Genomic DNA, 57,671 nt, shown 5'->3' with positions numbered 1-57,671 from the left:
CGCCCCGAGTTGGGTCCCGGCACGTTCGTGGTGCCCGACCAGCTCATCGACCGCACCAGCGGCCGGGTGCAGACCTACTACGACCGGGGCGCGGTGCACGTGGCGTTAGGCGACCCGTACTGCCCGGTGGGGCGGCGTACCCTGCTCGGCGCGGCGGCCGGGCGCGACGTGCCGGCGGTCGACGGCGGCACGGTGGTGGTGGTCGAGGGGCCCCGCTTCTCCACCCGTGCGGAATCCCGCTGGTACGCCGCGATGGGCGGCACGGTGGTCAACATGACAGGTCACCCGGAGGCGGTGCTCGCCCGCGAACTGGCCCTCTGCTACACCTCCATCGCCCTGGTCACCGACCTGGACGCCGGGGTGGAGGCGGGCGACTCGGTCACCCAGGAGGAGGTGTTCCGGGTCTTCGGCGAGAACACCGACCGGCTGCGCGGCGTACTGCTGGATGCGGTTGCCGCCCTGCCCACCGACCGCGACTGCCCCTGCGGGCACGCGCTGGACGGCATCAGCACCCCGTTCCCCCTGCCCTGACCTGTCGCCGTACGGCTGGCGCGACGCGCCCCCGACAGACCCCCGGACAGGGCAATCGCCGGCAAAGCGCGCGGAGCGCCGGCTGCCGACCGATAGATTCGGCAGGTCAGGGGTCCGGTCCCGGCGGACGCCGTACCGGCCGGGGACACGGAGGCGGAGGGCGATGGCGACCGTCCGGGAGACCACCTACGACCTGCTCCGCGCCCTCGGCCTGACCACGGTCTTCGGCAACCCCGGCTCGACCGAGGAGCCGTTCCTCCAGGACTTTCCGGCCGACTTCCACTACGTGCACGCCCTGCACGAGGCGTCGGCGGTCGCCATGGCCGACGGGTACGCCCAGGCCACCGGCAGGCCGGCGCACGTCAACCTGCACACCGCCCCGGGCACCGGCAACGGCATGGGCAACCTGGTCACCGCCTGGCACAACCGGACGCCGCTGATCGTCTCCGCCGGGCAGCAGAGCCGGGAGATGCTGCTGACGGAGCCCCGGCTGACCAACCGGCACCCCACCGAACTGCCCCAGCCGTACGTGAAGTGGAGCCACGAGCCGGTGCGGGCGCAGGACGTCCCGGCGGCGTTCATGCGGGCGTACGCCACGGCGGCGCAACCACCGAGCGGCCCGGTCTACCTCTCCCTGCCGTTGGACGACTGGCACCAGCCGGCGGACCCGCCGCCGCAGGTGCGGACGGTGGCCACCCGGTTCGCCCCCGACCCGCGTCGGCTGCGGGAGTTCGCCGCGCTGCTCGCCGCCGCCCATAACCCGGTGCTGGTGCTCGGCGCGGCGGTGGACCGGGCCGCCGCCTGGCCGGTGGCGGCGGCGGTGGCCGAACGGCTCGCCGCGCCGGTCTGGTCCGCGCCGGCGCCGGAGCGGGCCGCGTTCCCGGAGCACCACCCGCACTACCGGGGGGTGCTGCCGTACGCGATCGCCCCGCTGGCCGAGAAGCTCACCGGACACGACGTGGTGCTGGTGGTCGGCGCGCCGGTGTTCCGCTACTACCCGCACGTGCCCGGCGACCACCTGCCGCCCGGGGCCCGGCTGCTGCACGTCACCGACGACGCGGACGAGGCGGCGCGGGCCCCGGTGGGCGACAGCCTGCTCGGTGACGCCGGGCTGACCCTGGCCGCGCTGCTGGACCTGCTGCCGGCGGCCGACCGGCCGACGCCGCCACCCCGCCCGACGCCGGAGCCGCCAGGCACCGGCGACCCGCCCGACGCGGATGCGCTCTTCGCCGCGCTGGCCGCCTGCTGGCCCGCCGACGGGGTGCTGGTGCAGGAGTCACCGTCGAACCTGGCCGCGCTGCGGCGTCGGCTCCCGGTGACCCGTCCGGCGTCGTACTTCACCATGGCCAGCGGCGGGCTCGGCTACGGGCTGCCCGCCGCCGTGGGCATCGCCCTCGCCGAGCGGGACACCGGGCGGGGCCGGCCGGTGGTCGCGGTGATCGGGGACGGTTCCTTCCACTACTCCGTACAGGCGTTGTGGACCGCCGCGCGGCTGCGACTGCCGGTGGTCGTGCTGGTCCCGGTGAACCAGCAGTACGCCATCCTCAAGGCGTTCGCCGAACTGAAGTCCACCCCCGGAGTGCCCGGACTGGACCTGCCCGGCCTGGACCTCACCGCCATCGCCCGGGGCTACGGCTGCGCCACCCGCGTCGTCGACGCGCTGCCCGACCTGGCCGACGCGCTCACCGAGGCGCTTCGTGCCGACGGCCCCACGGTTCTCCCCACCCCGATCAGCACCACCATCCCCACCCTCCTCTGACACCCCTCCCGCCCCCGTCGCCCCGCCGGGCGACGTTCGGACGGGGAGCCGAGTGTGGGGACGGCCGGGCGGGTCAGTGGGTGGTGAGGGTGAGCACCCGGCCGGTGGCGACGTCGAGCACCGGACGTTTCCCGAGCGGGGCCGACAACGTCACGGTGACCGGTTTGAGCACCGCCAGCTCGATGCACTCCCCGCTGCCCCGGGCCACCCCGCCGCCTACCACCACCACGTCGTCGCTCTCCCGCACCAGGGCGCTGGGTCCGCTGTCGCAGGCACCCATGCCGACCGTGTACGTCAACCGGGCGCCGTCGACCCGCCGGAGTTGGTCGGCACCGGCCACCCCGCCCGGCAGAGGCCGGTTCGGGACGGCGGGACCGGGTACGGCGGTGACCGCCCGGGGCGCCACCGCCAGGCGGGCCACCGGGCTGGTCAGCTCCGCCACGGTGAAGATCCAGGCGGGTACGGCGGCGACCCCCCGGCTGGTGCGCACCTCGGCGGTGCCGAGGGTGACCCCGGTGACCGTGAGCGGGATGCAGGCAGCCTGGGTGGAGACCGGATCGTCCGGCCGGGTGCCGGCGGTGGGTTCGGCGGGCCGTGGTTCCCGGGGTCGCCCCTCGCACGGCGGCGGGTCCCCCTGGTCCAGCTGCCGGTACGCCTCGGCGGCGCTGATCAGCGGGACGGTGAGGGCACCGTCGGGGAACCGGATCGCCCTGTCGGCGGGTACGTCGGTCGGCAGGTCGATCTGGTCCCGGTACCAGCCGGCGCGGAAGGCCGCCTCGGTGTCGGCGTCGAAGCCGGGCTGGCCGGTGAGCACCGTGGCGTCCTGCAACGGCAGGTAGCCGCTCGACCACTCGGGGCCGGGCCGCCACGCCCCGGCGACCTCGGCGGCCCGCTCGTCGAACGCCTCCCGCTGCCGCCCCGGATCACCCCCGACCGCCCCACCGTCCACCGCGCTGCCGGGCACCGCGCCACCGGGTACCGACCCGGCTGCCGCACACCCACCCACCGCCACCAGAAGCCCCAGCCCCCACGTCAGCCCTACGAGTCGCCGCATTCCCCTGAGACGCCCACCCACCCCTCCCGGTTCCCTCCCCTCCCAGTTCCCTCCCCTCCCGACGCCTCACTGCCGGGCTCCGCCCTGTTGATCAAGAGGTTCAGGTCACGTTGATCTCCGACGTTGACGCAAACCTCTTGATCAACGGGGCGCGGCGAGGCGCGGCAAGGGCGGGACCGGGCGAGGCGGGACCGGGCGAGGCGAAAGCGGGGCGGGACCGGGCGGGAGCGGGATGGCGGGGCGGGGAAGGGTGGGACCGGGGGGGGGAGACAGTGATGCGCCCCGGTCCGTGGGGACCGGGGCGCATATCGAGGTGGTGGAGGTGCCGGGAATCGAACCCGGGTCCTTCGCCGGTTTGTCAGGGCTTCTCCGAGCGCAGCTCGCTGTGCCTCTACTCGGCCCCACCGCTCACGCGAGCAAGTTGGTGTGACGGGCCCAGTCGCTGATTGATCTCGCCGCACGGACCCCGCGACCGGGTCCGATTGGCCAGCCTTCTAGCTGATGCCGGCTAACTGGGTCGAAGGCGCTCCCAGGCCGACAGACTCACTACTCGCCTCAGGCGGCGAGAGCGAAGTCAGCGCGATTGTTCTTGGCGCTTATTGGTTTCCGACGACCGATTCTCGAGACGACGTCGGCTTCCTCGGCTCGCTTCCCCTGTCGCTGCGTACGAAGTCGAAACCAGTCACCCCCTCGACGGGCCGCCGGATGTGGCGGCACTGTCCAGACTAACGCCTGCCGCAACGGGTTTCATCCCGAGCCCCGGCCCGGCGTGCCGAGCCGGACAGACGGGACGAATCAGTCGTCCATCCCCTTGCCGCGGCGACCGGACACGCGGGCGATCTCCCGGTCGGCGTCCCGCTTGGCGAGGTCCTGCCGCTTGTCGTACGACTTCTTGCCCTTGGCCAGGGCGATCTCCACCTTGGCCCAGCCGTCGGAGAAGTAGACCTGCAACGGGACCATGGTCAGGCCGCCCTCGCGGGTCTTGCCGATCAACTTGTCGATCTCCAACCGCTTGAGCAGCAGCTTGCGGGTACGCCGGGGCTCGTGGTTGGTCCAGGTGCCCTGGGTGTACTCCGGGATGTGCATGCCGTGCAGGAACAGCTCGCCGTCGCGTTCCTGGGCAAAGGCGTCGACCAGCGACGCCCGCCCGGCACGCAGCGACTTGACCTCGGTGCCGGTCAACGCCATGCCCGCCTCGTACGTGTCGAGGATGGCGTAGTCGTGGCGGGCCTTCCGGTTGGAGGCGACCACCTTGCGACCCTTTTCCCGTGGCATCCGGCGCCACCCCCTTCCACTACGCACACCGACCACCCGGCCGGTGAGCGGGGATCATGCTACCCGAATGACAAGGACCCTCCCGCGCCGTTTCTTCCCGGCGCAGGAGGGTCCTCACGGAGAGCCCTGCGGTGACTAGACCCGCAGGTAGAAGCGGAGCGTGACCCAGGCGGTGGCGGCGCTGATCAGGCCACCGACACCGGCCATCAGCGGGAACATCAGGAAGATGTCCGACCACTGAACCGGCGAGAGCAGCCCCTCCAGCGCCTTCAACGAGCCGCTGAACAGCAGTTGCTTCGCCCCGATCAGCGCGATCAGGCCCAGCACCGAGCCGATCAGGCCGGCGACCACCGCCTCCAGCACGAACGGCGCCTGGATGAACCAGTTCGACGCGCCGACCAGCTTCATGACCGCGACCTCACGCCGCTTGCTGTACGCGGCCACCTGGATGGTGTTCGCGACCAGCAGCAGCGCGGCGATCGCCATCACCACGGCGGCGGCCAGCGCGATGTTCTGGATCGCGGTGAGCACGTTGAAGATCTTGTCCAGCAGGCGGCTCTGGTCGACGATCACGTCGACGCCCTCGGTGCCCTGGTACTGGTCGTAGATGTTCTTGTACTGCTCCGGGTTGACCAGCTTCAGCCGGAACGACTCGGGGAGCAGGTCCGGCTTCACGGCATTCACCAGGTCGGGCGCGTCCTGGTACATCTCCTTGAAGGTCTTGTACGCCTCGTCCTTGTTGACGTAGAGGACCTCCTTGACCAGGGGGTCGCTCTTCAGCTTGGCGTCGAGGTCGGTGCGCTGCTGCTCGGTGACGTCGGTCTTCAGGAAGATCGAGACTTCGACGTTCTTGTAGTAGAGGTCCTTCATGTCGCCGACCTGCTTGTACATCAGGCCACTGGCGCCGAGCATGGTCAGCGAGACCGCCATCGTGATGATCATCGCGACGGTCATGGTGACGTTGCGCCACAGTCCGACCAGTACCTCGGACAGGACGTACTTCATCCGCATCGGGTGTTCCTCCGGCTCTCCGGCGTGAGGTGTTCGTCGTCAGGTCGTACGGCAGGGGTGGAGCGCCGGCTCACCCGTAGACGCCGCGGGCCTGGTCGCGCACGATGCGGCCGCTTTCGATCTCGACGACGCGACGGCGCATCTGGTTCACGATGTTGGAGTCGTGTGTGACCATCACGACGGTCGTGCCGGTGCGGTTGATCCGGTCCAGCAGGCGCATGATCTCGATCGAGGTGTCCGGGTCCAGGTTTCCGGTCGGCTCGTCCGCCAGCAGGATCAGCGGTCGGTTCACGAACGCCCGCGCCACCGCGACCCGCTGCTGCTCGCCACCCGACAGCTCGTGCGGGTACCGGTGCTCCTTGCCACCGAGGCCGACCAGCTCCAACACCTCGGGCACGACCCGGCGGGCCACCGCCTTGGTCTTGCCGATCACCTCCAGGGCGAACGCCACGTTCTCGTAGGCGGTGCGGTTCGGCAGCAGCCGGAAGTCCTGGAAGACGCAGCCGATGGAACGCCGGAAGTGGGGTCGCTTCCAGGAGCGCATCGACGTGACGTCCTTGCCGTTGACGATGACCCGGCCCTTGTTGGGGGCGACCTCGTGCAGCAGCATCTTGATGATCGTGGACTTGCCGGAGCCGGATGGCCCGATGAAGAAGACGAACTCGCCCTTCTCGATCGAGACGGACACGTTGTCGAGCGAAGGCCGGGACGCCTTCGGGTACGTCTTCGTCACTTGCTCAAGCTGAATCACGGGTGGTGAGTCTACGCGGTGTAACCGCAGAGCCAAGTGGCACGCCCCGCCGATACGGGGCGCGTCATCGATTCGCCCGGTCAACCCGGAATCGACGACGCGCCCCGTTCACGATCGATCACGCAGCGTCGTTGGCGAGCTGCTGCTGCTTGCGCCAGCGGATACCGGCTTCGATGAAGCTGTCCAGCTCACCGTCGAAGACCGAGGACGGATTGCCGGTCTCCTGCTCGGTTCGCAGATCCTTCACCATCTGATAAGGATGCAGGACGTACGAGCGCATCTGGTCGCCCCAGGAGCTGGTGCTGCCGGTCTTCAGGCCGGCCAGCTTCGCCTCCTCCTCCTGCCGCTTGCGCTCCAGCAGCCGGGACTGGAGCACCCGCATCGCGGAGGCCTTGTTCTGGAGCTGGGACTTCTCGTTCTGGCAGGTCACCACGATGCCGGTGGGGATGTGGGTGAGCCGCACCGCCGAGTCGGTGGTGTTGACGCTCTGCCCGCCCGGCCCGGAGGACCGGTAGACGTCCACCCGGACCTCGTTCTCCGGGATGTCGATGTGGTCGGTCTGCTCGGTGACCGGCAGCACCTCGACCCCGGCGAAGCTGGTCTGCCGGCGGCCCTGGTTGTCGAACGGGCTGATCCGGACCAGCCGGTGGGTGCCCGACTCGACGCTGAGCGTGCCGTAGGCGTACGGCACCTTGACGGTGAAGGTGGCGGACTTGAGGCCGGCCTCCTCGGCGTACGAGGTCTCGTAGACCTCCGTCGGGTAACCGTGCCGCTCGGCCCAGCGCAGGTACATCCGCAGCAGCATCTCGGCGAAGTCGGCCGCGTCCACCCCACCGGCGCCCGCCCGGATGGCGACCAGCGCCTCCCGGGAGTCGTACTCGCCGGAGAGCAGGGTGCGGACCTCCATCTCCTGGATGGCCTTGGTGAGCGTGGCGATCTCGGACTCGACCTCGCCCAGCGCCCCGGAGTCGGCCTCGTCCTCGGCCAGTTCCAGCAGCACCCGGGCGTCGTCGAGCCCGGACCGCAGGCTGCCCAGCTTGCTGATCTCGCCGTTGACGTACGACAACTGCGAGGTCACCTGCTGTGCCTTGGCCTGGTCGTCCCAGAGATCCGGCGCGGACGCCTGCTCCTCCAGCCGGGCCTTCTCCTCCCGCAGACGGTCGAGGTCGAGCACCGACTCGATGTTGCGCAGGGTCGCGTCGAGTTCCTTGAGCTGTTCGGCGTAATCGGCAGCGGTCACGACAGACAAGCGTACTGTGCGTGCGGCGGTCCGCTCACGTCACACCACCTACCAGGGCGGATGATCAGCCGACCGGGGCGGTCTTGAGCCAGGACAGCGCGGCCTTGTGGTAGGCGACGGCGAACTCCAGCGCGCTGGCGTCGTACTCGTCGCCTTCCTTCTTGGCGGTCTTGACCTGTTCGCGGACGTACGCGAGGGCCTCGGTGTGGTATTCGTTCGCCGAGGTGTAGAGGTTCTTGAGCTGGCTGGCCGAGTGCAGGTTGCCGAACGCGATCCGTAGGGCGATCGGGTTGCGGATGGTGTCCCGACCGGGATTCTCCGCCAGCCAGCGGGAGAAGGTCCGCTTGCCGGCCGCGGTTATCGCGTAGGGTTGACTCATCCGCGGCCCGGGCTTGCCCAGCCGCACGAAACCACGCTCAGCCAGCACCGGCAACTCACGGTAGACCTGGCTGCGTGTCATCGACCAGTACGGCGCCAGTCGGCGCTCAGCGGCGGCCATCAGCTGGCCACCTGTCATCGGCCCCTCGTGCAACAGACCCAGCAGGGCCGCCGCGGTGGGGTTGACTCCGGAATCCGCCATGCCGTCTAAGCTGCCACTTTGCCGTCCCGGCGTCCAGGATTTCCGGATTTGCCACCCGGGAGGATTTCCAATGTGCACTGTCGGCCGACGACAGTGCTCCCAGGACCACCCCCGACCGCCGCCCCGGACCGGACCGCCGGGGGTGCGCCGGCCCGTCGCCGGGCCGGCCGGGCCCGGCCGGCGGGGACGTCGTCGCACGCCACCGCCGGCCGTCGCCGGTTCAGCCCATGTGCGGGTACGTGTGGTCGGTCGGCGGCACGAACGTCTCCTTGATGGTCCGGGGGGACATCCAGCGGACCAGGTTGTGCCACGAGCCGGCCTTGTCGTTGGTGCCGCTGGCCCGGGCGCCGCCGAACGGCTGTTGCCCGACCACCGCCCCGGTCGGCTTGTCGTTGACGTAGAAGTTGCCGGCCGCGTACCGCATCTTCTCGGCCACCGCGTCGATCACCCGGCGGTCGGTGGCGAAGACCGACCCGGTCAGCGCGTACGGGGCGATCGACTCGGCCTGGGCGACCACGTCGTCGAACCGGGCGTCGTCGAAGACGTGCACGCCGAGGATCGGCCCGAAGTACTCGGTGGTGAACGTCTCGTGGGCCGGGTCGGCGCACTCGAACAGGGTCGGCCTGACGAACCACCCGACCGAGTCGTCGGCGGTGCCCCCGGCCAGCACCCGGCAGCTGTCGTCCCCGCCGATCAGCTCCAGCGCGGCGGTGTGCCTGTCGAACGCCCGGGCGTCGATCACCGCGCCGCCGAAGTTGCCGAAATCGGTCACGTCGCCGTACGTCAACGCGTCGGCGGTGGCAGCCAGCCGGTCCCGCAGCCCGCCCTCCCACAGCGACCGGGGCACGTACGCCCGCGAGGCGGCCGAGCACTTCTGGCCCTGGTACTCGTAGGCGCCCCGGATCAGCGCGGTGTGCAGGGCGTCGACGTCGGCGCTGGCGTGCGCGACGACGAAGTCCTTGCCGCCCGTCTCGCCGACCAGCCGGGGGTAGCCCCGGTAGGAGGCGATGTTCTCGCCGACCGTGCGCCACAGCTGCTGGAAGACCTTCGTGGAGCCGGTGAAGTGGATGCCGGCCAGGTCCGGGTCGGCGAGCACCACGTCGGAGACCTCCTCGCCCCGCCCGGTGACCATGTTGATCACGCCGGGGGGCAGGCCGGCCGCCTCGAACAGCCGCATGGTGAAGTGCGCCGCGAACTGCTGGGTGGGGCCCGGCTTCCAGACCACGGTGTTGCCGAGCAGGGCCGGCGCGGACGGCAGGTTGCCGGCGATCGCGGTGAAGTTGAACGGGGTCACCGCGTAGACGAAGCCCTCCAGCGGGCGGTGGTCGAACCGGTTCCACACCCCCGGCGACGAGTTCGGCTGGGCGGCCAGCAACTCCCGGGCGAAGTGCACGTTGAACCGGAGAAAGTCGATGAACTCGCAGGCCGCGTCGATCTCAGCCTGGACGGCGGTCTTGGACTGGCCGAGCATGGTGGCCGCGTTGAGGGTGTCCCGCCACGGGCCGGCCAGCAGCTCGGCGGCGCGCAGGAAGACCGCGGCCCGCTCCTCGAACGGCAGCGCCCGCCACGTCGGCGCGGCGTCCTTGGCGGCCCGCACGGCGGCGCGGGCGTCGTCGTGGGTGGCATGCCCGGTGACCCCGAGCACGTGCGCGTGCCGGTGCGGTTGGACCACGTCGATCGGGTCGCCGCCGGCCATCCGCTGCTCACCGGCGATGGTCATCGGCAGGTCGATCCGGTCGGCGGCCAGCTCGGTCAGCCGCCGCTTCAGCCGCTCGGCGTCGGCGCTGCCCGGCTCGTAGGTGCGTACCGGCTCGTTGCGCGGCTCGGGTACGGAGAACACGGCGTCCATCACAGGCTCCTGGGCGATCTCGACAGCGGCGGCGAAATCGGACCCGCAGGCACCGACCGGACGGCCGGACGCCGGACACCGCGCGGGGAAGCTGTTCGCGGCGGCGGGACCTCCGGCGATTCTCCCACGCCCGGCTCGCGGGGCTCACGCCCCGCCCGCCCCACACCGTGGATCACGAGGCAGCCACCCCCTGTCCGGTGACGATTCCCCAATGAAAGCGCGATCCGGACGAAGAAAAGCAGGACGGGCCGCACCCGACCGGTCGGGTCGGCCGCCGCCGGCACGCCCCGGCGGTACCGCGCCCCGGGGGCGGCCGGGAGCCCTCCACGCCCAGCCCGGGACGGTCCGCCCCGTCCGCGTACGCTGGTTCGCGCGAGTTCGCGAGGGACGCGAGTTCGCGAGGGAGAGGCCCGTCCCGGTGCCGGGGTGGCGCGGTGTCGAAGGGGAGACGATGAGCAACCAGCCCGGCAGCTCGACGGCCGAGTCCATCGACCGGTCGCCGGAGCAGCCGGCCGGGCGCACCGGGTACGCCCCGGGCACGCCCGTGCTGGCGGTGCTCGCCCTCGGCTGGCTGGCGGCGATGCTCTGGTCCACCCGGGAGGCGATCCACTCGGCGGCGGTCGGCCTCACCGCGATCACGCTGTCCGCGTTCGCCCTGCCCGGGGTGATCTCCGCCGCCCTGGTCGCCGGGGCTGCCGTCGCGCTGGCCGCGAGCGAGCTGACCGCGCGCCGGCTCGGTGACCGGGCCGCGCTGCGCTTCGCGGCGGCGATCGGGGCCGGCATGCTGGTCGGGCTGGGCACCGCGCTGGCGATCAACCTGACGTACGCCGACAACGCCACCACCAACACCATCGCCGGCACCAGCGCGGCGGCGGCCATCATCGGTGGGGCGCTCGCCGGGGCGCGTACCCCGGCCCCGGTCGGCGCGGTGGTCACCGCCACCCTCGGCACGCTGCTGTTCGTGGTGCTGTTCAGCCAGGCCCGGGACCCGCTGTTCGGCCTGTTCGGGGCCGACGACTCCCAGGCGTCGCTGGTCGGCGCCGCGAAGTGGGTCTCCCGCACCGAGTCGCTGCTCGGCGGGCTGGTGGCCGGGCTGCTCGCCTTCGGCTACCTCACCTGGGCCCGCCGCCGGGCCGTCCGGCACGCCCCCGACGCCACGGCCCCGCGCTGGCCCGCCTACCTGCTCGCCGGGGCCGGGCCCGGCCTGCTCCTGCTGCTCACCGAGGTGATCATCCGGATCGGCGGGCGGACCCTGCTGGACCTGGCGGGCGCGCTGAGCGAGGCGGACGCGGTGGCCCAGACGAGCATGGGCACCTCGCGGATCGACAACGGCATCTGGGTGCTCTTCGTGGGCGCGTTGACCACAGTCGTCCTCTTCGGTCGCACCCTCGGCCCGGCTCCGCGCGACGACGACCCGGAGGACCCCGCCGGGGACTGACCCGGCCCGGTCAGGACGCGGTACGCAGCAGCAACTCCCACTCGGACGGGTCGTACCACTCCAGCTCGTGGTCCTCGGCCCCGTCGACAGTGAACTGGGCGTCCGGGTCACCGGCGAGCGCCTCCACCACCACGTCCACGGCGGCGGCCACGTCCCCGACCGCCTCGGCCCCGTCCACGTGCAGCGCGGCCACCGCCGACGCCGGCAGCGGCCCGTCGAGGTCCACCACGCTGGAGCCCAACTCGCCGTCACCCCGGCCGACCGCCCCGGCGGGCAGGTCCACCGACACCACCACCCGGCGGCGGGGCGCGTCGGCGTCCTCCCGCAGCAGTTGCAGGGCGTCCTGGGCGGCCCGGGTGAAGGCGACGTACTCCAACTCCTCCTCGTCGCCCTCGGCGTACCACTCGCGCAGCCCGGGGGTGACCGCGTGGCCGCCGCTGGCCGGCAGCCCCTGTTCCCGCAGCAGGGCCAGCATCGGCACGGTCGCCGGCACGTACACCCGGACCAGCTCGTCGCCCACCGTCGTCTCCCCTGGTCGTCTCCGCTCACCGGGACGGCGGGTGGCCGCCCTGAACGCCGATCATGCCGTACGTCCAGACCGTCATACACCGCGCACCGCCCCGGGGGAAGCCGCCGCACCCGTCAACGTGCGGGTGCTGGGCGGGGAAGGCTGTCGGTGGCAAACTGGGCCGAACGACGCCAAGCCGAGAGGTTTCCGTGGAGCCGAGGTTTCTCCTGCTCTCCGACGTGGCCGCCGAGCTGAACGTGTCGGACTCGCAGGTCTACCACATGGTACGCAGCGGCGAGCTGCCCGCCATCAAGATCGGCGGACGGGGACAGTGGCGGGTCGAGCGGGCCCGGCTGGAGGAGTACATCCAGCTCAAGTACACCGAAACCGCCGAGTGGGTACGCGGCAACCCGCTCACCGACCGCGACCCGGAGTGACCGCGCCGTCCCGCTGAGCCATTGACCCTGGGCGTTGCCGTGCCCGACAATCGACGCTGTCGGAAGCAAACGAAGGCAAACACAGAAAATCAGGGGGCACCGATGGCCGACTCCCGTCGTCCGGGGCCGACCCGACCGCCGATCCGGTTACGGCCGGCCCCCGTCGCCGAGCCGCCCTACGTCGACGAGGTGCCGGATCTCTGGCCCCGGCCACCCGGACAGCTCGCCCTCGACCTGTTCGGCACGGGTCGGTCCGCCGTCGGCCGACCGACCGGCCGCCGCCCCGACCCCCGGGCCCGCCCCGGGCACCCGTCGGCCCCACCCCTGCCGCCGCCCGCCACCACCACCCCGGAGGCGACCCGGGCCGCCCACCGCTTCGTCGGCACCTGCCTGGAGATCCTCAACGGCTACCGGCCACCCGGCCAGATCCGGGCCCTGGTCGAGCCGGGGCACACCGTCGAGGTGACCGAGCAGCTCGCCCGCGCCGCCGCCCGCACCCCGCCGGTCCGCCGACGCTCCACCCGGCCCGCAGTCCACCTGCGCCGGCTGCGGGTGTGCCAGCCGCGCCCGGCGGCGGTCGAGGTGGCCGCCGTGGTCACCGGCGGCGGTCGGAGTTGGGCGATGGCGCTGCGCCTCGAACACCACCGCGGCAACTGGCTCTGCACCACCCTCCAGGTCATCTGACCCACCCGGGCGCCGCCCCACCCGGCCGCGGTGATCAAGAGGTTTGCGTCATCTTTGAAGATCGAACTGACGCAAATCTCTTGATCACCGGGCAGAGGCGGGGGCAGAGGCGGGGAGGCGGGACGGGAACGGGGACGCCCTCCCGCTCGACAGAGCGGGAGGGCGTCCCCGGATCAGGCTGGGGTGTGGGTCAGGCGCCGCCGTTGGGGGCGCCGTGGCAGCGCTTGTACTTGCGGCCGGAGCCGCACGGGCAGGGGGCGTTGCGGGACGGGCCACCCTCGGCCGCCCGGTCGACCGGGCCGGCGTTCCGCCGGGCGGTGCCGGCCGCGGCGGCCTGACCGCTCGCCCCGGCGGCAGCCGGCCGACGCGATCCACCGGCGGCCGGGCGGGCCTGCGACGGAGCCTGCGGCTGCCCGCCCCCGATGCCGAGCGCCGGGGCGGACGGCTCGGGCTCGGGCCGTTCCACGGCCACCGCGCCCGCGCCCGCCTCACCGTCGATCGTGGGGGCGGAGTATTGCAGCCCCTGCTGCTGCGGCGCCCGGTTGAGGCCCTTGGCCCGGATCTCGACCGGCTTCTCCAGCAGCTGGACCTCCTCGGCCTCCGGCTCCGGCTCCTGGACCTGCACCTCCAGGTTGTAGAGGAAGCCGACCGTCTCCTCCTTGATGCCCTCCATCATGGTGGCGAACATGTCGAAGCCCTCGCGCTGGTACTCGATGACCGGGTCGCGCTGGGCGTACGCCCGCAGGCTGATGCCCTCCTGGAGGTAGTCCATCTCGTAGAGGTGCTCGCGCCACTTGCGGTCGATGACCTGGAGCAGCACCATCCGCTCCAACTGGCGGGTGGCCTCCTCGCCGAGGCTCTCCTCCCGCCGGTCGTACGCGGCGTTCGCGTCCTCCCGGAGGCGGGCGAGCAGGAAGTCCTGGTCGAGGCCGGCCCGGGAGCCGACCTCCTCCTCCAGTTCCTCGATGGTGACGCCCACCGGGTAGAGCTGCTTGAGGCTGGCCCAGAGCTGGTCGAGATCCCAGTCCTCGGCGTAGCCGTCGCTGGTGGCACCCACCACGTACGCGCCGACGGTGTCGTCGATCATGTTGCGGACCTGGTCGGAGAGGTCCTCGCCGTTGAGCACCCGCAGCCGCTCGGCGTAGATCACCTGGCGCTGCTTGTTGAGCACCTCGTCGTACTTGAGGACGTTCTTGCGGATCTCGGCGTTCTGGCCCTCGATCTGGGCCTGGGCGTTCTTGATCTGCCGGGTGACCATCTTCGACTCGATGGGCACGTCCTCCGGGATGTTGAACCGCTCCATCACCGCCTCGACCGCGCCGGCCCGGAACCGCTTCATCAGCTCGTCCTGGAGCGACAGGTAGAACCGGGACTCGCCCGGGTCACCCTGCCGGCCGGCCCGACCGCGCAGCTGGTTGTCGATCCGGCGGGACTCGTGCCGCTCGGTGCCGAGCACGTAGAGCCCACCGGCGGCGGCGACCTCCTCGGCCTCCGCCTCGCACGCCTGCTTCCAGGTGGGCAGGACCTCCTCCATCGCCTTGGCGTACTCCTCCTCCTGCTCGGCCGGGTCGAGGCCGCGCTGGCGCAGCTCGCTGGCGGCGAGGAACTCGGCGTTGCCGCCGAGCAGGATGTCGGTGCCGCGGCCGGCCATGTTGGTGGCGACGGTGACCGCGCCCTTGCGGCCGGCCTGGGCGACGATCTCGGCCTCGCGGGCGTGGAACTTCGCGTTCAGCACGGAGTGCGGGATGCCCCGGCGGCGCAGCAGCGTGGACAGGATCTCGGAGTTCTCCACCGAGACCGTGCCGACCAGCACCGGCTGGCCGGCCTGGTGCCGCTCGGCGATGTCCTCGATGACCGCGTTGAACTTGGCCTTCTCGGTCTTGTAGATGACGTCGGCCTTGTCCTGCCGGACCATCGGCCGGTGCGTCGGGATGGTCACCACGCCGACCTTGTAGACCTTGTTGAACTCGCCCGCCTCGGTCTGCGCCGTACCGGTCATGCCGGAGAGCTTCTCGTAGAGGCGGAAGTAGTTCTGGAGGGTGATGGTGGCCAGGGTCTGGTTCTCCTGCTTGATCTCCACCCCCTCCTTGGCCTCGATCGCCTGGTGCATGCCCTCGTTGTAGCGGCGGCCGTGCAGGATGCGACCGGTGAACTCGTCGACGATCAGGACCTCGCCGTCGCTGACGATGTAGTCCTTGTCGCGCTTGTAGAGCTCCTTGGCCTTGATCGCGTTGTTGAGGTAGCCGACCAGCGGGGTGTTCACCGACTCGTAGAGGTTGTCGATGCCGAGCCGGTCCTCCACCTTGGCCACGCCGCGCTCGGTGACCGCGATGGTGCGCTTGGCGTAGTCGACCTCGTAGTCGCCCTCGCCGTCCTTGCCGGCCTGGAGCCGGCCGACGACGCTGGCGAACTCGCCGTACCAGCGGGCGGAGTGCTCGGCGGGGCCGGAGATGATCAGCGGGGTGCGGGCCTCGTCGATCAGGATCGAGTCGACCTCGTCGACCACGGCGAAGTTGTGCCCGCGCTGGACCAGCTCGTCCCGGGACCAGGCCATGTTGTCGCGCAGGTAGTCGAAACCGAACTCGTTGTTGGTGCCGTAGGTGATGTCGCACTCGTACGCGGCGCGGTGCTCGGTGGCCGGCCGGTTGGGCAGCACCACGCCGACGGTCAGGCCGAGGAACTCGTGCACCTGGCCCATCCAGGCGGCGTCGCGCTGGGCCAGGTAGTCGTTGACCGTGACCACGTGCACGCCCTTGCCGGACAGCGCGTTGAGGTAGACGGCCATGACCGAGGTCAGCGTCTTGCCCTCACCGGTCTTCATCTCGGCGATGTTGCCGAAGTGCAGCGCCGCGCCACCCATCACCTGGACGTCGTACGGCCGCTGGCCGAGCACCCGGGCGGCCGCCTCGCGCACCGTGGCGAACGCCTCGGGCAGCAGGTCATCGAGGGTCTCACCGTCGGCGAGCCGCTCCCGGTACTGGTCGGTCAGTGACCGCAGCTCGTCGTCGGTGAGGTTGACGTAGTCGTCCTCGATCGAGTTGACGGCGGCGGCGATGGCCTTCAGCCGGCGCACCATGCGGCCCTCGCCCGCGCGGAGGACCTTTTCCAGAATCGACACGGATCAACGCTCCCCTAGACAGTCTCGAACCATCGTAGGCGCTCAGTCGGCGCGATGGTCACTGGTGGCGGCGGTCCGACCCGACCAAACCGACATAACACTCGGCTCAACCCGCCGCCCGGCGGTTATCCGGTTACGCCCACCGCGAACGATCCGGCACGATGACTCGGATGGAGCCTGTGGAGATCATCGAGGACGGCCTGCTGCTGCGTCCGTGGCTCGCCTCGGACGCGGACGACGTGCACCGGGCTTGCCAGGACCCGGACATCCAGCGCTGGACCACCGTACCGCGTCCGTACCGGCCTGAACACGCCCACGGCTTCGTCACCGAGGTGAGCGCCCGCGCGTGGGCCGACGGCAGCGGGGCGCCGTTCGCGGTCTGCGACGCCGCCACCGGCGAGCTGCTCGGCTCCTGCGGTCTGGTCGCGATCGACCGGGCCCTCGACTCCGGCGAGATCGGCTACTGGACCGCCCCGTGGGCCCGGGGCCGGGGGGTCACCGTACGGGCCACCCGGGCGGTCGCCCGCTGGGCCTTCGACGTGTTGCCGCTGCGCCGGCTGATCTGGCAGGCCGAGGTCGGCAACCACTTCTCCCGGCTGGTCGCCCTGCGCGCCGGTTTCCAGATCTCCGGTGAGCTGCGGCTCGCCCGTCCCGCCGGGAACGGCCGGGTCGAGGGCTGGATCGGTTCGCTGCTGCCCGGGGAGGTGCCGGCCGTCGGCGCGGACGGTCCCGCCGGGCGGGGCACCCTGGAAGCCCGCCGGGCCGCCGTGTTCGGCCGGCCCCAGCCCGTCCTGTTCGCCACCGCCGGTGACGTCGAACTCCGGCTGCGGCCGATGGAGGAACGTGACCTGGACGGGGTGGTCGTCACCTGCCAGGACCCGGACACCGTCAGGTGGACCGGGGTGCCGCACCCCTACCGGCGCACCGACGCCGAGGGCTACCTGGCCTACGGCGGGCTGGCCTGGGCGTGGGGCAGCAGCGCGTGTTTCGTGCTGGCCGACCCGGACGACGCCTTCGCCGGCACCGTCGACCTGCGGCTGAACCCCGTCGACCCGCTGCTCGCCGAGGTCGGCTTCATGACCGCGCCGCACGCCCGGGGCCGGGGCTGGATGCCGGCCGCGCTCGGCGCGCTCGCCGCCTGGGGCGTCACCGGCCTCGACCTGACCCGGGTCGAGTGGAAGGCCCATGTCGGCAACACCGCCTCCCGCCGGGCCGCCGAGAAGGCCGGTTTCACCGTCGAGGGCACCCTGCGGGGCGGGGTGCCGCAGCGGGGTCAACGCGTCGACGCCTGGGTCGGCGCGCTGCTCGCCGAAGACCTGACGTGACCCCGCACGCCGGTGGATCGGGGAGGGCGCTCCAGCGGTGTGGCGGGCCGGCGGGGCCGCGTACGCGATAGTCGACTCTGCCACCGACCGGCCGATCGGTGGCGTCGGCCTGAGCCAGGTGGTGCCGGGGCGGGGGCAGGCGGAGCTGGGCTACTGGGTGGCGCCGCAGGCCCGGCGGCGGGGTGTCGCCACCGTCGCCACCCGGGCCCTGGCGGCTGCCGCGTTCCGGGCCGGGCTGATCCGGCTGGAGCTGCTCGTCCAGGCCGAGAACCCGGCCAGCCAGCGGGTCGCGGTGGCCGCCGGCTTCCACCCCACGGGGGTACGCCGCTCCGCCGGCCTGGCCGCGACGGCAGCCCGTACGACCTGCTCGCCTGGGTACGCCTGGCCGGCGACCCGCCCGGCCCGACGTACGCTGCCGGACCTGCCCGACGGCCGGCTCACCGACCCGGTGGTGACCCTGCGCCGGCTCGCCCCCGCCGAGGCGCTGCACCGGTTGCACAGCCGCCCCGAGGTGGTGGCGACCCGGGTCCGTCCGGTCGCCCCGACGAGGGCGGACATCGTCCTCTGGTCCCTCCGCACCGACCTCCGCCCCCTCCTTCCGCGGTGATCAAGAGGTTCGCGTCAACCGGATCTTCGACGTTGACGCGAACCTCTTGATCGACACCGCCGGGCGGGCCGGGCGGGCGGGACAGAGGGGGCGGGGGTGGCGAGACGGGCGGGTGGGTCAGGTGTCGAGGGAGATGATGCCGTAGTCGTAGGCGTGGCGACGGTAGACGACGCTCGGGCGGCCCGACTCCTTGTCGTGGAACAGGTAGAAGTCGTGGCCGACGAGTTCCATCTGGAACAGGGCGTCGTCGACGGTCATCGGGTCGGCCGGGTGCACCTTGGCCCGCGCGATGTGCCAGGGCTGGTCGTCGTGCTCCTCCGGACGCTCCTCGACGGCGGTGGCCGTGCCACCGGCGGACACGCCCGCGTCGTCCAGGCCGGCCACCGGCAGACCGGCGGTGGCGGCGGCGACGGAGATCGGCGCGTGCCGGCCCCGGTGTACGCGGCGGCGGTCGGCCGCCCGGCGCAGTCGGGTGTCCAGCTTGGCGATCGCGGCGTCCAGCGCGCTGTAGAAGTCGTTCGTGCAGGCCTCGGCCCGGATCACCGGGCCCCGGGAGACACAGGTGATCTCCACTCGCTGGCAGGTGTCGGACTGCCGGGGATTGCGTTCGTGGAACAGCTCCACATCGACCCGGATGAGCTTGTGATCGTAGCGTTCGATTTTCGCGAGTTTCTCCGCTACGTGTACCCGGTAATGGTCCGGCACTTCGACGTTTCGACCCTTGACCACGATGTCCACGTGACCTCCCTTTTCCGGATGGTCGGCTGATCTTCGAATCCGGCCGCGCGACCTCGGGAGGGCCCCTGGGAGCGTCGACCGGTCAGGTACGGCTACGCCTCCTTTCACCGTCGGGGGCGGGTGGGAAACCTTCCTACCCCCGACACGAAAACGCTAACTCCTGTACGCCCGACAGTCACCCCCGGTTCCGGGAAACCCTCAGAGAATTAACAGCAACCAACACCATGGGGTGAAACAGAAACACGAAGCGTCACCAATGCCGCCGTTTTTGCGTTGCACCCAGCACGGCCGCTCCGTATGGCGTCATTCCCGCCGCGCGCAAGGTCCGACTCACCGCCGCCAGGGTCGCCCCGGTGGTCAGGATGTCGTCGAGCACCACCACCGCCCGGCCACCGGCACCCCGCCCGGCCCAGCCCGACCGCACCCGGAACGCCGACTCCGCCGCCGCGGCCCGCCCCGCCCGGTCCAGCTCCACCGAATCCGGCCGGGGCAGCGCCCGCACCGGCACCGCCGTCCGCACGTCCCAGCCGGCCCGCCGCAACCGGGTCGCCGCGTGCCGGGCCAACCGGGTCAGGTGGTCGCCGTAGCGTGCCCGGGCCGCCGCCGCCCGGTCCGGCACCGGCACCAGCAGCACCGGCCGGGCCTCACCCACCGAGGCCGCCACCACCTCCGCCAGCAACCCGCCCAACGGCCGGGCCAACCCGTGCCGGCCCCGTTCCTTGTACGCCAGCAGCGCCTCCCGCAGCGGCCCCGCGTACGGGCCGAGGGCGTGGCACGGGGGCAGGTCGGGCGGGGCCGGGGTGGGGCGCGCCGGCACCGGGCGCAGCGCGGCGAGCCGGCGTACGCACTGCGGGCAGCAGCCCTGCCGCAGGCGCGCGTCCCGCCGGCCGCACCCCGCGCACCCGGTCGGGAAGACCAGATCGGTCAGGTCGGCCCAGAGCCCGCCCACGTCCCGCACCGCCGGCTCAGAACACGAAGAACGGCGCGGTCGGACTGCCCGCCCGGCCACCGGCGGACGGGGGCGGCACGTCCAGCACCTGCTCGCTCCGGATCGTCTCGGCCGACGGCGAGCGGTAGCGGTAGGCGACCCCGTTGGCCTCGTACATCATCATCACCGTCGGCAGCACGTACGTCGGGTTGGCCGGGTACACCGCCAGGTGGGTCACCCGGGCGCCCACGTCGGTGACCAGCGCGGCCTGCTGCGCCCCGTCCACGCCCACCTCGTACACGGCGGAACGGTTGGTGGAGCCGGCCACGGCCAGGGTGTTCTCCTGCGCCCAGTCCACCGCCGACAGGTCGGTCAGGGTGGTGGCGACCTGCCGTACCGGCCCGAGCGAGACCACCCCGCCGTCGAGGCTCGCCGCGCTGAGACAGAGTCGACCGCCGACGATCAACGCGATCCGGTGCCCGTCCAGCGAGGCGGCCACCGCGCTGACCGGGCCCGCCACGCCCACCGGCACCGGCACCATCCGGGCCCGGTCGTCGAACCGGTAGAGCCGCCCGTCGGCCACCACCAGCCCGTACGGCTGGGCCGCGCCGAGCGGGCGCAGCCAGACCGGCCGGCCGATCGCCGCGAAGGTCTGCGCCCCCGGGGTCAGCACCTGAACCGGCGCGACACCCGACCCGGTGACCAGCCGCTGCCGGCCGCCCGGGGCCGTGGTGACCAGGGCGGCGAGGGTCTTCTCTTCGGCGGCCCGCCGCACGGCGGCCGAGACGACGTCGTGGTTGTCCTCGGTGCGGATCGGCACGGTGCCGATCGCCTCGGCCTCGAAGGCGAGCGGATGGATCGCTCCGGCGTAGACGGTGAACCGCTGCGGCCCCTCGGAGAGCGGGTAGACCGGGTTGGCGAGGCGGTGCGCGGCGAGGTCGTCGATGGTCACCCGGGACTGGTTGCGGGTGGTGAGCTGGAGCGGCCCGTCCAGGTCGGACAGCGACCAGGCCAGCTGGATGCCGAGCTTCTCCAGCTTGCGCCGGTCGTCGCCGGGCAGGTCGAGGTTGACCTCCCACCGCCCGTCGGTCTTGACCGCGTTGTTGATCAGGGCGGTGCGGTCCGGCAGGCCGCTCACCCCCTGCCGCAGCCACTCCGACGGCCCGGCGATCAGCCACTTGACCGCCTCGCTGACCAGCCGCTCGGACGGCACGGCGAGCGGCAGGTAGCGCTGGTCGGCGACCAGCCGGGTGGCGTCGGAGTTCCAGAAGTAGACCGTACGGGTCTGGTAGTACTGCCGCAGGGACAGCGTGTCCAGCAGCAGCACGCTGGGCGGATCGGTGACGTAGTAGCCGCCGTCGGCGGTGCCCTCCTGGCCCGGCTCGGCGGAGCCGCGCAGCGAGAACTGGTATTCCGTGTCGGTCACCACCGGCGGGCCGAGCACCCCGTTGGCCCGCAGCACCCCCACCTGCTGCACCGGGACCCGCACGGTGAGCAGCCCACTGGCGTTCTCGGTGATCACCGGCTTCTCGGTCAGCCGGACCACGTTGATCGCGACCTCGCTGCCCTGCTTCTCGGCGAGCCGGTTGCGGTCCTCCCGGGCGATGAACTGCTTGACCCGGGCGTACGCCCGCTCGGGCTCGCCGGCCGCGGCGGCCAGGAAGTTACGGACGAACAGTTCCCGGTCGACGCCGCTGGCCGTGCGGGTGGGGGGTTCACCCCTACCGAAGCTGGACGCGCCCGCCGACACGGCCGGCCCGGAGCCGTCGACCTGCACGTCGGTGTGGTCGGGGATGCCGCAGCCGGCGACAGCCGCCAGCAGCGCGGCGCAGAGCAGCCCGGCCAGGGCCCGCAGCCGGCTCACGACCGGGCCTGGGCGCGCTCGTCGGTGCCGGCCGGCCCGGGGCCGATCGCCAGCACACCCCCGCCGGCCGGACCGATGGCCAGCAGGTCGCCGTCGCGGGGGCCGCCGAAGGGCAGGGTGGCGTCAGCGGGCACCAGCCGCAGCGGTGAGGTGGTGAGCCGGTCCCCGGAGCGGACCGGCAGGGTGAGCCGGAACTGGGCGCCCTGCCCGGGCGCGCCCCACGCCTCCAGCCAGCCGCCGTGCAGCCGGGCGTCCTCCAGGCTGATCGACAGGCCCAGCCCCGTACCGCCGGTCTGCCGGGCCCGGGACGGGTCGGCCCGCCAGAACCGGTTGAAGACCAGCTTCTCCTCGCCCGGTTTGAGCCCGACACCGTGGTCGCGGACGGTGACCGCGACGGCGGTCCGGTCGACGCCGAGGGTGATCACCACCGGCTTCGCCTCGCCGTGCTCCACCGCGTTGCCGACCAGGTTGCGCAGCACCCGCTCGACCCGGCGCGGGTCCACCTCGGCGATCACCGGGGTGGTCGGCACGGCCAGCTCGATGGTGACGCCGACCCGTTCGGCCAGCCCGGCGAGGCGGTCGGCGACCCGGTGCACCACCGGCACCAGGTCGGTCGGCTCGGAGTCGAGCATGGCGAAGCCGGCGTCGAAGCGGCTGATCTCCAGCAGGTCGGTGAGCAGTTCCTCGAACCGGTCCAGCTCCGCCTGGAGCAGCTCGGCGCTGCGCGCCACCGCCGGGTCGAACTCGTCGCGCTCGGCGAAGATCAGGTCGGCGGCCATCCGGACGGTGGTCAGCGGGGTCCGCAGCTCGTGCGACACGTCGGAGGTGAACCGGCGTTGCAGGCGGGACATCTCCTCCAGGCGGAGGATCTGCCGTTGCAGGTTGGTCGCCATCTGGTTGAACGAGGCGGCGAGCAGGGCGAGGTCGTCCTCGCCGTCGACCACCATCCGCTGGTCGAGCAGGCCGGCGGAGAGCCGTTGGGCGGTCCGCGCGGCGACCCGGACCGGGGTCACCACCAGCCGGGTGACCAGGGCGGCGAGCAGGCCCAGCAGCAGCACCAGGGCCACCCCGGTGGCCAGCACGGTGGCCCGCGCGTCGGCCGCGGTGGCGTCCTGCCGGTTGAGCGGGACGAGGTAGTACAGCTCCAGCTGGCCGAAGCGGGTCGGCACCGGGGAGCCGTAGACCAGGTACTTCGTCTGCTCGCCGGTGAGTCGTCCGGTGCGGATCTGGTGGGCCACCTTGCCGTCGGCGACGGCGGCCCGCAGCTCCCGGCTGACCAGCGGGCGGACGTCCATCGCCGGTGAGGTGCGGGTCTCGATGATGCCCGCGTAGTTGTCGGCGGTGATCGCGACCACCACCCCGCTGGTCTGCTGCGGGTCGCCCCCGGCCAGGTAGTTGACCGTGCCCTCGATGGTGTCCTGGAGCTGCGCCTCCTGCGGCTGGCTGTAGAGGAAGAACTGCTTGGCCGAGTAGTCGCTGCCGTTGCGCAGCCGCAGCAGCACGTCGGTCTCGGCGTTGTCGAGCAGGATGTTGGTGATCTTGTCAGCGATGAGGTAGGCGAAGCCGCCGACCAGCAGGCTGGACACCACCAGGGTGATGGTCACCACCCGGACCTGCAACGACCGTCGCCAGGTCTGGCGCAGGCCGGCGGTCACCCGCAGCGCGCGGCCCACCAGCACGCGACGCAGCGCCCGCGCGGCGGGACGCCAGCCGGCGGTGTGCTCGGGGGTGGGGTCGGGTGCACTGGTCACGGTGCAGCCCAGGCTATCCGGTACCCGCCTTGTAGCCCACGCCCCGCACGGTCAGGATGATTTCCGGCCGCTCCGGGTCCGGCTCGATCTTGGCGCGCAGCCGCTGCACGTGCACGTTGACCAGCCGGGTGTCCGCCGCGTGCCGGTAGCCCCAGACCTGCTCCAGCAGGACCTCCCGGGTGAAGACCTGACGCGGCTTGCGGGCGAGCGCGACCAGCAGGTCGAACTCCAGCGGCGTCAGCTTCACCTCCTCGCCGTCGCGGCTGACGGTGTGCGCCGGCACGTCGATGGTGATCTGGTTGCCGGGCGGGCCGATGGTCAGCATCTCCGGCGCGACGTCCTCGCCCCGGCGCAGCCGGGCCCGCATCCGGGCCACCAACTCCTTGGGCTTGAACGGCTTGACCACGTAGTCGTCGGCGCCGGACTCCAGGCCGAGCACCACGTCGACGGTGTCGCTCTTGGCGGTCAGCATGACGATCGGCACGCCCGACTCGCCGCGGATCGCCCGCGCCACGTCGATACCGCTCATTCCGGGCAGCATCAGGTCGAGCAGCACGATGTCGGGGCGACTGTCCCGGAACGCGGCCAACGCCCGTTCCCCGTCGGCGACGAAGGAGGGCAGGAAACCCTCGCTGCGCAGGACGATGCCGAGCATCTCGGCGAGCGCGGGGTCGTCGTCGACCACCAGTACCCGGGCTCTCATGGGGTTTATGTTTCCATCCCCGTTCAGTTGGTGGGATCGGCGTCTGGATGGCACGGTACTGCCGGGAGAGGTGCCACCGCACGTCCCACGCGCGATATCTCCCCCGATGACCGCATCGCGTGGGCCGCCCGGTGGGTCCACCCGGCCGGTCGTGCCGTGTCACCATGATCCCCGGGCAGGTCGCCGCCCGCCAGCCACCATCCGCAGGAGTACGCGTGCCCGACGTCGGCCCGACCGCCGTGCTCCCCCGGCGTCCGCTCACCGTCGGCGAACTGCTCGACTCCGCCGTCCTGCTGCTGCGCGCCGGGGGCCGGGTGCTGATCCCGCTGGGCGTCCTGCTCGCCGCCGGTGAACAACTGCTGCTGTACCCGCTGCGCCGGCTCGCCGACGCGCTGCCCCCGGTGTGGTGGAGCGACAGCGGGGCGTTCCCGCTGTGGTGGCAACTGCTCGCGGTGGGCGCCGCCGCCGAGGCGGTGATCGTCCTGCTGCTCGGCAACCCGGCCGCGCGGGCCGCCGGCGCGGCGCTGCTCGGCCGCCGGGCCGGGGTGGCGGAACTGCTGCGCCCGGCCGGTGCCCGCTGGGGCGTCACCCTGCTACTCGCCCCGGTGGTGGGCCTGCTGATGCTGATCGCGGCGCTGCTCGGCCCGGCCTGGCTGGTCGGCTACGGGCTGCTCGGCTCGGTCGCCTCGGCGGTGGTGCTGGACCGGGTGCCCGGGTTGTCGGCGGTGCCCCGGGCGGCCCGCGTCGCGGCACGTGGCCGCGCCGCCGCCGTCCGGCTGCTGGGCTACCTCGGCTGGTGGGTGCTGCGGGTCGGGCTGGCCCTCGGCCTCTTCTTCGGCGTCGAGTCGCTGCAGCTGGTCGACCTGGCGGACCCGGGCGTGCGGGTCGCCGCCGCCATGCTCGCCTTCGGCGCGGTGAACAGCGTCGCCTACCCCGCCCTGGCCTGCCTGGACGCGGTGATCCACCTGGACGCCCGGATGCGCACCGAGGGGCTGGACATCCAGCTCGCCCGTACCCCCGCCGGGCTCGTCGCGGCCGGCCTGCCGGCGGTCGACAGGTGAGCCGGTGGTGGACGGAGGCCGTCGCCGCGCTCGGCGACGTGCTGCCGCTGCCGCTGGCGGCGCTGCTGGTGGTGCTGCTGGCCGGGGTGGTCGCGCTCGCCTGGTACCACTTCCCGGCCTGGGTGCCCCGCCGGCTGCCCCGGCTGCGGCTGCCCCGCCTCCGGTTGCCCCGGTGGCGGTTGCCCCGGTGGCGGTTGCCCCGGTGGCGACGCCGCCGGGCCGACGGGCCGGTCACGGTGGCGCTGCCCCGCCCCCGCAGCGCCGACGACGGCCTGCCCGCCGACGCCGCGCGTTCCCTGGCCGACCGGCTGGCGGCCGAGGGCCGGTACGCCGAGGCCGTCCGGGAGCGGCTACGCGCCATGGTCCGCCGGCTGGTCGCGGTCGGCGCGGTGGCCCCCCGGGCCGGGATGACCGTCACCGAGCTGACCGACGCGGCGGCCCGCGCCCGGCCCCCGGTCGACCCGCCGTTGCGCGCCGCCGGGGCCATCTTCGCCGAGCTGTGGTACGCCCAGCGCCCGGCCGCCGCCGACCACGACCGGCGGATGCGGGAACTCGCCGACGACCTGGACCGGGCGCTCGCCACTCCACCGCCGGACGGGGGCACACCGTGACCGGCCCCGCCACCCCGACGGCCGCCGGCCCGGCACCGGCGGGCCCCGGCGGACCGCCGCCGGCCCGGCGGCGGCGACGCCGGCACCGGGTGATCGTGCCGTTGGCGCTGGCCGCCGCCCTGCTCGCCGGCACGATCGGCGCCCACGCCCTGGACCAGCCCGACCCGGGCGACCCCGGCTTCCTCTCCCCGGTCGCCACCGACGACGACGGGGGCAGCCGCCTCGCCGACGCGCTGCGCGCCCAGGGCGTCACCGTCGCGCGGGAGACCGACCTGCTGCCCGCCCTGCTCGGCCTCGACCGCGGCCCAGCCACCCTCTTCGTCCCGGCGGCGGAGCTGCTGCACCCGGACACCCTCGGCGCGCTGGGTGAGCTGCCGGCCGGCCGGCGGCTGGTCCTCGTCGACCCGTCCCGCCGGGTGCTCGAATCCGCCGGCCTGCCGCTGGTGCCGACCGACCGCCGGTGGGCCGCCCGGGCGGTCGACCCGGCGGCCGGCGGCCGGCCCTGTGCGGTGCCCGAGGCGACCCGGGCCGGGGTCGCCGCCGCCGGGCTCCAGCGGTACGCCGCCGCGCCCGCAACGGCGACCGCCCTCGACAGTTGCTACGCCGGCGGCCTGGTCCGGCTGCCCGGCCGGGCCGAGGTGGTGGTGATCGGCGCCAGCGACCCGTTCCGCAACGACCGGATCGCCGAACACGGCAACGAGGCGCTCGGCACCGGCCTGCTCGGCGTCCACGGCCGGGTGGTCTGGCTGGACCTGGCCGGCCCGGCGCCGGCCCCCACGTTCGGCCGGCCCGGCGGCACCGGCGAGCCCGCCTGGTCACCCACCCCCGGCGGCTCCACCGGATACGACGGCGACGGCACCGGCGAACAGGGCGCGGGTGGCCCCGGCACCACCACCGGCGACGGCGACGGCGACGGTTCGGGTGACGCCCCCGACTCGGCCGGCCCCCCGCCACCTGACGACCATCCGCTGTTGGACGCCTTCCCGCCCTGGTTCTGGGCGCTGCTGCTCCAGCTCGCCCTGGTCGCCCTGGTGATGGTGCTCTGGCGGGCCCGCCGGCTCGGCCCGCCGGTGACCGAGCCGCTGCCGGTCGAGGTCCGCTCCGCCGAGACCGTGTTCGGCCGGGCCCGGCTCTACCAGCGGGCCCGCGCCCGGGGCCCGGCCGCCGCGACCCTGCGGACCGCCGCGTTGGGGCGGTTGCGGGGCCGGCTCGACCTGCCCGCGACGCTCGGGCCGGCGGAGGTGGCGGCCCGGGTGGCCGGGCCGGCCGGCGGCACCCCGGAGCAGCTCCACGAGCTGCTCTTCGGCGCGGCCCCGCAGACCGACGCCGAACTGCTGGAGCTGGCCCGGTCGCTGGATCGGCTGACCCGTACCGTGGCGGCAGCACCAGGCCGTCCGACCGAAGGAGACCCCCGGTGACCCGACCCGCCACCACCGCCGAGCCCACGGTCGGCCCGGACGACGCCCGGGCCGCCCTGCACCGGCTGCGCACCGAGGTGGCCAAGGCGGTCGTCGGTCAGGACTCGGTGGTCACCGGCCTGGTGATCGCGTTGCTCTGCCGGGGTCACGTCCTGCTGGAGGGGGTGCCCGGGGTGGCGAAGACGTTGCTGATCCGTACCGTCGCCACCGCCCTGGACCTGGACTCCAAGCGGGTCCAGTTCACCCCCGACCTGATGCCCGGCGACGTCACCGGTTCGTTGATCTTCGATCCGCGTACCGCCGCGTTCACCTTCCGGGAGGGGCCGGTCTTCACCAACCTGCTACTCGCCGACGAGATCAACCGGACGCCGCCGAAGACCCAGTCGGCGCTGCTGGAGGTGATGGAGGAGCGCCAGGTGTCGGTCGAGGGCGCCCGCCGGCCGCTGCCGGACCCGTTCATCGTGGCCGCCACCCAGAACCCCGTCGAGTACGAGGGCACCTACCCGCTGCCCGAGGCACAGCTCGACCGGTTCCTACTCAAGCTGACCGTGCCGCTGCCCAACCGGGACGAGGAACTGGGGGTGCTGCGCGCCCACCACGCCGGTTTCGACCCGCGTGACCTCGGCGCGGCCGGCGTACGCCCGGTGGCCGACGCCGCCGACCTGGCCGCCGCGCGGGAGGCCGTCGGCCGGGTGCACGTGGCCGAGCCGGTGCTCGGCTACATCGTGGACCTGTGCCGGGCCACCCGGACCACCCCCGCCCTGGAGCTGGGCGCGTCGCCCCGGGGGGCCACCGGGCTGCTCAGCACGGCGAAGGCGTGGGCCTGGCTGGCCGGCCGCGACCACGTCACCCCCGACGACGTGAAGGCCACCGCCCGTCCGACGCTGCGGCACCGGCTGCGGCTGCGCCCCGAGGTGGAGCTGGAGGGGGTCGGGGTCGACGCGGTGCTGGACACGGTGCTGGCCACCGTGCCGACCCCGCGATGACCTGGCGGGCGGCCGTCCTGCTGCTGGCGGGCGTGCCCACCCTGCCGTTCTGGCCGGACCCGGTGCCCGCCGTCGCCGTGATGACCGCCGTCGTGCTGCTGCTCACCGCCGTGGACTGGGCGCTCGCCGCCCCGCTGCACGGGCTCACCGTCGACCGTGAGGGCGACCGGGCCGTCCGGCTCGGCCAGCCCGCGACCGTCACGCTGCGCCTGACCAACACCTCCGGCCGTACGCTGCGCGCCCAGGTGCGCGACGGGTGGGTGCCGTCCGCGGGGGCCCGTCCGGACGTACCGCCGGACCGGGTGTCCCGGGTCGGGCCGGGCGGGGTGCTGGTGCTGCCCAACCGGCTCATCCCCACCCGGCGCGGTGACCGGCCGGCGGTGACGGTGACGGTGCGTTCGCTCGGGCCGCTCGGGTTGGCGTTCCGGCAGCGGGCCGGGCGTCCCGCCGCCCCCGGCTGGACGCTGCGCGTGCTGCCCCGGTTCGACTCCCGTCGGCACCTGCCGGAGAAGCTGTCCCGGCTGCGGGTCATCGACGGCACCCAGGTCACCCGGGGCCGGGGCCAGGGCACCGAGTTCGACACCCTGCGCGAGTACGTCGTCGGCGACGACGTCCGCTCCATCGACTGGCGGGCCAGCGCACGCCGCTCCGACGTGCTGGTCCGCACCTGGCGGCCGGAACGCGACAGGCGGTTGGTGTGCGTGCTGGACACCGGCCGCACCTCGGCGGTACGCGTCGGTGACGTACCCCGGCTGGACGCCGCCATCGACGCGGCGTTGCTGCTGACCGCGCTGGCCGCCCGGGCCGGCGACCGGGTCGAGCTGCTGGCCGCCGACGCCACGATCCGGGCCACGGTCACCGGCACCGGGCGGCGGGACCTGCTGCACCGGCTGGTCGACGCGCTCGCGCCGGTGCACCCGGCGCTGGTGGAGACCGACTTCGACCTGATCGTCGCGGAGATCCTGCGGCGGCACCGACGGCGCAGCCTGGTGGTGCTCCTGACCGCGCTGGAGCCGGGGGCGCTCGCCGAGGGCCTGCTGCCGGTGCTGCCCCGGCTGGCCGCCCGGCACCGGGTGGTGGTGGCGGCCGTGCACGACCCGGTGCTCACCGCGCTGACCACCGCCCCGCCGGTACGCCCCGGGGACGCCTACGCCGCCGCTGCGGGCTGGCGGGCCATCGCCGAGCGGGACCGGGTCCGCGCCGCCCTCGGCCGGTACGGCGTGACCGTGGTGGACGCCCCGGCGGACCGGCTCGCCCCCGCCCTGGCCGACACCTACCTACGGCTCAAGGCCCTCGGTCAGCTCTGACCGGACAGGTCAGTCGGGTGGACGGGAGGTGGGCTGCCAGGCGCGGGCCGGGTCGGTCGTCGGCCAGAGTTCGGCCAGCCAGGGGTCGGTGCGCTCGGCAGGTGCCCGCTCGGCGGCGACGGCCCGCCGGCCGAGCAGCACCACGTAGGCGAAGAAACCCAGCCAGACCGTCGCGCCGACGCCGACCCGCAACGCCACCGGCACCGGTGCCGGGGTGACGAACGCCTCCAGCAGCGCGGAGACCCCGAACAGTCCGACCAGCCCCACCGCGACCAGGATCGCCGACCGGCCCGCCTCGGCGACCGACCGGCCCCGGCCCAGGTGCTCCGGTGGCGAGATCCACGCCCAGGCGGTACGCAGCCCGACCCCGGCGGCCACGAAGACCCCGGTCAGCTCCAGCAGCCCGTGCGGGGTGATCAGTCCGAAGAAGACGTCGGAGCGGCCGTAGGAGACCATCACCCCGCCCACCACCCCGATGTTCAGCGCGTTCTGCCACAGCAGGTAGAGCACCGGCACGACGAGCACCCCCGCGGCGAGGCACTGGGCGGCGATCCAGGCGTTGTGGGTCCACAGGTGGAAGGCGAAGGTCGGCGCGGAGAACTCGGTGTAGTAACCGGCGAATCCGGAGTCGACCAGGTCGGCGGCGGCGTCCGGGCCGATGAACGCGGCGGCGGTGCCCGGGTTGCCGGCGACATACCAGATGAGGAAGCCGCTGAGCAGGCTGAACCCGGTCGCCACCGCGCACCACCACGGCCAGGCCCGGTAGACCGCGGCGGGGAACCCGACGGTGAGGAACCGCCCGACGGCCGACCAGGAGGCCCGTTGCCGGCCGGTGATCCGGGCCCGCGCCCGCAGCACGAGCTGGGAGAGCCGGCTGACCAGGGCCGGATCGGGTGCCCGGCTGCGCAGCGCCGACAGGTGGGTGGCGGTGCGCTGGTAGAGGACGATCATCTCGTCGATCTCGTCGACGTCGAGCCGGCGACGGTCGCAGAACAGCTCCAGCCGTCGCCACTCGTGGCCGTGCTCGGCGACGTACGCGTCGAGATCCACTGGTCCTCCCCCGTCCCGCGACCATAGTGTTCACTGTCCGGGTGAGCGCGCAACCACCGGTGCCGGCCGGCACCGTCCCGCCCGGCGTCGACCCGGCGGGACGCTGGGCGGACGCGGGGCTGGTCAGCGGCGAGGCCGTCGCGCTGGACGTCCGGGCGGCACGGCTCGGCTCACGGGTGCTGGCGCTGCTGATCGACATCGTCGGTCAACTGTTCTGCGCGGCGTTGCTCGCCCTGACGCTGACCCCGCTGGTGCTGATCCTGCTTCCCGAACAGGTGGTGGACCGGGCCCTGACCGGCGCGTTGGAGACCCTCGGCCTGGTGCTGGTGGTGGTCGGCTACCCGGTGCTGTGGGAACGCCTCAACCACGGCCGGACGCCCGGCAAGCTCGCGGTGGGGCTGCGGGTGGTCAGCGCCGACGGCGGCCCGGTGCAGTGGCGTCAGTCGCTGACCCGGGCGCTGGTCGGGGCGGCCGTGGAGTGGCCGGGGCTGGTGCTGCCGCTGCTGAGCTGGGTGGCCGGGGCGACGGTGATGCTGACCGACCCGCGTGGCCGACGGCTGGGTGACCTGGTGGCCGGCACGATGGTGGTGCACACCCGCACCACGCACCCCTGGCGGCCGGCCCCGGGGATCGTCGCGCCGCTGGCCGGCTGGGCCGCCACCCTGGACCTGACCCGGCTGGACGACGCGCTGGCCCTGGCGGTGCGGCAGTACCTGACCCGGGGGCAGCAGATCGTCGAGCCGTACCGCGGCCGGCTGGCCCGGGAGCTGTGGGGCGAGGTGGCGGCGGTGACCGCCCCGACGCCGCCGCCCGGCGTACCGGAGCCGTTGCTGTTGGCGGCGGTGCTTGCCGAACGCAACAGGCGAGGCTCGCTGCGGCTGCGCCACCAGCGGGCGCTCACCGCCTCCCTCTGGCCCGACCCGGCCCCGGCCGCCCCCGCCGTCGGCCCGCCGGCCCCGGCCGGGGTACGACCGGCCGGGCCGGTGCTCCGGTCGGCGTCGCCGGACCGCCCGGCCTGACCGGTACGCCGGTCAGCCGAACAGGGCGCGGCCCCACCAGTCGGCGGCGTCGCGGACCCCGGGCGGGCAGGCGAACAGGCCGCTGGAGACGTGCCTGAGGTATTCGTTCATCGCGTCGTTGCGGGCGAGGCGGGTCTGGATCGGCACGAACTGCCGGCGCGGGTCCCGCTGGTAGGCCATGAAGAACAGCCCGGCGTCGAGCCGACCCAACCCGTCCGAGCCGTCGACGTAGTTGTAGCCGCGGCGCAGCAGGCGGGCGCCGTCGTTCAGGGTGGGGTGGGCGAGGCGCACGTGCGAGTCCACGGCGATCACCGGCTCGCCGTCGTCGCCCTTCGCGGCGAGGTCCGGCTCGTCGAACTCGTCCCGGCGGCCCAGCGGCGCGCCGCTGCCCTTGGTCCGGCCGACGATCTGCTCCTGCTCGGCAAGCGAACTGCGGTCCCACGTCTCGATCTGCATCCGGATCTTGCGGGTGACCAGGTAGGACCCACCGGTCATCCAGTCCGCGCCGTCCTCCGGCTGGGCCCAGAGCTGCTCGCGGAGCAGCCCGGCGTCCTCGGCCTTGAGGTTGGCGGTGCCGTCCTTGAAACCGAAGAGGTTACGCGGGGTCGCCTGGTCCCGCGACGTCGACGAGGTACGCCCGAAGCCGAGCTGCGACCAGCGGACGCCGACCACCCCCATCCCGATCCGGGCCAGGTTGCGGATGGCGTGCACCGCCACCTGCGGATCGTTCGCGCACGCCTGCACGCACAGGTCGCCGCCGGAGATCTCGGGGCGCAGCGCGTCCCCGGCGAAGTGCGGCAGGTCGACCAGCGCGGCGGGCCGGCGGCCGGCGATGCCGAACCGGTCCCGGCCCTGCGCGTCGCGGAACAGGGTCGCGCCGAAGCCGACGGTCAGGGTGAGTTGCGACGGGGGCAGGCCCAGCGCCTCGCCGGTGTCGTCCGGCGGGGCCTCCGGCATGCCGCCGACCGCGCCGATCACCCCGGCGTCCTTCCCGCAGGTCATCCGGGCGGCGGCGGCCGTCCACTCCTGGAGCATCGCGACCAGCCGGTCCCGGTCCTTGGTGATCACGTCGAAGGCGACGAAGTGCAGCCGATCCTGGGCCGGGGTGGTGATCCCGGCCTGGTGCTCACCGTGGAACGGCACCGCACCGGCGGCCCCGTCGTACGCGGCGGCCCGGTCGCCGTCGCGGACCAGCGCGTCCGCTCCGGCGGCGACCCCGGCCACCCCGGCGACCCCGACCCCGGCGAGGGTGATCGCCCGCCGCCGGGACAGCCGGCGGCGGCCCCGTCCGGCGGTGCTGCTCTGCTCGCTCATCGACTCTCCTGGGAGGGACCGACCGCCGTGCGACGGCCGTGCTGACCAGTCGTCACCGGGCGACGGCGGCGGCGACCTTGCTGACCGGCTCGGCGAGAGCGTTGATGCTGTCCGACAGTTCCTTGAGGTCGGTCTTGCTCAGCTGGGTGTGCAGCTTCCAGCCGTCGCCGTCGCGGTGCTTGCCGAGCGCCGCCTCCACGTTGGCGAACTCCTTGTCGAGCTGGGTGACCAGCTCCGGGGCGCGCTGCTCCAGCGCCGGCCGCAGTGCGGCGACGGCAGCCTTGGAGCCCTCCAGGTTGGCGTTGAAGTCCCAGAGGTCGGTGTGCGAGTACCGCTCCTCCTCGCCGGTGATCTTGCCGCTGGCCACCTCGTCGAGCAGGGCCTTGGCCCCGTTGGCGAGTTGGAGCGGGGTGAGCTTCTCGGCGTTGGCGCGGCTCACGATCTCCTTGACGTCGACGAGCAGCCGGTCGGCGACCGGGCCGTCCTTGCTGATGTCGCCGGTGGTCCAGAGGTCCTTCTCGATCCGGTGGAAGCCGGTGAACTCCATGCCCTCCTCGATGACCTCCTCCCGGCCGTCGATCTTCGGGTCGAGGTCGCCGAAGCTCTCCGCGACCGGCTCGATCCGCTCCCAGTAGGTGCGGGCCACCGGGTACAGGGCCTTGGCCTTCGGCACGTCGCCGGCCTTGACGGCGGTGACGAACTCCTCGGTCTTGGTCAGCAGGGCGGCGGTCTGGCTGGTCACGTACCGCTGGTAGCTGGCGGTGGCCTGGGTCAGCGCGGCGTCCGGGGCCACGGTCGCGGCGGTGCCGCTCACCTTCAGCGCGCCCCGGATGCCCCGGCCGATCATGCCGGGCTTGCAGGCCGTCTCGTACGTCCCCGCGGGCAGTTCCACCCGCAGTTCCCGGCTGAGCCCCGGCGCGATGTTCTCCACCTCGCCCATCACCCGGTCACCGGCGGCGTAGACGTAGAACTCGTTGACCTTGCTGCCGGAGTTGGTCACGGTGAAGGTCGCCTGGCCGGCCTCCAGTTCGGTGACGTCGACCTCGCACACGCTGTCGGTGGCCTTCACCTTGACCGTGTTGCCGGCGCCGGCGTCCCGCTGGTCGTCCTTGCCACCGCAGGCGGTGACACCGGTGACGGCGAGCGCGCCGACGGCGGCGAGCACCAGGAAACGGGTGGTACGCATCGTTGCTTGTCTCCTTGGAGAGGGCGGTGGATCAGACGCGCCGCGACCCGGCCGCCGGTCGCACGGCGGCGGGGCCGCCCTGCTCGGCGGGGGCGTCGGCCTCGGTGGTGGGGGCGACCTCAGTGGTGGGGGCACCCTCGGTGGTGGCCGTGGGGCCGGCGGGGGCCGGGGTGGGCCCCGCCGGGGCGGCCGGTCGGCGCAGGAACAGCACCAGCACCGGCACCGCGTACGCCACCCAGGCGACCGTCTCCAGCACGCTCGGCGCGGCGGTGACGTTGAACATCCCGGCGAGCAGGGCGGCGTACCAGGTGCCGGGGTCGAGCACGCCGGTGATGTCGAAGGCCAGGTCGTTGAGGCCGGGCAGCACCCCGGCCTCCTGGAAGTCGTGCACGCCGTACTTGAGGATGCCGGCGGCGACCAGGATCAACAGCGCGCCCGTCCAGGTGAAGAACGTCGACAGGTTGATCCGCAGGGCGCTGCGGTAGAGCAGGAAGCCGATCCCGACGGCGGTGGCGATGCCGCCGATCAGGGCCAGCAGCGGCCCGGACCCGGTGCCGCCGGTCGCGCTCTGCGCCGCCGAGTAGAAGATCAGCGCGGTTTCCAGGCCCTCCCGGACCACCGCGAGGAAGGCCATCCCGGCCACCGCGAGCGAACCGACGGCGAGCGCCTCGCTCAGCTTGCCGCGCAGCTCACCGGCGATCGTCCGGGCGGCCCGGCGCATCCAGAAGATCATCCAGGTCACGAAGACCACGGCGGCGACCGAGGTGACCGCCTCGAACAGTTCCCGGTCCTCGGAGCGGGCCAGCAGCGAGGTCGAGGTGTACTCGATCAGCCAGCCGAACAGGACCGAGAGCGCCACGGCGAGCCCGACGCCGGCCCACACCTGCGGCAGCCGGTCCCGACGCTGCGACTTGACCAGAAAGGCGACCAGGATGCTGACGACGAGCGTCGCCTCCAGGCCCTCCCGCAGGCCGATCAGGTACGTGGCGAACATCGGTGCTCCGTGTCGTGGTCAGACTCGCCTGAGGCAACTTAGGGCAGCCATACCTTCCTCCTGATCGGGGGTCCCGTCAAGTCGTTCTTGACAGCTCCACCCTGGTCGGAAGGGTCGGTTCACCCCGGTCGGAAGGGTCGGTTCACCCTGGTCGGAAGGGTCGGCCCGGACCCGTCGCCAGGGGGTGCCGACCCGCCGCCCGACGTGGCAGGATTCGACGTACCCCCAGGACAGGACGCCCCGTGGACGACTCGCCCCGCAGCCCCACCCTCCGCCCCGCGAACGCCCCCGCACCAGGGGTTTGCGGCCCGTGTGGGCCACGCCACCGTCGGCCGGGACGGCACCGGTGAGGGGCTTCGGCCCGTGGCTGGCCGTTCTCGCGGTGGTGATCGTGCTCAGTGTCCTGCGGCTGCGCCCGTTGGCCGTGGCCGTCTCCCTGGCCTGGCTCGCCTGGTGCGTGTGGACCTGGGTCAGGCCGACCCGCCGTGGCCCCGGCACGCCCTGACCCCACCGGCCGGGCACGCCCTGGCCCGGCCGGCCCCGGCACTTCCCGGCCCGGCTCCGGCCCGGCCCGAAAACGGGTGAGGGGGCCGGCCACGTGGTGGCCGGCCCCCTCGTCTGTCCGGGGTGCTCAGTAGCGGTAGTGCTCCGGCTTGAACGGGCCCTCGGGCGAGACGCCCAGGTAGGCGGCCTGCTCCTTGGTCAGCTCGGTCAGCCGGGCACCGAGCGCGTCCAGGTGCAGCCGGGCGACCTTCTCGTCCAGGTGCTTGGGCAGCACGTAGACGCCGACCGGGTACTCGTCGGTCTTGGTGTACAGCTCGATCTGGGCGATCGTCTGGTTGGCGAACGAGTTCGACATCACGAAGCTCGGGTGGCCGGTGGCGTTGCCCAGGTTCAGCAGGCGACCCTCGGAGAGCACGATGATCGCGTGGCCGTCGTCGAAGCGCCACACGTCGACCTGCGGCTTGATGTTCTCCCGGGTGACGTCCGAGCGCCTCGCCAGGCCGGCCATGTCGATCTCGTTGTCGAAGTGGCCGATGTTGCCGACGATGGCCTGGTGCTTCATCCGGGCCATGTGCTCGTTGGTGATGACGTCGAAGCAGCCGGTCGCGGTGATGAAGATGTCGGCCTGCTCGACCACGTCCTCCAGGGTGGCGACCTGGTAGCCGTCCATCGCCGCCTGGAGCGCGCAGATCGGGTCGACCTCGGTGACCACGACCCGGGCGCCCTGGCCGCGCAGCGACTCGGCGCAGCCCTTGCCCACGTCGCCGTAGCCGAGCACGACGGCCATCTTGCCGCCGATCAGCACGTCGGTGGCCCGGTTGATGCCGTCGATCAGCGAGTGCCGACAGCCGTACTTGTTGTCGAACTTGCTCTTGGTCACCGAGTCGTTGACGTTGATGGCCGGGAAGAGCAGGGTGCCGGCCCGGTGCATCTCGTAGAGCCGGTGCACGCCGGTGGTGGTCTCCTCGGTGACGCCCTTGATGCCGGCGGCGATCCGGGTCCAGCGCTGGTTGTCCTCGGCGAGGCTGCGGTGCAGCACCTGGAGGATGACCGCATACTCCTCGGAGTCGGCGGACTCGACCGCCGGGACGGCCCCGGCCTTCTCGAACTCGACGCCCTTGTGCACCAGCAGGGTGGCGTCACCGCCGTCGTCGAGGATCATGTTCGGGCCCTGTCCGTCCGGCCAGGCGAGCACCTGCTCGGTGCACCACCAGTACTCCTCCAGGCTCTCGCCCTTCCAGGCGTAGACCGGGACGCCGGACGGAGCCTCCGGGGTGCCCTCGGGGCCGACCACGATCGCCGCGGCGGCGTGGTCCTGGGTGGAGAAGATGTTGCAGGACGCCCAGCGGACCTGCGCGCCGAGGGCGACCAGCGTCTCGATCAGGACGGCGGTCTGGATGGTCATGTGCAGCGAACCGGTGATCCGGGCGCCGGCGAGGGGCTGGGCGTCGGCGAATTCGCGGCGGATCGCCATCAGGCCGGGCATCTCGTGCTCGGCGAGGCGGATCTCCTTGCGCCCGAACTCGGCGAGCGACAGATCCGCCACCTTGTAGTCGCCCTCGGCGAGGGTGCTCGGCCGGGCGCCGCTGTGCGACGCCGGGAGGGTGCTGGTCATGAAGGCTCCTGTCGAACGATGGCTGCGCGACCATCCACCTTACGCCCGCCCCCTCGCGGCGCGGTGCGGGCCGCCTCAAGACAGCGCACGGGGCGGTCGGCGTGGGACGAAACCTTCGTCCACCTGCCGGCCACCCCGTGCATCCCCCCGGTTTGGTTACCCCCGCGCGCCGCCGGACCTTCGTCGCGACAACGCTGCGTACTCATGAGATTACCGTGCGACACGGATCGGTCAAGCAATTCGGGAAAGTCGGACTTGCGGCGTGGCGCAGATCGCGGTGCGCGGTGACCGTCAGCGTCCGCACGTGGCGACGAACGCCGCGCCCGTACCGGAGAGGACCAGCGCCGCACCGGCGGCCGTGCCCACGGCGGCCTGCCCCGCACCGAGCATCACCGCGCCCACCCCGTCGTCCACCCCGACCTTGCCGTGGTGGCAGAACACCACCCGGGGACCGGGCAGCGGCAGCCGGACCTCCGGCCCGGACGCGTCCACCGTCACCCGGTGCAGCGCGAAGTCGTCCACCGGCACCGGCCAGCAGACCACCCCGGGAATCACCGGCCGGGCGACGAGCACCGGATCGTCCAGCACCTCGAACCGCAGCACCCGCAGCAACTCGTCGACGTCCACATGCTTCGGGGTGAGCCCGCCGCGCAGCACGTTGTCGCTGGCCGCCATGATCTCCACGCCGGTGCCGCTCAGGTAGGCGTGCAGGTTGCCGGCAGGCATCCAGATCGCCTCCCCCGGCGTCAGCCGCACGTGGTGCAGCAGCAGCGCCACCAGCACCCCCGGATCGGCCGGGTAGCGGGTCGCCAGGTCCCGGGCCAACTCTGCGTCCGGCCCGGTGGCGTCCGCCGCGCGCACCGCCTCGACCAGCCCGGCACGGTCGGCGTCCGGCCAGCTCAGCAGCGCGCGTACGGCCTCCCGCAGCCCCGTCGGCCCGGCCCGCAGCGCGGCCACCACAGGCGACAGCTCTGGTACGCCGAACCCGGCCAACGCCGTCGCCGACACCTGCGGGTCCCGGAACCCGCAGAGCGCGTCGAACGACGTCAACGCGACAAGCAACTCCGGCTTGTGGTACGGGTCGACGTAGTTGCGCGGCCCCCGCGCCCGCCCCGCCACCCCGTCGACCCACCCGTCGCCGGCCGGCCCGTCAGCCGGCCCGGCCTCGGCCTGCTCGGCGGCGTACCCGGCGCGGGCCTGCTCGGCGTCGGGGTGGGCCTGGAGGCTCAACGGGGCCTCCGCGGCGAGCACCTTCAACAGGAACGGCAGCCGGGTGCCGAACCGGCCGACCACCTCCTCGCCGAGCCAGTGGTCCGGCTCGGCGACCAGCAGGTCGGTCAGGCTGACCCGCTCGCCGTCCCGGTCGACCATCGCCGGCCCGCCCGGATGGGCGCCCAGCCACAGCTCCGCCTCCGGGCCGTCGGTCGGCACCGGTCGCCCCTGCAACTCGGCGAGCGCCGAGCGGGACCCCCAGGCGTAGTCGCGGATCGACCCGTGCAGCAGTTCCACGGTCAGCCTCCGGCCCGCCCGGCCACCTCACTCGACCCACCCGACGCCGGAGCCGCGGCGGTCGGCGCGGCCGTGCCGGTGCCCGCCCGCTCGGCGGCGACGCTGTAGATGTCCGGCTCCAGATAGATCACCCGGGCGATCGGCACGGCCGCGCGGATGCGCGCCTCGACCGCGTTGATGCCCCGGGCCAGTTCCTCGGCGCTCTCCCAGGCCGGCACGCCGATCTTCGCGGCCACCATCAGCTCCTCCGGGCCGAGGTAGAGCGTCTTCATGTGGATGATCCGCTCGACCTCGGGGCCGTCGGTGACGGCCCGCTCGATCGTCGCCACCTCGCCCGGGTCGGCACCCTCGCCGAGCAGCAGGCTCTTCGTCTCGATCGCCAGCACGACCGCGATGATCACCAGCAGGACGCCGATCATCGCGGTGCCCGCGGCGTCCCACATGCCGTTGCCGGTGGCCAGCGTCATCCCCACGCCGAACAGCGCGAGCACCAGGCCGACCAGTGCGCCGAAGTCCTCCAGCAGCACGACCGGCAGCTCCGGCGCCTTGGCCCGACGGATGAAGTTCACCCAGGACTGGCTGCCCCGGGTGTGGTTCGACTCCTTGATCGCCGTACGGAAGGAGAACCCCTCCATCACGATCGCGGCCAGCAGCACCGTCACCGGCACCCACTGCCACGAGGTGATCGGGTGCGGGTCGGCCGCCTTGTGCCACGCCTCGTACAGCGCGAACAGGCCACCGAGGCTGAACAGCACGATCGACACGATGAACGCGTAAATGTAGCGCTCCCGGCCGTACCCGAAGGGGTGCTGCGGGGTGGCCGCCCGCTTGGCCCGCTTGCCGCCGAGCAGCAGCAGCGCCTGGTTGCCCGAGTCGGCCACCGAGTGGATCGACTCCGCCAGCATCGACGACGAACTGGTCAGCAGGAAGGCGATGAACTTGGTGATGGCGATACCGACGTTCGCCAGCAGGGCGGCGATGATCGCCTTGGTACCGCCGTTCGCGCTCACTGGTTCGACAGCTCCTTCATCTCGGTGACGGCCGGAACGGCCATCGGGTCCAGCCCATGGGCCAGGGCCAGATAGATCGACGCGAAGTCGGGCACCGCGACGAGGGAGGCGAGCCGTTCCAGCGCGGAGCCGCCCTCGGCGGTGACCACGTCGCAGCGCACCCCGCGCCGCTCCGCGAGGGTCTGCACCGCGTCGGCGCGACGCTCCTCGACGGCCAGCGGCTCGTCGGTGTCGTCGTCGGCGTTGAGGCCGCCGTCGCGCAGCAGCACCAGCCGCAGCCGGGTCGGATCGGGCTCGACCTCGTCGGGGTCGGCGAAGATGTCCCGCGTCGACTCCACCAGGCCGCCGAAGACACCGTCGAGCAGGCCGACCCGGCCCCGGCCGGCCTCACCAAGCGCCCCGGTCACCACCGGGTACCGGGCGTTGGCCGACAGCGTGTCGCCGAAGCGGCGGGCCGCCACGGTGGCCAGCGGGGACGAGCCCCAGACGATCGGAATCGACCCGGCCAGCCCGAGGGCCAGCGACTTCGCCGGGTTGACGAAGGACTCGGCGGTCGACCGGCACCGGTCGGCGTCGGCGTCCAGCCGGGCCGCCGTCTCGGCCAGATCCGCCTCGTTGACCTTCACCAGGCCGAGCGTACGGGCGGCGAGCAGAACCGGCACGGTGAGCGCCCAGAGGCTGGCCCGGGCCGGGGCACGACGGGGCACCGGGATGAACGGCGCGCGGGCCCGTTCGGCCACCGACTGCAACTGCGAGTCGGGCGCGCCCACCGCGACCAGCCGGGCACCCCGACGGTGCGCTGCCTCGGCGGCGCCCAACGCCTCCGGGCTACGGCCGGACGCGCTGACCGCGATCACCACGTCGGCCGCACCGACCCAGCCGGGCACCCCGGCGCTGCGGTGCGGGATCACCGGCACCGGGCAGCGCGGCCCGGCGACCGTGGCCAGCACGTCGCCGGTCCGCCCGGCGGTGCCGATGCCGGCGATGACGACCGCACGCGGGCGGCCCTCGTCCTCCAGCAGCGCCAGGTTGGCCTCGGCGGCCAGCGCGGCGGACTCCCGCACCTGGGCCCCCGCCGAGGCGGTGAAGCGCAGCATGCCGCCCGGGTCGTGGGCGGCGACCGCGTCCGGGTCGTCCAGGATCGACTCGTCGGCCACCCGCCGGCCGCTGACGCCGGCCGTTCCGTCCATCACCGCTGCGCCTCCGGCCCGCCACGAGCCTCGTCCAGCAGCAGCACCGGCACGTCGTCGCGCACCTCGAAGATGCGACCGCACTGCGTGCAGGTGAGGGTCTGGGCCTGAGCGTCGTAGTCCAGCGGTGCGTGGTGTGTGTCCGGGCAGGCGAGGATTTCGAGCAACTGCGGGTCCAGGGCCACGGCGCGGCTCCTTCCACGTGTGTGGTCTGTGCCGGTGGGCGGTGCCGACCGGCGGAGGGGATCTTATCGGCGAACCCGCTCCAGCACCTCGTCGCGCAGCGAGGTCATCCGCTCCTCGGTCGGGCCCTCGACGTTGAGCCGCAGCAGCGGCTCGGTGTTGGACGCGCGCAGGTTGAACCACGCGCCGTCGGGGAACCGCAGGGTGAGACCGTCCAGTTCGTCGGCCTCCGCCTGCGGGTACGCCGCCCGCACCGCCGCGACCCGGGCGGCCTGGTCGGTGACCGTGGAGTTGATCTCGCCGGAGGCGACGTACCGCTCGTAGACGCTGGCCAGCAGGGACAGCGGCTGGGACTGCTCGCCCAGCGCGGCCAGGGTGTGCATGGCGGCGAGCATGCCGGTGTCGGCGAACCAGAAGTCCCGGAAGTAGTAGTGCGCGGAGTGCTCCCCGCCGAAGATCGCGTTGGTCCGGGCCATCTCGGCCTTGATGAAGGAGTGCCCCACCCGGGCCACCACCGGCACGCCCCCGTGCTCGCGGATGATCTCCGGCACGGCCCGGGAGGTGATCAGGTTGTGGATCACCGTGGACCCCGGGTGCTTGGCCAGCTCGCGGGCGGCGACCAGGGCGGTGATCGCCGACGGGGAGACCGGCTCGCCCCGCTCGTCGATCACGAAGCACCGGTCGGCGTCGCCGTCGAAGGCCAGGCCGAGGTCGGCGGAGTGGGTCACCACGGCCCGCTGGAGGTCGACCAGGTTCCTCGGGTCGAGCGGGTTGGCCTCGTGGTTGGGGAAGGTGCCGTCCAGCTCGAAGTAGAGCGGCACGATCTCCAGCGGCAGGGCCGGCAACGCCGCGTCGCCGAGCACGCTCGGCACCGTGTAGCCGCCCATCCCGTTGCCGGCGTCCACCACCACCTTGAGCGGACGGATGGTCGACAGGTCGACCAGTTTGCGCAGGTGGGCCGCGTAGTCGGGGAGGAGGTCACGCCTGTCGACCGGGGCCGGCGAGGCGGCGGCGGGCCGGGTGCCGGCGTCCAGCAGCGCCTGGGCCTGGGCCCGGATGTCGGCCAGGCCGCTGTCCTGGCCGATCGGCCGGGCCCCGGAACGGCACATCTTGATGCCGTTGTACTGCGCCGGGTTGTGACTGGCGGTGAACATCGCCCCGGGCAGGCCGAGCGCGCCGGAGGCGTAGTAGAGCATGTCGGTGGAGGCGAGCCCCAGCTCGATCACGGCCCGCCCCTCGGCCCGCACGCCGTCGGCGAAGGCGGCGGCCAGCCCCGGGCCGGTGGCCCGCATGTCGTGCGCGATCAGCACGGCCCCGCGCGGCTCGCCCGAATCGTCGAGCACCCGGGTGAGGGCGGCACCGAGGGCTTCGGCGACCCGCTCGTCCCACTGGTCGGGCACCGTCCCACGGACGTCGTACGCCTTCACGATCTGGGACAGGTCAGACACCGGTTTCAGCTCCTCGACAGGGGTCGTCAACGACCCTGAGCGTATCGGAGCGGTGGCGTCCGTCCCCTCCTAGCCGGGGAGGTCGGGCATGATCGTCGTCGCTTCGCCGCCGGTGGCGGGCGGTGACGCCGGCCGGCCCGGTGCGGGCGGGGCGGAGACCGGCGGGGTCGACGCGGGCGGCGCGGAGACCGGACCGCCCTGGACGGGCGGGGCGGAGGCCGGGCGGCTGCCGTACACCCCGCCGGCCGGGCGCGGGGTGGGCGTCACCGTCGGGTAGGCGGCCGGTGCCCCGTACAGGCCACCCGGGCGGGCGGGCGCGGGCGGCTGCGGCTGCCCGTACACCTGGCCGGCGGGGGCCGGGGCCCCCGCCGCACCCCCGGAGCGGTAGGTGGTCGGGCCGGGGTTACGGGGTTGCGGCAGGACCGGCAGGTCGACCGGGTCGGCGGCCCGGCCCGGGTCGACCGCGGCCCGGTCGGCGCGAGACCGGAAGATCAGCAGGGCGATGAGCCCGGCGCCCAGGATCACCAGGGCGATGCCGGCAAACATGGTCATGGATCCTCCGGAGGTCTCTGCGGCGGCGGTGCCGGCCGGGCCGGCCGCCGGGGCGGCGAGCGCGGCCCCGGCGGTCGCCGTCGTCGGCGCGGGCGTGGTCGCGTCGGGCGTCGGGGTGGGGGTGGGCTTCCTGGTGGGGGTGGAACTCGGCGTCGGGGAGCCGGCGGCCCGTCCGCCGACCCGGGACGTGTCGGCGCCCCGGCCGATCAGCCGGCCGACCGCGGTCGTCGCCTCACCGACCACGTCCAGCCGGCCCCCCGGCGTCCCGGCGAGGAAAGCCACCCGATAGCGGACGGTGCTGCCCTTCCCCCTGCACAACGGTGGACCCGCCGACGGGGTACGGGAGACCTGGAGCACGCCGCCGCCACCGGAGACGGGCACAGTGGACCATCGCCCCCCGACGTTCACCTCTACCCGCACCTGGTCCGCGCCAACCCCGGCCAGGCTCAGCCCCAACCCGGTCCGCAGCAGCACGCACCCGTCGGTGCGTTTGCGCACCTCGATCGAGACCCCGCCCGGGGAACCACCGGCGGAGAAGCTGCCCGAGGCCCGCACCCGCACCCGGTCCTCGTCCGCGTGGGCGGGGAGCGCGCCGGCCGCCACCAGGGCACCGAGCAGCGCACCGACGGTCACCACCCGCGCCACCTGCCGACGCACGGACATCTCCCACCCCCTCCGCCCCGGCGGGGGCCGCCGGCCAGGTTACTACCAGCGCGACAGGGCACCCGGTGACAGAGCGCCCCGCATGTGGGCAGCATTACCCCTCGACCCGACCCGTCCGGCTCCGGCCGGCCCGCGTCCCCTCAGCCGGCGGCGCGGGCCGGGCCGGTGGCAGCGGCGAGGGTCTCGCGGCAGAGCCGGTCGGCGGTACGGGTGGTCTCCGGCAGCCGGTACCGCGGGGTCAACGCGAGCACCTGCGCGACGGCGTTGTCCAGTCCCATCCGGTGCCCGACGCTGACGAAAACCGGCTTCACCCCGTCCCGGGTACGCAGCACCCGACCGACCACCTCACCGGCGTCGACCAGACCGGCGGTGTCCCCCCGGCGCGGGCCGGGCCCGGTCCACTCGCCGACCAGCGGGGTCTTGCCCACGCCGATCGCGGGGAGCCCGGTCACCACGCCCAGGTGGCAGGCCAATCCGAAGCGGCGCGGATGGGCCACCCCGTGCCCGTCGCAGACCAGCAGCTCGGGGCGGGTGGTCAGCCGGTCCAGGGCGGCCAGCAGGGCGGGCAGCTCACGGAAGGCGAACAGCCCCGGCACGTACCCGAACGCGGGCCGGCCCACGCTGACCGCGTGGTCCACCACCGTCAGGGTCGCGGTGTCGAGCACGGTCACCGCAGCGGCGAGCAGGTCGCCGTCAGGCGCGTACGCCACGTCGAGGCCGGCGACCGTCGCGGGCCGGCGGGGACCCGGCCCGACCAGGTCCACCCGGGGCCGCAACCGGTCCTGCACGGCCACCGCCTCGGCGACCGTCAACCCCGGCGACCCGGCGTCCCCGCGCTCCGGCCGCTCGGCGGTCTCAGCCGGGCTCACCGTCGCGCCCACCCTCCTTCTTCCTGTCGAAGGCACCGAAGGCGATGGCGAAAGCGACACCGATGGAGATCCCGAACGCCACACCGACGGCGTCCCGGAACATCATCAGCCCGATGACGATGCCGATGGCCATGCCCGACACCCAGGCGGTCGTCTGACGCTTCTTGGCAGCGGGGTCAGTCATCGCCCCAGCCTAATCGGCCACCGCCGGTCAGGCGCTACAGCGGCATCCCGGTCAGCACCAGCACCCGCGGCTCGGTGTAGTCGTCCATCGCCGCGCGGACCCCCTCCCGGCCGACTCCGCTGCCCTTGACGCCCCCGTACGGCATCTGGTCGGCCCGGTACGACGGCACGTCGCCGATGATCACGCCGCCCACCTCCAGCACCCGGGCGGCGGTGAACGCCACGTCGAGCCGGTGGGTGAACACCCCGGCCTGCAACCCGTACGCCGAGTCGTTGACGGCGGCGAACGCGGCGTCGTCGCTCCCCACCGGGGACACCACGAGCACCGGCCCGAAGACTTCCTCCGCGCAGACCTTCGCCGACGGCGGCACCCCGGTCAGCACGGTGGGTGGGTAGCTGGCGCCGTCGCGGCGGCCCCCGACCTCGACAGTGGCCCCGGCGGCGACGGCCTCGTCGACCCACGTCTCGACCCGGCGGGCCGCCTCGACGGAGACCAGCGGCCCGACGTCGGTGGACTCGGCGGTCGGGTCGCCGGTGCGCAGCGCCCGCACGGCGGCGACCAGCCGGGACAGGAAGGCGGCGTGGCGTCGCTCGTGCACGAGGACCCGTTGCACGGCGATGCAGGACTGCCCGGCCTGGTAGTTGCCGAAGGTGGCGATCCGTCGGGCGGCGAAGTCCAGGTCGTCGTCGGACGACCAGTCGGCGCAGACCACCGCCGCCGCGTTGCCGCCGAGTTCCAGGGTGACGTGTTTCTGGGGCACCCGGCCACGGATCTGCGCGCCGACCGGCCCGGAGCCGGTGAACGACACCACCGGCAGCCGGGGGTCGTCGACCAGGGCGGCGGTGCGGTCGTTGGGCAGCGGCAGCACCGACACCATGCCGGCCGGCAGGTCCGTGCCGGCCAGGATCTCGCCGAGCAGCAGCGCGGACAGCGGTGTCGCCGGGGCCGGCTTCACGACGATCGGCGCACCGACCGCGAGGGCCGGGGCGACCTTGTGGGCCACCAGGTTGAGCGGGAAGTTGAACGGGGTGATGCCGAGCACCGGCCCCCGGGGCGCCCGCCGGACCAGGGCGATCCGGCCGGTCGCGGCGGGGTCGGTGTCGAGCCGCTGCAACTCGCCGGAGAACCGCCTGGCCTCCTCGGCCGCCCAGCGGAACGTGGACACCGCGCGGCCCACCTCGGCCCGCGCCCAGGTGACGGGCTTGCCGTTCTCGGCGGTGATCAGGTCGGCCACCTCGTCCGCCCGTGCGGCGAGTTCCCGGGACACGTGGTCCAGGGCCGCCGCCCGGACGTACGCGGGCAGGGCCGCGGCCTGCGCCGCCACCCCTGCCGCCGCGGCGACGGCGGCCTCGACCTGGTCGGGCGTGGCCCAACTGGTACGCCCCACCGCCCGACCGTCGTACGGGTGGGTGACGGTCACCTGGTCGTCGCCGTGCACGGCCCGACCGGCGACCCAGAACGCTCTCGGCTCCACGTCGGCAGCGTAGACGACGGGCAGTCGCACGGAAACAGTCGCCCAAGGCCTTGTCTGCCGCGAATTCAGTAGCCAAGATGGCAGTCATACTGCGATTACGCCCGCTGACTCCACTCCCAGCCACCCCTGGAGAGACCTCACCATGAGCGACCAGCAGCAGCTACGCAACTTCGTCGACGGCGCGTACGTCGACCCGGTGGACGGCGGTCACGCCGACCTGATCGACCCCTGCACCGGTGACGTCTTCGCCCAGGCTCCCGTCTCCGGCCCGGCGGACGTGGACGCGGCGATGCGGGCCGCCGCCACCGCCTTCGAGACCTGGCGGGACGCCACCCCGGCCGAACGGCAGCGGGCGCTGTTGAAGCTCGCCGACGCGGTGGAGTCCCGGGCGGCCGAGCTGGTCGACGCGGAGGTGCGCAACACCGGCAAGCCGCGCCAGCTCACCGCCGAAGAGGAGCTGCCCCCGGCGGTGGACCAGTTCCGCTTCTTCGCCGGGGCGGCCCGGCTGCTGGAGGGCCGCTCGGCCGGGGAGTACCTGGCGGGGCACACGTCGTACGTGCGGCGCGAGCCGATCGGCGTCTGCGCGCAGGTCACCCCGTGGAACTACCCGCTGATGATGGCGGTGTGGAAGATCGCCCCGGCGTTGGCGGCCGGCAACACGGTGGTGTTGAAGCCGTCGGACACCACGCCGGTGTCGACGCTGCTGCTGGCCGAGATCGCCGCCGAGTTCCTCCCGCCGGGGGTGTTCAACGTGGTCTGCGGCGACCGGGACACCGGCCGTACCCTGGTGGCGCACCCGACCCCGCAGCTGGTGTCGATCACCGGCTCGACCCGGGCGGGCATGGAGGTCGCCTCGGCCGCCGCGCCGGACCTCAAGCGGACCCACCTGGAGCTGGGCGGCAAGGCCCCGGTGGTGGTCTTCGACGACGCGGACGTCGCGGCGGCGGCCGAGGCGATCGCGACGGGCGGCTACTTCAACGCCGGCCAGGACTGCACCGCCGCGACCCGGGTGCTGGCCGGGCCCGGCGTGCACGACGACTTCGTCGCGGCCCTCACCGAGCAGGCCCGCAACACGCGCACCGGCGCCCCGGACGACGCCGACGTGCTCTACGGCCCGCTGAACAACGCCAACCAGCTCGCCCGGGTCAGCGGCTTCGTCGACCGGCTGCCCGACCACGCCGACCTGCACACCGGTGGTACGCGGGTGGGCGGGCGCGGCTACTTCTACTCCCCCACCGTGGTATCCGGGGTACGCCAGGCCGACGAGATCATCCAGCAGGAGGTGTTCGGCCCGGTCATCACCGTGCAGCGGTTCACCGACGAGGACGAGGCGGTGCGCTGGGCCAACGGCGTCGACTACGGCCTGTCCGCCTCGGTCTGGACCCGTGACCACGGCCGGGCGATGCGGATGACCCGCCGGCTCGACTTCGGCTGCGTCTGGGTGAACACCCACATCCCGTTCGTCTCGGAGATGCCGCACGGCGGCTTCAAGCACTCCGGCCACGGCAAGGACCTGTCGGTCTACAGCCTGGAGGACTACACCCGGATCAAGCACGTCATGCACCACATCGAGGGCTGATCCCGTGAGCGCGAGGAGCGAGCCGGGTCTGCGAGCCCCGCAGTCGCGAACAGAGGACAGCCCCGTGAGCGCGAGGAGTGAGCCGGGTCTGCGAGCCCCGCAGTCGCGAACAGAAGGCGGCCCAGCGGCTGCCAGCGCGGAGCTGCACCGGCGGCGGGGTGCCGCCGTGGCCCGGGGGGTCGGCAGCGTCATCGACTCGTACGTGGACACCGCCAGCGGCGGCACGGTCGTCGACGTCGACGGGCGGGAGTGGATCGACTTCGCCGCCGGCATCGCCGTCACCAGCGTCGGCAACGCCGCCCCACGCGTCGTCGAGGCGGTACGGGCCCAGGTCGAACGGTTCACCCACACCTGCTTCATGGTCGCGCCGTACGAGTCGTACGTGGCGGTCTGCGAGCAGCTCAACACGCTGACCCCGGGCACCTTCGCGAAGCGGTCGGCGCTGTTCAACTCGGGTGCCGAGGCGGTGGAGAACGCGGTGAAGATCGCCAGGCACGCCACCGGACGGCAGGCGGTGGTGGTCTTCGAGCACGCCTACCACGGCCGGACCAACCTGACCATGGCGTTGACCGCGAAGAACATGCCGTACAAGCACCGGTTCGGGCCGTTCGCCGGGGAGATCCACCGGGTGCCGATGTCGTACCCGCTGCGCGACGGCGGGCTGTCCGGGGCGCAGGCGGCGGCGCGGGCGCTGGACCTGGTGGACAAGCAGGTCGGGGCGGAGAACGTGGCCGCGCTGCTGATCGAGCCGATCCAGGGCGAGGGCGGGTTCGTCGTACCGGCGGCGGGTTTCCTGCCGGCGCTGCGCGCGTGGGCGACGGCGGCCGGGGCGGTGTTCGTCGCCGACGAGATCCAGACCGGCTTCTGCCGCACCGGCGACTGGTTCGCCTGCGACCACGAGGGCGTGGTGCCGGATCTGGTCACCCTGGCCAAGGGCATCGCCGGCGGGTTGCCGCTGGCGGCGGTGACCGGCCGGGCGGAGCTGATGGACGCGGTGCACGTCGGCGGCCTCGGCGGCACCTACGGCGGCAACCCGATCGCCTGCGCGGCGGCCCTGGCCAGCATCGCGACGATGCGGGAGCTGGACCTGGCCGCCGCCGCACGGCGGATCGGGTCGGTGCTCGCCGGCCGGCTGCGGGCCGTCGCCGCCCGCGACCCCCGGATCGCCGAGGTACGCGGCCGGGGCGCGATGCTGGCCGTGGAGCTGGTCCGGCCGGGCGGCCTGGTCCCCGACCCGGCCGCCGCCGGCGCCGTCTCGGCAGCCTGCCACGCCGCCGGCCTGCTCACCCTCACCTGCGGCACCTACGGCAACGTGCTGCGGTTCCTGCCGCCGCTGGTGATCTCCGACGCCGAGTTGGCCCGTGGGCTGGACATCCTGGATGCCGCGTTCGGCTGACGTCCGGGCCTCTGACGTCCAGGCCTCTGACGTCCAGGCCTCTGACGTCCAGGCCTCTGACGTCCAGGCCTCCGGCCGCCGCCGGGTGACCGGGGTGCGCTCAGCGCACCAGCTCGACGACGTTGCGCCGGATCACGTTCTTGCCGGGCTCCCGGACCAGTTCCATCGCGGCGGCGTTGAGCAGCACGCAACTGCCCGACGGCCCGCTCACCGACACCGTCGCCACCTTCCCGTTGTCCAGGTTCGTCACCCGCAACCGGGTACCCACCGGAAACCGGTCACTCGTCGCGGCGGGCGCACCGCCCTCGGCGGAGAAGGTGACCGGGCCGCTGCACGCGGTGGGCCCGGCCGCCACGCCTGTCGCCGGTGGCGTCGGCCGCTGGGTGACCGGGGGCTGGGCGGCACCGGGCCGGGTCTCGCCGGGAGCCGGGGCGGCCGGCGCGTCGGCACCGACCCGCTCGACCACGTGGCGTCGGATCACGTTCTTGCCGGGCTCCCGCAGCAGCTCCATCGCGGCGGCGTTGAGCAGCACGCAACTGCCCGACGGCCCGCTCACCGACACCGTCGCCACCTTCCCGTTGTCCAGGTTCGTCACCCGCAACCGGGTACCCACCGGAAACCGGTCACTCGTCGCGGCGGGCGCACCGCCCTCGGCGGAGAAGGTGACCGAGCCGGAGCAGAGGCTCGGCCGGACGGGCGTGGTGTCGGCGAACCCGAACCCGGTCCCCACCGCGACCACCGCCGTGGCTACCACCGCCACCCCCGCCGCCAGTACGTGCTTGCGCTGCACCTTCACCACGTCTCCCGTCGTCGCCGTCACCTGCACCCGCTGGTACGTCCCAAACCCACCCCCCGTTCAACCCAACCCACCGCCATCCCGCACCTCCGCCGTCGATCAAGGAGTTATGGTGGCCTTTCCAACCCTTTTATGCTGATTTCCGCCCGCCACAACTCCATGATCGACAAGTCGGGGGTGGGTGGGTGGGGGTGGGTGGAGGGGGGTGGGGTGGGTGGGTCAGGGGCGGAGGAGGGCGGCTATCTGGGTGGTGATGAGGGAGGGGCGGTGGTAGAGGTCGCGGGCGGTGAAGTGGCGCATGCGCCAGCCGTGGGTCGCCAGCCAGTTCATCCGGGCACGGTCGTGGTCGAGACGGTCGCGGTCGAGATGGGACAGGCCGTCGTACTCGATGCCGACCCGTGATCGTCGGTATCCGAGGTCCAGGCGGTAGCGTCGGAAACCCTCGTCGTCCGTCACCCAGATCTGTGGTTCCGGTGCCGGCAGCCCACCGTCGATCAGGACGAGCCGGAGTTGACTCTCCTGCCGACACTCCGACCTGGGGTCGGCGAGCCGCACCAGTTGCCGCGCCTGGTCGACGCCCCGCAACCGCGCGTGTCGGGCAAGCTCGGCAGTCAACTCCTCGGGGCGACAGGCTCCCACCCGCAGGCACAGGTCGAGAAGTGGCAGTGCGTCCAGCCGGGCGACCGTCCGGGCCAGGTCCACCGCGCACCGGTCCGCAGGTGCGCACGGCAGACCGGCCAGCAGGACCGGATCCGGTACGGCGAGCACCGCCTGATGCACCACGACACCCCGGATCTGCGGCACCTTCCCACCGGCCGGCACGATCACGTGGAGATCCCCGCTGGGTACGGCACCGAACCCGTGCAGTTGAGCACCCGAATGGAAGCCGACGACCGCCCCCTCCGGAAGCCGGTGCAGGAGCGCCCGCCATCGGGCACCCCGCTCACCCACCGCCCCACCGACACCCCTCGGACGCCGCCCGTCCCCCGCCGACCAGCCCCTCCCCAGCCCACCGAAGTCCCCTGCCCCACCAGAGTCCCCCGCCCCACCGACCCGACCCGGCCCACCGACCTCCCCCGGCCCGTAGACACCCCGCGACCAGCGGCGCAGTTCCCCCTTACCGACCGCCCGCCGAACCCCCTCCCGACTCCATCCCGCCGCCAACAACTCCGGGTACCGAATCAGCCGCCCCGCCACACTCACCCACCCTGCCCACCACCCCGCCTCCCCACCACCCCCTGTGGACAACCCCCACCCCCACCCCCATCCACAACCCCACCCACCCACCCTCCCCACCCCACCCCACACCGCCCACCCCCGCCCCCACCGTCGATCATGGAATTGTGGTGCGCCGCAAAAGTTACGAAGACTCACCAACCGCCCACCACAACTCCATGATCGACGGGCAGGGCGATGATCGCGGGCACCGGGCAGGGCGGCCGGGGCCGTGGGCAGAGCGGTGGGCGCGAGCCCCGGGCGGGGCCGTGGGCGAGGGCGGGCGGCCGGGGGCGGGCGGCCAGGCCACGGGCGGGGCGGTGGCCGGGGCCACGGGCGGGGCGGTGGGCGCGAGCCGGGCGGGGGGTGGGGTGGGGGGTGGGGTGGGGTGGGGTGGGCGGTGGGTCAGCGCTCTTCCATTGCCCAGGGGGAGCCGTAGGCGGTGAGCAGGTCGAGGAACGGGCGCGGTGGCAGCGCCTCCGGGCCGAGCACCCCGACCCCGGACCAGCCGCCGGTGGCGAGCAACTCCAACGCCACCACCGGGTTGACCGCGGTCTGCCAGACCACCGCCTGGTGGCCGTACTCCCGCATGGACCATTCGTTGTCGACGACGTGGTAGAGGTAGACCTTCCGGCGCCGGCCGTCGACGCCGGTGCCGGTGACGTACGTGCCGGCGCAGGTCTTGCCGCGCATCCGGTCGCCGAGGGTGGCCGGGTCGGGCAGGCTGGCGGCGACGACGTCGCGGGGTGAGACCTGCACGCCGCGCACCGACACCGGGGTGGTCGAGTCGAGACCGACCTTGTGCAGTGCCCGGAGCACCTCGATGAACTCGTCGCCGAGGCCGTACTTGAAGGTGACCCGCCGGGCCCTGACCCAGCGCGGGATCAGCAGCACCTCCTCGTGCTCGACGTTGACGCACTCGACCGGGCCGATGCCGGCCGGGAAGTCGAAGACCTCCGGTTCGCTGAACGGTTCGGTGGTGAACCAGCCCCGGTCCCGCTCCCAGATCACCGGCGGGTTGAGGCACTCCTCGATGGTGGTCCAGATGGAGAACGACGGGGCGAAGTCGTAGCCGTCGACGGTGAGGTTCGCGCCGTCGCGGATGCCGATCTCGTCGATGTCGGCGAACAGTTCGTCGGCGGCGTACCGGGCGAACACGTCGGACAGGCCCGGTTCGACGCCGATCCCGCACAGCGCCAGCCGACCGGCGTCCGCCCAGGTGGTGGCGGCGGCGAACTGCGCGTCACCGAGCTTCACCCCGGTCTCGGCGTACGGTCGGGCCGGGTGCGGGTGGGACAGCGACATCGCCATGTCCAGGTAGTCCGCCCCGGCGGCGAACGCCCCGGCGAAGATCGGCATGACGAACCGCGGGTCGACGGCGTTGAGCACGTGGGTGATCCGGTGTTCCCGGCAGAGCGCGGCGACCGCGTCCGCCGAGGAGGCGTCGACCCGGGCGGCGACGAACCGGTCGCCGTGCCCGGCGACGGCCCGCTCGGCCCGGACCGGGTCGTAGTCGGCGACGACGACGGTGTCGAAGAAGGAACGACGGGCGGCGACGGCGACGGCGGCGGAGCCGACCCCGCCGGCACCGACGAGCAGGATACGCATCAGGAATCGAACCCCAAACCAGGACGATCGGGCGTACGGAGCCGGTACCGACGCCGGTCGTCGTGCGCGTCGGCGCGGGCCGGCGACCGGTGGGTGAGGTTGATGTCGGCGGCCGGACGGGCAGGGTCGGGGCGGTGGTGCGCGTACCGGCCGGGCGTCGCCTCGACGAGCGCCCGGCCGGTACGCGGGAGGATCACGACGGGCCTGTCGCCCGTCGACCGGGCGCGTCGGCGACCGGGAGCGCGGCCCGTCGGCCCCGTCGACCGCGCAGCGTGCTCAGCCCGACGAGCAGCAGGGCGATGCCGAACATCGCCGTTCCGATCACGTTGACCTGCGGTGGGATGCCGCGCTGGGCGGCGCCCCAGACGTACGTGGGGAAGGTGACGGTGGTGCCGGCGTTGAAGTTCGTCACGATGAAGTCGTCGAAGCTGAGCGAGAAGGCCAGCAGGGCGGCGGCGACGATGCCGGGCAGCACCAGGGGCAGGGTGATCCGCCGGAACGTCTGCCACTCGCTGGCGTAGAGGTCCATCGCGGCCTCCTCCAGCCGCCGGTCCATCCCGGCGAGTCGGGCCTTGACCGTCACCACCACGAACGACACGCAGAACATCACGTGCGCGATGACGACGGTCCAGAAGCCCTGCGGCACCCCGGCGGAGACGAACAGGGCGAGCAGCGAGGTGCCCAGCACCAGTTCCGGCGTCGCCATCGGCAGGAAGATCAGCAGGTTGATCCCGCCGCGCCCCCGGAACCGGTGCCGGACCAGGGCGAACGCCATCAGCGTGCCGATCACCGTGGACCCGACGGTGGCGAGGAAACCGATCTGCACGCTGCGGACCACCGCGTCGCACATCTCGGGGGTGGCGCAGGGCTGCCGCCAGTTGTCCAGGGTGAACTCGTTGAAGTCGTACGACAGCCGGCTCGACGGACGGTTGAGGGAGAGGCCGGCGACCACGGCGATCGGCAGGAACAGGTAGCCGAGCACCAGCAGGGCGACGATCATCACCCACCGGTCGGCCAACCACCGCGACACCCTCATGGGAGCCTGCCCTGCGCGACTGCGGGGCTCCGCTGCGTTGCACTCCTCGCGCTCACAGGACATCCTCCGTGCCGGCTCTGCGCAGGTAGCCGAAGACCACCGCGAGGATCGCCGCCATCAGCAGGAAGGACAGGGCGGCGCCCTGCGGGTAGTCCAGCCGGACGAGGAACGCCGAGTCGACGACGTTGCCGATCATGTACTCGTTGGGGGTGCCGAGGAGTTCGGCGTTGATGTAGTCGCCGGTGGCCGGGATGAAGAACAGCAGCGTGCCGGCGATCAAGCCGGGCATCGACAGCGGCAGGGTGACCGTGCGGAAGGCGTGCAGCGGGCCCGCGTACAGGTCGCCGGCCGCCTCCAGCAGCCGCCGGTCGAGCCGCTCCAGGCTCGCGTACAGCGGCAGCACCAGGAACGGCAGGAAGTTGTACGTCAACCCGAGCACCACCGCGACGGGGGTGGCGAGCAGCCGCCCGTCCGGGCCGAGCAGGTGGACGTCGCGCAGCAGCCCGACCAGCGCGCCGTTGTCCGACAGGATGGTCTTCCAGGCCAGGGTGCGCACCAGGAAACTGGTGAACATCGGGGCGACCACGCAGACCAGCAGCAGGTTCTTCCACCGGCCGGCCTTCTGGGCGATCGCGTACGCCAGCGGGTAGCCCAGCAGCAGGGCCAGCACCAGTGCCGCCCCGGCGTAGCCGAACGACCTGGCGAACTGCGGCGCGTACGCCTGCAACGCCTCCGGATAGTTGCCGAACGCCCAGGTCAGCGCGTACCCGGTGGAGAGCGAACCGGTCGGGTCGTAGAGGCTGGCGGCGGCGAGCTGCACCAGCGGCACGACGAAGAACAGCACCAGCCAGGCCGCCCCCGGCAACAGCAGCAGGTACGGCAGCAGCCGGTGCCGGCCCTGGCGCGGCGGTGCCGCCCCCGATGCGCTCCCCCCGCCGCCGAGCTGCGCCAGGGCGGTCACGACGGCACCTTGACCGGTTCGTCGAGCAGCGGGGTGGTGCGGTCGTCCTGGCCCGGCTCGCGGGGCAGCAGGAAGGCGTGCCGGGGGTCCCAGTGCGCCACCACCGACGCGCCGACCTGGTGCTGCCGGCCGACGCCGCTGTTCGCCGCGAACGCGGACAGTTCACTGCCCCAACCGGTACGCACCAGGTACTGCGTGCTCACCCCCACGTACGACGCGTCGGTGATCACCCCCGGCACGTGCTGGTGGCCGGCCGGCACCTCGTCGACGGCCTCGGCCAGGTGCAGCTTCTCGGGGCGTACCCCCAGGTAGACCGCACCCCGGTCGACGCGGGCGCGGTCGACGGGCACCGAGAGGCGCGCGCCGTGCGCGGTGACCGGCACCGCGGACCCGGCCGGGCCGGCGGCCTCGGCGGCGAGCAGGTTGGACTGGCCGAGGAAGTTCGCCACGAACGCGGTCGCCGGGTACTCGTAGAGTTCGGCGGGCGCGCCGAGCTGCTCGATCCGCCCGGCGTTCATCACCGCGACCGTGTCGGCCATCGTCATGGCCTCCTCCTGGTCGTGGGTGACGTGCACGAAGGTGATGCCGACCTCGGTCTGGATGCGTTTCAGCTCGATCTGCATCTGCCGGCGCAGCTTCAGGTCGAGCGCGCCGAGCGGTTCGTCGAGCAGCAGCACCTGCGGGTGGTTGATCAGGGCGCGGGCCAGTGCGACCCGCTGCTGCTGGCCGCCGGAGAGCTGCGCGGGGCGACGCCTGCCGAACCCGTCGAGCTGGACCAGCGACAGCATCTGCCGGACCTGGCCGTCGACCTTGCGGATGCCCCGCCGCCGCAGCCCGAAGGCCACGTTCTCGGCGACGTCCAGGTGCGGGAAGAGCGCGTAGCTCTGGAAGACCGTGTTGACCGGCCGCCGGTACGGCCGCAGCCGGCTGATGTCCCGGTCGCCCAGCAGCACCCGCCCGGCGGTGGGCTCCTCCAGCCCGGCGATCATCCGCAGGGTGGTCGTCTTGCCGCAGCCGGACGCCCCGAGCAGGGCGAAGAAGGACCCCTGCGGGACGGTCAGGGTGAGGTCGTCGACGGCGGTGAAGATGCCGTACCGTTTGGTCAGGTCGACCAGCCGCAGGTCACCGGTGGCTGCCTCGTTCGCCATCCCGCTCACGCCCCGATGACCTGCTGGAACCTGGACTCGTACTCCTTCTCCTGTTTCTCGTCCAGGGCCATGAAGACCTTGGACTTCGCCAGCAGGGCGTCGTCCGGGAAGATCAGCGGGTTGGCGGCCAGTTCCGGGTCGATCTTCTCCATCTCGGCCTGGGCGCCCTCGACCGGGCAGATGTAGTTGACGTACGCGGCGAGCTTCGCCGCCACCGCCGGCTGGTAGTAGTGGTCGATCAGCGCTTCCGCGTTGGCCCGGTGGGTGGCCCTGTTCGGCACCAGCATGTTGTCGCTGAACAGCATCACCCCCGAGTCCGGCGCGACGAACCTGATTCTGGGGTTGTCGCCCGCCAGCTGGATCACGTCGCCGGACCAGCCGACACACGCGGCGATGTCGCCCTTGGCCAGGTCGGGGGCGTAGTCGTTGCCGGTGAACCGGCGGATGTGCTTCGACTCGACGGCCTTACGCAGCTTGGCGAGGGCGTCGTCGAACTGGGCGGCGGTGAAGTTCGACGGGTCGTGCCCGTTGGCTTGGAGCAGCAGGCCCATGGTGTCCCGCATCTCCGACAGGGCGGTCACCCTGCCCTTGAGGTCCGAGCGGGTGAGCAGTTCGTCGATGGTGCGGATCTCCCCGGTGACGCTGCCGTTGTAGGCCAGCCCGGCGAGGCCGGACTGCCACGGGATCGCGGCCCGGTTCTCCTGGTCGAAGGAGCGCCCGCGCAGCGACGGCAGCAGGTTGGCAGCCACGTTCGGCAACTTGGCCGGGTCGAGCTTCTGGATCCAGCCGAGCCGGATCATCCGGGCGGCCATCCAGTCGGTCAGGACGATGATGTCCCGCCCGGTGCTCTGACAGCCGGCCAACTGGTTCTGCACCTTGCCGAAGAACTCGTTGTTGTCGTTGATGTCCTCGGTGTAGGTCACCTGGATGCCGCTGGCGGCGACGAACGCGTCGAGGCTGGGGCGTTTGGCGGCGTCCTTGTCGTCCACGTCCATGTACTGCGGCCAGTTGGAGAAGGCGAGGGTCTTCTCCGTGGCGGACAGGTCGTCGCTCGTGCAGCCGGCTTCGGTCTGGGTCGCCGCCTTGGTGCCGCAACCGGTGAGGCTGCCGCCCGTGGCGAGCAGGGCGGCCGATCCGAGGGTGCCGGTGAGCAGTCCACGCCGGGTGAGGGGCCGGAGGGGAGTACGCATGTGACGACTCCTAGGGGGTCGTCCGTCGGCGGCGGGGACGGGGTGCGGCGCCGGCGGGAGGGTCGGGTGCCTGAGACGACTGATCCTGGCATGAGGTCACCGCCCTCACAAGGGATTCCGTTGCTGGAATAGGCTGTGACGACGAATTACGCCAGACTGCGCGGGCGACACCAAGCCCGACGGGGGGAAACGGACATGGGGAGCGGACGATGACGATCCGGCAGCAGGAGCACGGCACCGGCGGGCGACGCGTCGCGGTGCGTGAGGGGGCCAGCCACGCGCGGTTGGACGACGTGGCGAAGCAGATCATCGAGCAGTTGCAGGAGGACGGCCGCCGACCGTACGCGACGATCGGCAAGGCGGTCGGGCTCTCCGAGGCGGCGGTCCGCCAGCGGGTGCAGCGGCTGCTCGACGCCGGGGTGATGCAGATCGTCGCGGTGACCG

The 57,671-nt window shown here is 73.1% G+C and carries 52 protein-coding genes, 1 other RNA gene and 2 pseudogenes (2 of these 55 only partly in view); 17 read left to right on the top strand and 38 right to left on the bottom strand.

Annotated elements, in window-relative coordinates:
• Both Q2K16_RS26480 and mdlC read left to right on the top strand, forming a co-directional pair.
• Positions 1-531 carry the 3' portion of an S-methyl-5'-thioadenosine phosphorylase gene (locus tag Q2K16_RS26480; protein ID WP_302740858.1) on the top strand. 273 nt of this gene lie to the left of the window's left edge, so only the last 531 of its 804 coding nucleotides appear in the window; the start codon falls outside the window, past its left edge; the stop codon is at positions 529-531.
• 163 nt (positions 532-694) lie between these two features.
• Positions 695-2,290, top strand: coding sequence for a benzoylformate decarboxylase (gene mdlC, locus Q2K16_RS26475; RefSeq protein ID WP_302740857.1), 1,596 nt, complete (start codon positions 695-697; stop codon positions 2,288-2,290).
• A 73-nt stretch (positions 2,291-2,363) separates the two neighbouring features.
• Here mdlC and Q2K16_RS26470 read toward each other — a convergent pair whose 3' ends face one another.
• The 8 genes from Q2K16_RS26470 to pruA all read right to left on the bottom strand — a co-directional run bounded on the left by Q2K16_RS26470 (position 2,364) and on the right by pruA (position 10,050).
• A complete protein-coding gene (locus Q2K16_RS26470; protein ID WP_302740856.1) occupies positions 2,364-3,344 on the bottom strand; it encodes a hypothetical protein in 981 nt (326 codons plus the stop codon).
• 314 nt (positions 3,345-3,658) lie between these two features.
• Positions 3,659-4,034: a transfer-messenger RNA gene (gene ssrA / locus Q2K16_RS26465) on the bottom strand.
• 105 nt (positions 4,035-4,139) lie between these two features.
• Entirely contained in the window at positions 4,140-4,619 is a 480-nt protein-coding gene (smpB, locus tag Q2K16_RS26460) for an SsrA-binding protein SmpB (protein ID WP_067306250.1), read from the bottom strand.
• A gap of 135 nt (positions 4,620-4,754) precedes the next feature.
• Complete coding sequence (ftsX, locus tag Q2K16_RS26455) at positions 4,755-5,630, bottom strand: permease-like cell division protein FtsX (protein WP_088642978.1); 876 nt, start codon at positions 5,628-5,630, stop codon at positions 4,755-4,757.
• Between the two features lie 70 nt (positions 5,631-5,700).
• On the bottom strand, positions 5,701-6,381 hold the full coding sequence (gene ftsE, locus Q2K16_RS26450; RefSeq protein ID WP_088642977.1) for a cell division ATP-binding protein FtsE: 681 nt from the start codon (positions 6,379-6,381) through the stop codon (positions 5,701-5,703).
• A 118-nt stretch (positions 6,382-6,499) separates the two neighbouring features.
• The gene (prfB, locus tag Q2K16_RS26445; protein WP_088642976.1) at positions 6,500-7,621 is read right to left on the bottom strand and encodes a peptide chain release factor 2; all 1,122 of its coding nucleotides are present in this window, start codon (positions 7,619-7,621) and stop codon (positions 6,500-6,502) included.
• A gap of 64 nt (positions 7,622-7,685) precedes the next feature.
• The gene (locus Q2K16_RS26440) at positions 7,686-8,201 is read right to left on the bottom strand and encodes a PadR family transcriptional regulator (RefSeq protein WP_145918036.1); all 516 of its coding nucleotides are present in this window, start codon (positions 8,199-8,201) and stop codon (positions 7,686-7,688) included.
• A gap of 220 nt (positions 8,202-8,421) precedes the next feature.
• Complete coding sequence (pruA, locus tag Q2K16_RS26435; protein ID WP_302740855.1) at positions 8,422-10,050, bottom strand: L-glutamate gamma-semialdehyde dehydrogenase; 1,629 nt, start codon at positions 10,048-10,050, stop codon at positions 8,422-8,424.
• 451 nt (positions 10,051-10,501) lie between these two features.
• Between pruA and Q2K16_RS26430 the strand changes: the two genes are divergently transcribed.
• Positions 10,502-11,488, top strand: a complete 987-nt coding sequence (locus Q2K16_RS26430; RefSeq protein WP_302740854.1) for a hypothetical protein — start codon at positions 10,502-10,504, stop codon at positions 11,486-11,488.
• Between the two features lie 10 nt (positions 11,489-11,498).
• Here the strand turns inward: Q2K16_RS26430 and Q2K16_RS26425 are convergent, their stop codons facing one another.
• Positions 11,499-12,008, bottom strand: coding sequence for a DUF6912 family protein (locus Q2K16_RS26425; protein WP_302740853.1), 510 nt, complete (start codon positions 12,006-12,008; stop codon positions 11,499-11,501).
• 197 nt (positions 12,009-12,205) lie between these two features.
• Between Q2K16_RS26425 and Q2K16_RS26420 the strand changes: the two genes are divergently transcribed.
• Both Q2K16_RS26420 and Q2K16_RS26415 read left to right on the top strand, forming a co-directional pair.
• On the top strand, positions 12,206-12,433 hold the full coding sequence (locus tag Q2K16_RS26420; protein ID WP_302740852.1) for a helix-turn-helix domain-containing protein: 228 nt from the start codon (positions 12,206-12,208) through the stop codon (positions 12,431-12,433).
• Positions 12,434-12,535: 102 nt separating this feature from the next.
• Positions 12,536-13,117: an Rv3235 family protein gene (locus tag Q2K16_RS26415; RefSeq protein WP_302740851.1), complete on the top strand. Its 582-nt coding sequence runs from the start codon at positions 12,536-12,538 to the stop codon at positions 13,115-13,117.
• Between the two features lie 190 nt (positions 13,118-13,307).
• On the opposite strand, the gene secA is transcribed toward Q2K16_RS26415, so the two are convergent.
• Complete coding sequence (gene secA, locus Q2K16_RS26410) at positions 13,308-16,235, bottom strand: preprotein translocase subunit SecA (RefSeq protein WP_302740850.1); 2,928 nt, start codon at positions 16,233-16,235, stop codon at positions 13,308-13,310.
• Positions 16,236-16,405: 170 nt separating this feature from the next.
• Between secA and Q2K16_RS26405 the strand changes: the two genes are divergently transcribed.
• Together Q2K16_RS26405 and Q2K16_RS26400 are read left to right on the top strand one after the other, a co-directional pair.
• A complete protein-coding gene (locus Q2K16_RS26405; RefSeq protein ID WP_302740849.1) occupies positions 16,406-17,560 on the top strand; it encodes a GNAT family N-acetyltransferase in 1,155 nt (384 codons plus the stop codon).
• Between the two features lie 4 nt (positions 17,561-17,564).
• Positions 17,565-18,116: pseudogene (locus Q2K16_RS26400) on the top strand (GNAT family N-acetyltransferase); the annotation flags it as partial.
• A 168-nt stretch (positions 18,117-18,284) separates the two neighbouring features.
• Here Q2K16_RS26400 and hpf read toward each other — a convergent pair.
• The 5 genes from hpf to mtrA all read right to left on the bottom strand — a co-directional run bounded on the left by hpf (position 18,285) and on the right by mtrA (position 24,151).
• Complete coding sequence (gene hpf / locus Q2K16_RS26395) at positions 18,285-18,905, bottom strand: ribosome hibernation-promoting factor, HPF/YfiA family (RefSeq protein WP_145918028.1); 621 nt, start codon at positions 18,903-18,905, stop codon at positions 18,285-18,287.
• A 250-nt stretch (positions 18,906-19,155) separates the two neighbouring features.
• On the bottom strand, positions 19,156-19,863 hold the full coding sequence (locus Q2K16_RS26390; protein ID WP_302740848.1) for a ComF family protein: 708 nt from the start codon (positions 19,861-19,863) through the stop codon (positions 19,156-19,158).
• Positions 19,864-19,870: 7 nt separating this feature from the next.
• A complete protein-coding gene (locus Q2K16_RS26385) occupies positions 19,871-21,697 on the bottom strand; it encodes an LpqB family beta-propeller domain-containing protein (RefSeq protein ID WP_302740847.1) in 1,827 nt (608 codons plus the stop codon).
• A complete protein-coding gene (gene mtrB / locus Q2K16_RS26380) occupies positions 21,694-23,385 on the bottom strand; it encodes an MtrAB system histidine kinase MtrB (protein WP_489671937.1) in 1,692 nt (563 codons plus the stop codon). The genes Q2K16_RS26385 and mtrB overlap by 4 nt, the downstream gene beginning before the upstream one ends.
• A gap of 76 nt (positions 23,386-23,461) precedes the next feature.
• Positions 23,462-24,151 (bottom strand): MtrAB system response regulator MtrA, encoded by a 690-nt coding sequence (gene mtrA, locus Q2K16_RS26375; RefSeq protein ID WP_067306208.1) that lies wholly within the window; start codon positions 24,149-24,151, stop codon positions 23,462-23,464.
• Between the two features lie 215 nt (positions 24,152-24,366).
• On the opposite strand from mtrA, the gene Q2K16_RS26370 reads away from it, so the two are divergent.
• The 5 genes from Q2K16_RS26370 to Q2K16_RS26350 are packed head-to-tail and all read left to right on the top strand — an operon-like array spanning position 24,367 to position 29,534.
• Positions 24,367-25,212 carry a hypothetical protein gene (locus tag Q2K16_RS26370; protein ID WP_302740846.1) on the top strand — a complete coding sequence of 282 codons (846 nt, stop codon included), beginning with the start codon at positions 24,367-24,369 and terminating at the stop codon, positions 25,210-25,212.
• Positions 25,209-25,823: a DUF4129 domain-containing protein gene (locus tag Q2K16_RS26365; protein WP_302740845.1), complete on the top strand. Its 615-nt coding sequence runs from the start codon at positions 25,209-25,211 to the stop codon at positions 25,821-25,823. The genes Q2K16_RS26370 and Q2K16_RS26365 overlap by 4 nt, the downstream gene beginning before the upstream one ends.
• Positions 25,820-27,241, top strand: a complete 1,422-nt coding sequence (locus Q2K16_RS26360; RefSeq protein WP_302740844.1) for a DUF4350 domain-containing protein — start codon at positions 25,820-25,822, stop codon at positions 27,239-27,241. The genes Q2K16_RS26365 and Q2K16_RS26360 overlap by 4 nt, the downstream gene beginning before the upstream one ends.
• Positions 27,238-28,227, top strand: coding sequence for an AAA family ATPase (locus tag Q2K16_RS26355; RefSeq protein WP_302740843.1), 990 nt, complete (start codon positions 27,238-27,240; stop codon positions 28,225-28,227). The genes Q2K16_RS26360 and Q2K16_RS26355 overlap by 4 nt, the downstream gene beginning before the upstream one ends.
• Positions 28,224-29,534 carry a DUF58 domain-containing protein gene (locus Q2K16_RS26350; protein ID WP_302740842.1) on the top strand — a complete coding sequence of 437 codons (1,311 nt, stop codon included), beginning with the start codon at positions 28,224-28,226 and terminating at the stop codon, positions 29,532-29,534. Before Q2K16_RS26355 ends, Q2K16_RS26350 begins: the two co-directional genes overlap by 4 nt.
• A 9-nt stretch (positions 29,535-29,543) precedes the next feature.
• Here the strand turns inward: Q2K16_RS26350 and Q2K16_RS26345 are convergent, their stop codons facing one another.
• Complete coding sequence (locus Q2K16_RS26345; protein WP_302740841.1) at positions 29,544-30,584, bottom strand: stage II sporulation protein M; 1,041 nt, start codon at positions 30,582-30,584, stop codon at positions 29,544-29,546.
• A gap of 41 nt (positions 30,585-30,625) precedes the next feature.
• On the opposite strand from Q2K16_RS26345, the gene Q2K16_RS26340 reads away from it, so the two are divergent.
• The gene (locus Q2K16_RS26340) at positions 30,626-31,603 is read left to right on the top strand and encodes an RDD family protein (RefSeq protein ID WP_302740840.1); all 978 of its coding nucleotides are present in this window, start codon (positions 30,626-30,628) and stop codon (positions 31,601-31,603) included.
• A gap of 12 nt (positions 31,604-31,615) precedes the next feature.
• Here Q2K16_RS26340 and efeB read toward each other — a convergent pair whose 3' ends face one another.
• Genes efeB through efeU form a run of 3 tightly spaced genes read right to left on the bottom strand, consistent with a single transcriptional unit; the run spans position 31,616 to position 35,097 of the window.
• Positions 31,616-32,917, bottom strand: a complete 1,302-nt coding sequence (gene efeB / locus Q2K16_RS26335; RefSeq protein WP_302740839.1) for an iron uptake transporter deferrochelatase/peroxidase subunit — start codon at positions 32,915-32,917, stop codon at positions 31,616-31,618.
• 52 nt (positions 32,918-32,969) lie between these two features.
• On the bottom strand, positions 32,970-34,103 hold the full coding sequence (efeO, locus tag Q2K16_RS26330; protein WP_302740838.1) for an iron uptake system protein EfeO: 1,134 nt from the start codon (positions 34,101-34,103) through the stop codon (positions 32,970-32,972).
• Positions 34,104-34,134: 31 nt separating this feature from the next.
• The gene (gene efeU, locus Q2K16_RS26325) at positions 34,135-35,097 is read right to left on the bottom strand and encodes an iron uptake transporter permease EfeU (protein WP_302740837.1); all 963 of its coding nucleotides are present in this window, start codon (positions 35,095-35,097) and stop codon (positions 34,135-34,137) included.
• Positions 35,098-35,443: 346 nt separating this feature from the next.
• On the opposite strand from efeU, the gene Q2K16_RS26320 reads away from it, so the two are divergent.
• Positions 35,444-35,602, top strand: coding sequence for a hypothetical protein (locus Q2K16_RS26320; RefSeq protein WP_302740836.1), 159 nt, complete (start codon positions 35,444-35,446; stop codon positions 35,600-35,602).
• A gap of 126 nt (positions 35,603-35,728) precedes the next feature.
• On the opposite strand, the gene ahcY is transcribed toward Q2K16_RS26320, so the two are convergent.
• The 10 genes from ahcY to Q2K16_RS26270 all read right to left on the bottom strand — a co-directional run bounded on the left by ahcY (position 35,729) and on the right by Q2K16_RS26270 (position 46,298).
• Complete coding sequence (ahcY, locus tag Q2K16_RS26315) at positions 35,729-37,216, bottom strand: adenosylhomocysteinase (RefSeq protein ID WP_302740835.1); 1,488 nt, start codon at positions 37,214-37,216, stop codon at positions 35,729-35,731.
• Positions 37,217-37,507: 291 nt separating this feature from the next.
• Entirely contained in the window at positions 37,508-38,725 is a 1,218-nt protein-coding gene (gene manA, locus Q2K16_RS26310) for a mannose-6-phosphate isomerase, class I (protein WP_302740834.1), read from the bottom strand.
• A gap of 2 nt (positions 38,726-38,727) precedes the next feature.
• A complete protein-coding gene (locus Q2K16_RS26305) occupies positions 38,728-39,735 on the bottom strand; it encodes a cation diffusion facilitator family transporter (protein WP_302740833.1) in 1,008 nt (335 codons plus the stop codon).
• Positions 39,732-40,928, bottom strand: a complete 1,197-nt coding sequence (locus Q2K16_RS26300; protein WP_145918013.1) for an SIS domain-containing protein — start codon at positions 40,926-40,928, stop codon at positions 39,732-39,734. Before Q2K16_RS26300 ends, Q2K16_RS26305 begins: the two co-directional genes overlap by 4 nt.
• Positions 40,925-41,110, bottom strand: coding sequence for a Trm112 family protein (locus tag Q2K16_RS26295; protein WP_088642951.1), 186 nt, complete (start codon positions 41,108-41,110; stop codon positions 40,925-40,927). Before Q2K16_RS26295 ends, Q2K16_RS26300 begins: the two co-directional genes overlap by 4 nt.
• A 63-nt stretch (positions 41,111-41,173) precedes the next feature.
• A complete protein-coding gene (locus tag Q2K16_RS26290) occupies positions 41,174-42,556 on the bottom strand; it encodes a phosphomannomutase/phosphoglucomutase (RefSeq protein WP_302740832.1) in 1,383 nt (460 codons plus the stop codon).
• 69 nt (positions 42,557-42,625) lie between these two features.
• Positions 42,626-43,771, bottom strand: a complete 1,146-nt coding sequence (locus tag Q2K16_RS26285) for a hypothetical protein (RefSeq protein ID WP_302740831.1) — start codon at positions 43,769-43,771, stop codon at positions 42,626-42,628.
• Between the two features lie 140 nt (positions 43,772-43,911).
• On the bottom strand, positions 43,912-44,583 hold the full coding sequence (gene nfi / locus Q2K16_RS26280; RefSeq protein ID WP_302746623.1) for a deoxyribonuclease V: 672 nt from the start codon (positions 44,581-44,583) through the stop codon (positions 43,912-43,914).
• A gap of 43 nt (positions 44,584-44,626) precedes the next feature.
• Complete coding sequence (locus Q2K16_RS26275) at positions 44,627-44,824, bottom strand: hypothetical protein (RefSeq protein ID WP_302740830.1); 198 nt, start codon at positions 44,822-44,824, stop codon at positions 44,627-44,629.
• A gap of 34 nt (positions 44,825-44,858) precedes the next feature.
• Complete coding sequence (locus tag Q2K16_RS26270; protein WP_302740829.1) at positions 44,859-46,298, bottom strand: aldehyde dehydrogenase family protein; 1,440 nt, start codon at positions 46,296-46,298, stop codon at positions 44,859-44,861.
• Positions 46,299-46,440: 142 nt separating this feature from the next.
• Between Q2K16_RS26270 and Q2K16_RS26265 the strand changes: the two genes are divergently transcribed.
• Both Q2K16_RS26265 and gabT read left to right on the top strand, forming a co-directional pair.
• Complete coding sequence (locus Q2K16_RS26265; protein WP_302740828.1) at positions 46,441-47,877, top strand: gamma-aminobutyraldehyde dehydrogenase; 1,437 nt, start codon at positions 46,441-46,443, stop codon at positions 47,875-47,877.
• Positions 47,878-47,965: 88 nt separating this feature from the next.
• Complete coding sequence (gene gabT / locus Q2K16_RS26260) at positions 47,966-49,273, top strand: 4-aminobutyrate--2-oxoglutarate transaminase (protein ID WP_302746622.1); 1,308 nt, start codon at positions 47,966-47,968, stop codon at positions 49,271-49,273.
• Positions 49,274-49,373: 100 nt separating this feature from the next.
• Here the strand turns inward: gabT and Q2K16_RS26255 are convergent, their stop codons facing one another.
• The 9 genes and pseudogenes from Q2K16_RS26255 to Q2K16_RS26220 form a co-directional block, all read right to left on the bottom strand.
• Positions 49,374-50,093: an RlpA-like double-psi beta-barrel domain-containing protein gene (locus Q2K16_RS26255; RefSeq protein WP_489671811.1), complete on the bottom strand. Its 720-nt coding sequence runs from the start codon at positions 50,091-50,093 to the stop codon at positions 49,374-49,376.
• Between the two features lie 195 nt (positions 50,094-50,288).
• A complete protein-coding gene (locus Q2K16_RS26250) occupies positions 50,289-51,020 on the bottom strand; it encodes an endonuclease domain-containing protein (protein WP_302740827.1) in 732 nt (243 codons plus the stop codon).
• A 144-nt stretch (positions 51,021-51,164) separates the two neighbouring features.
• Positions 51,165-51,266: pseudogene (locus Q2K16_RS33130) on the bottom strand (type IV toxin-antitoxin system AbiEi family antitoxin domain-containing protein); the annotation flags it as partial.
• 423 nt (positions 51,267-51,689) lie between these two features.
• Positions 51,690-52,892: a saccharopine dehydrogenase family protein gene (locus Q2K16_RS26245; protein WP_302740826.1), complete on the bottom strand. Its 1,203-nt coding sequence runs from the start codon at positions 52,890-52,892 to the stop codon at positions 51,690-51,692.
• Positions 52,892-53,089, bottom strand: coding sequence for a hypothetical protein (locus tag Q2K16_RS26240; RefSeq protein ID WP_302740825.1), 198 nt, complete (start codon positions 53,087-53,089; stop codon positions 52,892-52,894). Before Q2K16_RS26240 ends, Q2K16_RS26245 begins: the two co-directional genes overlap by 1 nt.
• Positions 53,086-53,928 carry an ABC transporter permease gene (locus Q2K16_RS26235; protein ID WP_302740824.1) on the bottom strand — a complete coding sequence of 281 codons (843 nt, stop codon included), beginning with the start codon at positions 53,926-53,928 and terminating at the stop codon, positions 53,086-53,088. The genes Q2K16_RS26240 and Q2K16_RS26235 overlap by 4 nt, the downstream gene beginning before the upstream one ends.
• 52 nt (positions 53,929-53,980) lie before the next feature.
• On the bottom strand, positions 53,981-54,889 hold the full coding sequence (locus Q2K16_RS26230; RefSeq protein ID WP_302740823.1) for an ABC transporter permease: 909 nt from the start codon (positions 54,887-54,889) through the stop codon (positions 53,981-53,983).
• The gene (locus Q2K16_RS26225) at positions 54,886-56,037 is read right to left on the bottom strand and encodes an ABC transporter ATP-binding protein (RefSeq protein WP_302740822.1); all 1,152 of its coding nucleotides are present in this window, start codon (positions 56,035-56,037) and stop codon (positions 54,886-54,888) included. Before Q2K16_RS26225 ends, Q2K16_RS26230 begins: the two co-directional genes overlap by 4 nt.
• Positions 56,038-56,042: 5 nt before the next feature.
• Positions 56,043-57,227 carry a polyamine ABC transporter substrate-binding protein gene (locus Q2K16_RS26220; protein ID WP_302740821.1) on the bottom strand — a complete coding sequence of 395 codons (1,185 nt, stop codon included), beginning with the start codon at positions 57,225-57,227 and terminating at the stop codon, positions 56,043-56,045.
• A 209-nt stretch (positions 57,228-57,436) separates the two neighbouring features.
• Here Q2K16_RS26220 and Q2K16_RS26215 point away from each other — a divergent pair, with 209 nt between their 5' ends.
• Positions 57,437-57,671, top strand: partial view of an Lrp/AsnC family transcriptional regulator gene (locus Q2K16_RS26215; RefSeq protein ID WP_302740820.1) — the 5' end (the start) only. Its footprint extends 278 nt past the window's final position; only the first 235 of its 513 coding nucleotides appear in the window; its start codon is at positions 57,437-57,439; its stop codon lies off the right edge, out of view.

Source organism: Micromonospora cynarisoli (genome assembly GCF_030518815.1).
In the GTDB taxonomy this organism is placed as follows: Bacteria; Actinomycetota; Actinomycetes; order Mycobacteriales; family Micromonosporaceae; genus Micromonospora; species Micromonospora wenchangensis.
Note: the sequence above shows the minus strand (reverse complement) of the source record. Positions and strands in the feature narration are given on the sequence as shown.

Bases quoted from the DNA above. Each gene is read 5' to 3' on its own strand.
- mdlC (WP_302740857.1), top strand. From the start codon at position 695: ATGGCGACCGTCCGGGAGACCACCTACGACCTGCTCCGCGCCCTCGGC.
- Q2K16_RS26470 (WP_302740856.1), bottom strand. From the start codon at position 3,344: ATGCGGCGACTCGTAGGGCTGACGTGGGGGCTGGGGCTTCTGGTGGCG.
- smpB (WP_067306250.1), bottom strand. From the start codon at position 4,619: ATGCCACGGGAAAAGGGTCGCAAGGTGGTCGCCTCCAACCGGAAGGCC.
- ftsX (WP_088642978.1), bottom strand. From the start codon at position 5,630: ATGCGGATGAAGTACGTCCTGTCCGAGGTACTGGTCGGACTGTGGCGC.
- Q2K16_RS26440 (WP_145918036.1), bottom strand. From the start codon at position 8,201: ATGGCGGATTCCGGAGTCAACCCCACCGCGGCGGCCCTGCTGGGTCTG.
- pruA (WP_302740855.1), bottom strand. From the start codon at position 10,050: ATGGACGCCGTGTTCTCCGTACCCGAGCCGCGCAACGAGCCGGTACGC.
- Q2K16_RS26430 (WP_302740854.1), top strand. From the start codon at position 10,502: ATGAGCAACCAGCCCGGCAGCTCGACGGCCGAGTCCATCGACCGGTCG.
- Q2K16_RS26415 (WP_302740851.1), top strand. From the start codon at position 12,536: ATGGCCGACTCCCGTCGTCCGGGGCCGACCCGACCGCCGATCCGGTTA.
- Q2K16_RS26405 (WP_302740849.1), top strand. From the start codon at position 16,406: ATGGAGCCTGTGGAGATCATCGAGGACGGCCTGCTGCTGCGTCCGTGG.
- mtrA (WP_067306208.1), bottom strand. From the start codon at position 24,151: ATGAGAGCCCGGGTACTGGTGGTCGACGACGACCCCGCGCTCGCCGAG.
- Q2K16_RS26350 (WP_302740842.1), top strand. From the start codon at position 28,224: ATGACCTGGCGGGCGGCCGTCCTGCTGCTGGCGGGCGTGCCCACCCTG.
- efeB (WP_302740839.1), bottom strand. From the start codon at position 32,917: ATGAGCGAGCAGAGCAGCACCGCCGGACGGGGCCGCCGCCGGCTGTCC.
- efeO (WP_302740838.1), bottom strand. From the start codon at position 34,103: ATGCGTACCACCCGTTTCCTGGTGCTCGCCGCCGTCGGCGCGCTCGCC.
- efeU (WP_302740837.1), bottom strand. From the start codon at position 35,097: ATGTTCGCCACGTACCTGATCGGCCTGCGGGAGGGCCTGGAGGCGACG.
- ahcY (WP_302740835.1), bottom strand. From the start codon at position 37,216: ATGACCAGCACCCTCCCGGCGTCGCACAGCGGCGCCCGGCCGAGCACC.
- Q2K16_RS26285 (WP_302740831.1), bottom strand. From the start codon at position 43,771: ATGTCCGTGCGTCGGCAGGTGGCGCGGGTGGTGACCGTCGGTGCGCTG.
- Q2K16_RS26275 (WP_302740830.1), bottom strand. From the start codon at position 44,824: ATGACTGACCCCGCTGCCAAGAAGCGTCAGACGACCGCCTGGGTGTCG.
- Q2K16_RS26265 (WP_302740828.1), top strand. From the start codon at position 46,441: ATGAGCGACCAGCAGCAGCTACGCAACTTCGTCGACGGCGCGTACGTC.
- Q2K16_RS26245 (WP_302740826.1), bottom strand. From the start codon at position 52,892: ATGCGTATCCTGCTCGTCGGTGCCGGCGGGGTCGGCTCCGCCGCCGTC.
- Q2K16_RS26235 (WP_302740824.1), bottom strand. From the start codon at position 53,928: ATGAGGGTGTCGCGGTGGTTGGCCGACCGGTGGGTGATGATCGTCGCC.
- Q2K16_RS26225 (WP_302740822.1), bottom strand. From the start codon at position 56,037: ATGGCGAACGAGGCAGCCACCGGTGACCTGCGGCTGGTCGACCTGACC.
- Q2K16_RS26220 (WP_302740821.1), bottom strand. From the start codon at position 57,227: ATGCGTACTCCCCTCCGGCCCCTCACCCGGCGTGGACTGCTCACCGGC.